Source organism: Archangium violaceum, assembly GCF_016859125.1.
GTDB classification, from domain to species: Bacteria; Myxococcota; Myxococcia; order Myxococcales; family Myxococcaceae; genus Archangium; species Archangium violaceum_A.
The window spans coordinates 10,712,939-10,767,633 of sequence record NZ_CP069338.1 but is presented as its reverse complement, the minus strand read 5'-3'; the positions used below and the strand labels follow the sequence as shown (position 1 = coordinate 10,767,633).

Below are 54,695 nucleotides of genomic sequence, written 5' to 3'. Positions count from 1 at the left end.
CGGAGCTCCAGCTGTCCACGCGGTACGTGTGCCCGTACGAGTCGCTCGGGAAGGGCGAGTCCTTCGACGACTTCCTGAAGCGCACGAGCCGGCGGGACAACTACCTGCGCCGCAAGAAGTGGCTGGAGAAGCAGGAGGGCTACCGCATCGAGAAGACGGAGGCGCCGGGCGCGCTGGCGGGGCCGCTGACGGACTTCTTCCGGCTGCACGCGATGCGGTGGGAGTCGGATGGGGGCTCTCAGGGCATCCGGGGCCGGGGCGTGGAGGCGTTCCATCGTGATGCCACGCAACTGCTGGCCGAGCGGGGCCGGCTGCGCTTCTACACGATGAAGGTGGGAGGGCAGGCGGTGGCCTCGGTGTACGGCATCCTCCACCGCGACTCCTTCATCTACTTCCAGTCCGGCTATGACCCGGCCTGGCGCAACCGCAGCGTGGGGCTGGTGCTGGTGGGCGAGACGTTCCGCGACGCCCTCGAGGCCGGGCTCACCGAGTACGACTTCCTGCGCGGCACCGAGTCCTACAAGTCCGACTGGACCACGAGGCAGCGGCGCACCGTGTCGCTGCGGGTGCTCTCTCCGGGAGGGAGCGGAGCGTGGCTCGTGCGGCGCGACGAGGCGATGCGGCAGGTGCGCGAGGTGGCCAAGCGCGTGCTGCCCCAGGACGCGGTCGAGCGGGTGCGCAGGTTCCGGCGCAAGCTCTCCGCGGTCCGCGGGTAGAGCGCTCGAGGCTCAGAACGGCGCGGGTCGCTCGAAGGAGACGTGTTGTCCCGTCTCCGGGTGCCGGAACGAGAGCGACTCCGCGTGCAGCATCAGGCGCTCGTCCGGGTGCCCATAGAGTCGGTCCCCGACGATGGGCGCGCCGAGGCCGAGCGGATGGGCCGCATGGACGCGCAGCTGGTGGGTCCTCCCGGTGAGGGGGAAGAAGGCCACCCGGGTGCGCTCCCCCCGCCGCTCCAGGACCTGCCACCGGGTGATCGCGGGCTTTCCGTGCACGGGGTCGTGGATCTGCCGGGGCCGGTCCTCGAGGTCGACACGCATGGGGAAGTCGATGGTCCCGTGCTCGCCCTGGACGGGCCCGGCGATCCAGGCCACGTAGCGCTTGTGGACCTCCCGGTGGACGAACTGCCGCTGCAGGGCCGCGTGCGTCCTCGGGTCGAGCGCCGCGACGAGCAGCCCCGAGGTATCCAGATCGAGCCGATGAACGAGGAGCGGACCCGTGGCGTGCGGATACCGGGCACGCAGTCGGGCGAGCACCGAGTCCGTCACCGAGACGTCCTTTCCGGGAACGGAGAGCAGACCGTGGGGCTTGTCGACCACGACGATCCACGCGTCCTCGAAGACGATGGCCAGGTCGTCGGCCACGGCGGCTGGTGGTGAGAAGGTTCTCGGGGAGGAGACTCGGAGACCCTCCAGCATGAAGGGGAGGAGGGGCCCGCACTTGTCCCGGCAGGCACCATAGAACGCACCGGCGGCGCGTCCCCCCGCGGACGGCGGAGCGCCCCACCAGAACTCGGCGAGCGCCAGCGGTCGCAGGCCATGCGTGAAGGCATGGGCGAGGAGCTTCGGGGCCGCGCAGTCGGCGGCGCCCGAGGGCGGCTCTCCAGGGGTGAACAGGGCCCGCAGGGGACGTCGCTCGCCCCGCGCGTTCGGGACCCCGTAGGTGTCGTGGATCCGCTTCATGAGCGCACGACAGACGATCCGCCGCAGACGTTCGAGGGCCCGGAGACGCCGCTCCAGGCGCGCTCTCCTCGGCACGAGCGCCCGTCGCTCCTCCTCCTGGGTTGCCTCCAACCGGCGCAGCTCCGCCTTGTCGCCCCGGCTCTCCTGATCCAGCGCATGGAGGGCCTCGCGCTTCCCGGCTTCCGCGAGCGCGTCCGACGCGGTGATCTCGGCCCGCCGTGCGTGACGACGCTTCCGCCGTTCCTCGTGCCGGGCGCGCAGCGTGGCGCGCTCTCTGGCATGGCGCGCCTCCTGCGCTTCGTGGGCGCTCCGGAGCGAGACGAGCTCCGGCGAGGTCCGGAGCTCCTCGGCGCGGGCGAGCAACTGCTTCACCACGGCCTCGCCAGCGGGCTCCACCCGTGTCCGAGCCTCGCGATCGAAGAGCGGAGGGACGAAGCCCGGGAGCTCCCATTGCCCGGCGAGCATGCTGGAGAAGGCTCGGAGGAACCCGATGCGCCCGTCGGGCGCCTGCACGACCAGCACACCGAACATCTTGCCGCCCTCGGGGCCATCGAGCGTCGAGGTGGGGACACCCGGGGCGACGAAGCCCCTCCGGAGCTCCGCCTGCATCATCTCCGCGGCCCGGCGCGCCAGCGCATGGGGACCGAGCGCGTCAAAGGGGCTCGGGAAGGCCTCGGGGACTTCGCCAGGGGCCGGCGGGGGCTCGATGGGGGTGATCCAGGTCTCCACGGCTCTCCGGTAACACGAAACCGCCGACGTATGCGCTACGGTCCAGCGCGTGGCGAACGGCTCCCTGGGAGGCGTCATGTCGGGACAGGACGAGTTCATGAGCAGGATCGCCGAGGCGATCGACAGGAGCCAGCGGGGCGATCGCGAAGTCGCTCGCCAGCTATTCGCCGATATATGGAAGGACCTCACCCCCCGGGGGGAGCCGTTCCACCGTTGCACGCTCGCGCATTACATGGCGGACGTGCAGGACGATCCGCACGAGGAGCTGCTCTGGGACCTGCGCGCTCTCGACGCCGCCGAGCAGCTCACGGAGGAGCGGGCGCGGGCGTTCCAACCGTCACTGCACCTCAACCTCGCTGAGGACTACCGCAAGCTGGGTGACCTGGCTCGGGCGAAGGAGCACGTAGCGAGGGCGGAGGCCGCGGCGGATGCTCTGGACGAAGACGGCTATGGACGGATGATTCGTGCCGGAATCGAGCGGCTCGCGCGGCAACTGGGCTGAGCGTCACGCGGAGGCGAGCAGCCGGGCGGTGGTCTCCCGTACCGAGCGCCGGGTGGTTTCGTTCTCGGCGACAGCGGGCCACGACTGCTCGTCCTCCTCGATGAGCCAGCGGGCCTCACCGGCGGGGGACCAACGCTCGCGCGAGAGGATGCGTGCGAGGCGTGCGGCGCAGACCTCGGGAGCTTCCCAGCCGCGCTTCACGAGCGACAGGAGCCAACCCACCGGGCCCGTGCGAGCCCCGAGGTCGGTGCGCACCACGCCAGGATGAAGGATGACGACATCGATCGCGGGATTCGCGGCGGCGATGTCTCGCATGGCGAGGGCGAAGCAGAGCTTGGTGGTGCAGTAGGTGCGGATGCCGGAGAAGTCCTCGCCGGTGGGCGTGCGGGCGGCATCGAAGTGCCCCTTGAGGATCAATCCCGCGCTCACCACCATGACGCGGCGCAGGCGCTCGGCGTCGAGGAGCGCCCGCTGCATCACCAGGGGAGCCAGGTGGTTGACGACGAAGGCTGTCTCCAATCCCTCGGGAGTGAGCACCCGCTTCGTCGGCCACAGCCCGGCGTTGTGGATGAGCGTCGCGCCCGGAGTGACGACCTCGGCGAGGCGCTGCCCCAGAGCCCGGGCCTCGGCGAGCGAGGAGAGATCACCCGGCACGGCGATGGCACTGCCGCCCTTCCGCTCGACGGCGGTGACGAGGGCGTCGAGGCGGGCACGATCACGAGCGACGAGGACGAGACGATCGCCGCGCCGTTCGGCGAGGGCGAGGGCCAGGGCGTGGCCGATACCGCGGGAGGCGCCGGTGAGGATCACATCAGCCATGGCCGGAGCCTGACAGGCATTGCTCCAAAGTGCGAGGGGTTGAGGGGGAGCGCATACTCCCTCTCCCTCCGGGAGAGGGCGGGGGTGAGGGTCGCCGCCCCTGTCCCATCCGATTGTGACTCCCCATCCCGTTCAGAGGGTTGCTAGCGTCGGTGCTTCATTCACCTACCAGGAACCGGACTCATGAACTTCATCGAGAGCATCATCTCCGAGGTCATCGAACCCAGTGCGATCGAGGTCGACCGGTATGGCAAATATCCCCGGGCGGCGATGGATGCCCTGGGCAAGGCGGGCCTGCTGGGGCTGATCAGCTCCAAGGAAGTCGGGGGAATGGGTGAGGGGCTTCGGGCAGCGTCCTCGATCGTCGAGCAGGTGGGCTCCTCCTGCGGGTCCACCGGGATGGTGTTGTGCATGCATTACTGCGGCGCGGCGGTCATCGAGCAGCACGGGCCGCGAGACATCCGGGAGGCCATCGCGGCCGGGCGGCACGTGACGACGTTGGCACTCTCGGAGGCGGGCTCGCGCAGCCACTTCTGGACGCCGGTGAGCACGGCCCTCGCCGTCCCCGAGCAGGACACGGTCCGGCTGGACGCGGACAAGAGTTGGGCCACGTCCGCGGGCCAGGCCGACAGCTACGTCTGGTCGAGCCGGCCGCTGGCCGCCAGGGGCCTGAGCACGCTGTGGCTGGTACCGGGCAACGCCGCCGGGCTGTCGTTCCCGGTGGTGTTCGATGGGCTGGGCCTGCGCGGCAATTCCTCCAGCCCCATCGTGGCCCGGGACGTGCGTGTTCCTCGCTCGGCGATGATCGGCCCGGATGGGGGCGGGTTCGACATCATGATGAACAACGTGTTGCCCCACTTCCAGGTGCTGGGCGCGAGTTGCTACCTGGGCATCATGGAGGCCGTCACGCGCAAGGCCGCCGCGCACGTGGCGAAGACGCGGCTGACCCACCTGGGGCAGTCCCTGGGCGACCTGGCCACGACGCGGGCCTACCTCGCGCGGATGCGCATCAAGACGGACATGGCGCGCGGGCTGCTCCTCGACACGCTGGATGCCATCGAGTCCGGACGCCAGGACGCGCAGCTCCGGGTGCTCGAGGTGAAGGCCGCCATCGGCGAACTGGCCCCCGAGGTGACCGAGCTGGCCATGCGCGTGTGCGGTGGGGCCGCGTTCCGCAAGGAGGTCGGCATCGAGCGGCACTTCCGCGACGCCCGCGCCGTCACGGTCATGTCACCGACCACGGATCTGCTCTACGACTTCATCGGCAAGGCGATGGTCGGAATGCCTTTGTTCGACTGAGCTGCTTCCGCTCTTACTGAAACTCAGTGACATCAGACCATGAGATTCCAGTGAGCGTGTGGCTTTCCCAAGATGTGAGAGCCCTGGAACTCGCGAGAGTGTTGACTCGGAGCACGTCTATCGTTTGAGTGCTGGCTTCTTCTGCTGGAGGCGCTCATCCCATGACGCGAAGAAGACGGTTGTCGCGAGAGCCCAGGTGGCGGGGAGGGTGGCGGCGCTCGGTGGTCCTCGGTCTCGCAGCGGGCATGCTCGCTGGCTGCGAGGGGAGGCTCCTCGATCCGTTCCAGGGCGAGGACTCGCCCGCGGCCAAGGAGCAACCGGCCCGGACGGTGCGGGTCGCCCGCCTGACCCATACGCAGTGGGCCAACAGTGTCCAGGAGCTCCTCCGGCTCGATGCGCCGCCGACGTCCCAGACGCAGGGCTTCCGGGCGGACCCGGCCCAGAGCGGCTTCCTCTTCGACAACGAGGCGCGGACCCTCTCCGTGGATGAGTCGCTCTGGGGCGCGTACCAGCGCGCGGCCTCGGAGCTGGCCGGGCAGGTGGCCACGAATCCGGCGCGGCTCTCGCGCCTGCTGCCTCCCGCGGCCTCCACGGCCGAGGAGCGTGCACGGACCTTCGTGGAGGAGTTCGGCCTTCGCGCGCACCGGCGTCCGCTGACGGCCGAGGAGGTGGAGGCCTACCTCGCGCTGTACCGCAAGGGGACCCAGGCCTACTCGGGCATGCCGGCGTTCGAGGCGGGCATCCGGCTGCTCATAGAGGCCTTCCTGCAGTCGCCGCACTTCCTCTATCGCGTGGAGCGGAGCACGCAGGTCAAGGGCGGCCGTGTGCCGCTCGAGGACCACGAGGTCGCCTCCCGGCTGAGCTACGCCCTGTGGAACTCCATGCCGGATGATGCCTTGTTCGCCGCCGCCCGGGAGGGCCGCCTGCGCGATCGCGAGGGCGTTCTCCAACAGGCGAAGCGCATGCTCCAGGACCCCCGCACGCGCGGCGTGGTGGACGCCTTCCACCGCACGGTTTTCGACGTGCCCCGTTACGCCTCCATCAAACCTTCCTCGACGCGCTACCCGGACGTGTCGGCGCGGCTGGCCGAGTACGCCGCGCGGGAGAACTCGCTGTTCGTCGGGGATGTCGTCTTCGAGAAGCAGGGGAGTTATTCCGACCTGCTCACCTCCACGTCCACCTTCGTCAACGACGAGCTGGCACGTATCTACGGGCTGAGCGGGACGTTCGGGACCGACTTCGTCCGCGTGTCGCTGGACTCGAGCCAGCGCCGTGGCGTGCTCACCCAGGTGGGCTTCCTGGCGTCACACGCGACGTCGGTGAGCCCGGATCCCATCCACCGCGGTGTCTTCCTGTCCGAGCGCATCATCTGCCAGAAGATTGGTGCGCCACCCGCCGACATCCCGCCGCTGCCGCCCGCGGGAGGACGGACGAACCGGGAGGTCGTCGAGTCGCACACCGAGGTCGCTGGCACCGCGTGCGCCTCGTGTCATGCGACCCTCATCAACCCGCTCGGCTTCCCCTTCGAGAACTTCGACGCGATCGGCGGCTACCGCACCACGGACAACGGATTCCCGGTGAACGCCAGCTCGGCCCCCCGCATCGGTCAGGAGACGCGCTCGGTGAGCAACGCCACCGACCTGGCGGAGACGCTCGCTTCCAGCCAGGCGGTGCACGAGTGCTACGCGCGCCACTGGGTGGAGTTCCTCAACGGACGTCCGGTGGCCAATGAGGACCAGGCCCTCGTGACGCGGCTCGGCCGCCTGTCGCGAGAGGGCCAGTTGTCCATCCTGGACCTCGTGGTGGAGGTCGTCACGGGCGAGGGCTTCGTCAACCGCCACCCGGAGGAGCTGCCATGAAGCTGAGCCGTCGACTGGTGTTGCAGGGGCTGGGCGGAACCGTGTTGGGGCTGCCGCTGCTCGAGGGATTGCTGCCGGGGGGAGCCGAGGCGGCGGAGACGCAGGCGCTGCCGTACGCCATCTTCTTCCGGCAGGCCAACGGCGTGGCCGCGGCGCAGACGACGAGCGAGCTCGGCAGCGAGCCGGAGCGCTTCTGGCCGAAGTCGATGGGCGCGCTCACCCCGGAGAGCATGTCCGGGCGGGCCGTGGGCGAGCTGGTGAACCACCGTTCGCGCCTGCTGGTGGTGCGCAACGTGAACATGAAGGACTTCAACTACGGGGACGGCCATGCGCGTGGCGCGTTTCAGGGGCTGACCGCCCGAGGTCCCGTGGTGGAGGGGATGGGCGGAAGCTCGGAGGCGTCCGGGGAGTCCCTGGACCACCGCATCGGCCGCGAGCTCAATCCGCAGAATCGCGACTCGCTCTTCCTCTACGCGGGCAGGAGTGGGGGATGGCTCGGTGGCGCCTGTATCTCCTACCGGAGCAGCGGGGTGCGCCGGGCCGCGTTGCATGATCCCTGGGTCTCGTACCAGACGATGATCGGCGGCACGGGAGGGCTGACTCCCGAGGCCCGCGAGCAACTCCTCGTGCGGCAGCGCAGCGTGAATGATCTGGTGCAGGCCCAGCTCAATCAGTTGAAGCAGAACCCGCAGCTCAGCTCCACCGATCGCCAGCGGCTGGATCTGCACCTGTCGAACGTGCGGGACCTGGAGGTCGCCCTGAGCTGCCGCATGCGGGCGGATGAGGAGCTGCTGCTCCAGTCCCGGGCGCCGGGCTACAACAGCTCCGACGGCGACGTGGTGATGGCCTCGCTGAAGATGCAGATCGACATCGCGGTACTCGCGGTGGCCTGTGGCACCACCCGCTCCGTCGCGATCCAGGTGGGCAACGGCAATGACAGCAGCACGCGCTACCGCAATCCGAGCGGGACCCCGATGGAGAGCTACCACTTCATCTCGCACCGCCGCATGTCGGATGGCAGCGACGGCACCGTCATCACGGGTGCGGACCTGATGCACCACTACGTGGACATGCATTTCGCGGGTGCCTTCAAGTACCTGCTGGACAAGTTGGCCGCCTACGAGATGCCGGATGGCAAGCGGCTGATCGACCATGGCGTATCCGTCTGGTACAACGACCTGGGGAACGGGCCCGCCCACTCGGCGAGGAACATCCCCTACGTCCTGGCGGGCAGCTGCAATGGCTTCTTCAAGCAGGGTCTCGCCATCGAGCTTCCGAACCCTGGCGCCCTCAATCACAAACGGATGCTGAACACCATCGGTAGCGCCGTGGGGCTGCGCAACGCGTCCGGAGAGTACCTGGACGACTTCGGAGATCCCTCCCTGCCCAAGGGCGTGCTCCCCGAGCTCATGGCGTAAGGGAAGCTGCGGTTCACCGGCTGCCTGCTGGTGAACGGCGCCATCACATGCGGCTGGTCCCGCCGGGGTCGTCGTTCTAGACCCCCGCTCGCACCGTCCCGAGGTGGGCTCGAGGACCGTCGACAAGAGGGTGACGATGCATTACCGCCGTTTTGGCCGTACCGGCTGGCAGGTGTCGCAGATCGCGCTGGGCGCATGGCAGCTTGGCGCGGATTGGGGCACGGTCACGGAGGAGGAAGCGCTGGCGACGGTCCGCGCGGCGCTCGATCGCGGCATCAACTTCATCGACACGGCGGACGTCTACGGCGACGGCCGCAGCGAGCGGTTGGTGGCGCAGGCGGTGAAGGCCCATGGCCGCGAGCGCGTCTACATCGCCACCAAGGCCGGACGTCGCCTGAACCCCCATGTCGCCGAGGGCTATGACGCCGCCCACCTGACGGGCTTCGTCGAGCGCTCGTTGAGGAACCTCGGCACGGATCGGATCGACCTGCTGCAACTCCACTGTCCACCGAGCGCGGTCTACTCTCAGGACGCGACGTTCGCCGCGCTGGATGACCTGGTGCGCCAGGGCAAGCTGCGCCACTGGGGCGTCAGCGTCGAGACGGTGGCTGAGGCCCGGCGGGCGCTGGAGCATGCCAACCTGACCAGCATCCAGATCATCTTCAACATCTTCCGGCAGAAGCCGGCGGAGACGTTGTTCACCGAGACGGCGGCGCGAGACGTGGCGGTGATCGCCCGCGTGCCGCTCGCGAGTGGCCTGCTGACGGGAAAGCTGCGCCGGGACACCCGCTTCGCCGCCGACGACCACCGCAATTACAACCGACAGGGAGAGGCCTTCGATGTCGGCGAGACCTTCTCCGGCGTGCCCTACGAGACAGGCCTGGAGGCGGTCGAGGAACTGCGTTCCCTGGTGCCCGCCGGTGCGAGCATGGCGCAGTTCTCCTTGCGGTGGATCCTGATGCAGGAGGCGGTGAGCTGCGTCATCCCGGGCGCCAAGAATCCGTCCCAGGCCGAGGCCAACGCCGCCGCGGCGGATCTGCCGCCCCTGTCCGAACAGACCCTGGCGGCGGTGCGCTCGGTGTATGACCGGCGCATCCGGCCGTTGGTGCACGAGCGCTGGTGAGGTCTCCCGCCTCACTTCGAGGGGGGCGCCTGGTGCTTTCGCTCGAAGGGGAAGCGCAGGATGGCCCAGACGGCGCGGAGCCGCTGGATGGCTGTCCCACACCTGGCTCGAGCCACGAGCGCTCGCTGTACGCCAGTCCTGGCAACTCGAGGGCGGGGCGGGCCATGTCCTCCATCGTTGGATGGAGCCATGGCCGCCCACTCCCTCTTGCGAGGACCTGACTAGAAGCGCATGCCCAGGGTGGCGACGACGTCGAAGTAGCCGCCGCTGGGCCTGTCGAACTGCTCCGAGAGATTCTCGTCCAGCAGCAGCCGGTAGGTCGCCCGGACTCCCGCGGTGAGCTTGCCCGCGTTGAAATCGACGCCCGCGGCCAGCGGCACCTCGCCCACCAGCTCCGACTTGTCGCTGCCCAGCAACGTGCCCTCCGCGAGGGTGTACGTGCCGCCAATACCGCCGCCCACGAAGGGACGCACGGCATCGAAAAGGGGAAGGGACAGCTTCAGCAGAGCGGAGGCTCCATGACGCGTCAGGGCCAGGTCGAGCACTTCCGCTTCGCTGATGACATTGCGCGCACCCTCGTAGCTCAACTCGAGGCCGAGGAAGCTCATGGCCCCCAGGTTCAACGTCAGGCCCCAGCTCGGACCCGGCTTGGCGACCTCACCCAGGTTGCCCGTGTAGTTGCCCACGCCGCCGCGCAGGAAGATCTTCTTGTTGCCGATCCACTCTCCTCGCTCCTCGGCGGCCGCCGCCGTGCCCGCCGTGCCCAGCGCCGCTACGATTCCCAGTACCGCCCTCCCATGACGCGACATCTCTCATCCTCCAGGGGTGTGAGTGTGCGCAAGCTAACCATCTCGTTCCGTCCGCGCATCCTTCGTGACTGAAATGTTGGGGCCGCACATCGAGGGGCGGGGTACTTCAGAAGCGATACCACCGCAGGAATCGGCCGAGCCTTCGGCGCGGCGGGAGGACCCGCATCATCCGGATGCTGAGGCGGGCCGGGAGCGAGAACCGGCCGCTCCAGGCCGGAGCGTGGGCCGCGACCTCCTCGATGCGTGAAGGCATCCGCGGGCTGTCCCGTCCAATTCGCGCTCGGCGCCCGGAGGGGAACCGGCGTCCCCGCCGCGCCCTCGCAAACCACGCTGTCGACCAGCTCCAGCGTGGTGCCGCCCTCCTTGGATGCCACGGCTCCACACGGCCCCGCGTCCGAGAGGACGGAGTGGACGAGCTTCACGCGCGCCGCGGGCGTGGTGTTGTTCTCGAGGACGATCTCACTGCCCTCGTTGGCGAAGAACTGGACCCGTCCTTCGCACCTGCCCCGGCGCGGCTCAAGTAGAAGGCGCGTCCCGGAAGCCGGGCCGAGGACAGTTGCCGCAGGTAGACGTCCCCACCGGCGAACGTGAACCGGAGGACGTGACGGCCCGGGGTGACCTCGAAGGACGTGGGAACCTTGTAGCCATGGAAGGTGCCGTGCCCGCCCGTGGCCGGGAGCGTCACGGGGAGGGGAGCCGCTCCATCCAGGCCGATCGTGACCTGGGCGGTCCCGCTCGCTCGGGAATAGTTGACGGATACCTCGTAGCGGCCGCCCGTGGGCACATCCACCGTGTACTCGAGCCACTCGCCCGTCACGCCCCGGACCTCGTAGGTCCCCGAACCCCGGATGCCGATGTCCACGGCCTCGCCAGGCCGGTAGTGCTGATGGGTATTGATCGAGTCCGAGTCGTGGTAGGCGACCCCCTCGCCTCCCTGGTCGAAGTCATGGGCCTTGATGACGCCGGGAAAGGTGTTGGCTCCGTAGGGCAGCTGCTCCGCGGCGCTCGCGGCCGCCGGAACGCTGACACACAACGCCAGAACGAAAGCCCCGCATCCACCAGCTTGCTGACTCGACATGGAGAACTCTTCTTTGGTGGTTTTCTTGAATTACGGGGAGTGATGTACCCAATTCGAGGCAGGAGCGAAAGAGGGGACATTCGCCCCCGGACCCATCGGGGCGGGGCTCGGCCGCACGCCTGGGGGTGAACCACTGACCGATGGTTCTGCGCCCGACACGTTCCTAGCTTGCTTGGGAGCGCGGGAGGAGGCGGACGAGATGGTCTGTGAGAACTGCCGGGCGAGGCCCGCGGTGGTGTTCCTCAAGCGGCGGATGGCCGATGGGCACGAGAACACCTTGAGTCTGTGCAACCACTGCGCGAGTGCCGTGGCCAGGGGCGACGGGTCCATGCCCTTCGGACTGGAGGGGCTGCTCGCGCAGATGATGGGCTCCCGGCCGAAGCGGGAGAACATCCTGGCCCAGCTGTCGGAGCTGGCGCAGCAGGTGCTGGAGCACTCGGCGCGGCTGACGCTGGAGTGGGGCTACGATCGCATCCGCATCGAGCACCTGCTGCTGGCGCTCACCCAGAAGGTCCCGGAGATCCGCTCGGCGCTCGAGGAGGAGGGCACGGACGTGGACGAGTACGAGGTCCGTCTGCGGCAGGTGATGGAGCGTCGGGAGCCGCTGCGTGCCGAGGGCGTGGGGTTGTCCTCGGGCATGAAGCGTGTGTTGCAGCTGGCGAGGCTCCAGGCGGTGCAGCTGGGACAGACCTTCATCGGCCCCGAGCACCTGCTGCTCGCCATCATGGCCGAGGGCGAGAGCTTCGCCGCCCAGTTCCTCTCCGACATCGACCCGGACGAGCTGCGCACGCACCTGACAGGAGGCGGTGTCTCCGGGACGTCAGGGGCCGCTCAGTCGGGCCGGGGCGCGGATCGGCTTCCGCCCCTCCTCACCCGCTTCACGAGGGACCTGACCGCGCTGGCGAAGGCGGGAGAGTTGGATCCCATCATCGGCCGCGAGAAGGAGATCGAGCGGGTCATCCGCATCCTGAGCCGCAAGAAGAAGAACAACCCGGTGCTCATCGGCGAGCCGGGCGTGGGCAAGACGGCCATCGCCGAGGGCCTCGCGCAGCGCATCATCGCGGGCGAGGTGCCGGAGGTGATCAAGGACAAGAAGGTGCTCTCGCTGGACCTGGCGGGCGTCATCGGCGGCTCGAAGTTCCGCGGTGAGTTCGAGGAGCGCTTCAAGGGGTTGATGGATGAGATTCGAGACCTCGGGGGCCAGGTCATCCTCTTCATCGACGAGGTGCACACCATCGTGGGGGCCGGCGCGGGCGAGGGCTCGATGGACGCCGCGAACATGCTCAAGCCGGCCCTGGCGCGCGGCGAGCTCCAGTGTCTGGGTGCCACCACGCTCGACGAGCACCGCAAGCACATCGAGAAGGACTCCGCCCTGGAGCGCCGCTTCCAACCGGTGATGGTGGCCGAGCCCACCCCGGAGCAGGCCATCGAGATCCTCCGGGGTCTGCGCGACTCATATGAGGCGCATCACCGGGTGAAGATCACCGACGCCGCGCTCACCGCCGCGGTGGAGCTGGCCGACAAGTACATCAGCGACCGCTTCCTGCCGGACAAGGCCATCGATCTGCTCGACGAGGCGGCGGCGATGGTGAGGCTGGGCGCGCACACCGAGCCGGGCCGCATGAAGGACATGGAGGAGCGGCTGACGAAGAAGGAGAAGGACAAGGAGGCCGCGGTGGCCGGCGAGCGCTACGAGGAGGCCTCGCGGCTCAAGGGAGAGATCGAGGCGTTGCGCGCGGAGCTGGACGGGCTGCGCACGCAGTGGCAGCACGCCATGGGGGTGACCGAGCCCACGGTGACGCCCGAGTCCATCGCCACGGTGGTGAGCGAGTGGACGGGGATTCCGGCGAAGAAGTTGCAGCAGGAGGAGTCGCAGCGGCTGCTGGAGATGGAGCAGGCGTTGCGTCAGCGCGTGGTGGGCCAGGAGGAGGCCCTGCGCGCCATCTCCGAGGCGGTACGCCGGGCACGCGCGGGGTTGAAGGATCCAGGGCGACCCATCGGCTCGTTCATCTTCCTGGGGCCCACGGGCGTGGGGAAGACGGAGACGGCGCGAGCGCTCGCCGACTACCTCTTCAACGACGAGAACGCGATGCTCCGCTTCGACATGTCCGAGTACCTGGAGCGGCACACGGTGAGCCGGCTCGTTGGCGCGCCTCCGGGCTACGTGGGCTACGAGGATGCGGGACGACTCACCGAGGCCGTGCGGCGGCGGCCCTACTCGGTGCTCCTGTTCGATGAAATCGAGAAGGCCCACCCGGACGTCTTCAACCTGCTCTTGCAGATACTGGACGACGGGCGGCTCACGGACTCACGCGGGCGCACGGTTGACTTCAAGAACACCGTCATCATCATGACGTCCAACCTGGGCGCCGAGCAGCTCGGACTCCAGAAGGGGACACTCGGGTTCCAGCGCCCCGGGGAGGGCGTGAACGTGGAGGACGAGCGGGTCGCCGCGACCATCATGGACGCGCTGCGCGGCCACTTCCGGCCCGAGTTCCTCAACCGCATCGACGAGATCATCGTCTTCCATTCGCTCAACCGCGAGCAGCTCAACCGCATCGTGGACTCGATGCTGGCGTCCACCCGGCGCAAGCTGCATGGGCAGAACATCACGCTGGAGGTTCGTGACGCGGCGAAGGACGAGCTGGCGCGGCGCGGGTTCGACCCGAAGTACGGCGCGAGGCCGCTGCGGCGGGTCATCCAGCGCGAGCTGGAGACGGAGTTCAGCCGGATGCTGCTGAGAGGGGATGTGCACGAGGGAGATCGGCTGCTCGTGGACTTCGCGGACGGGAGGTTCTCCTTCCAGGTAGAGGCCCGGGTCCGCGCTGTGGAGGCTCCGGCACCGGTGCATTGAGCCAGGCCCCCGAGAAGGGGGTCGCGCCATCCACCTGTTGACCGACCCTCCTCCGGATGACGGACATCCGCCGGATGACGGACGCGAGAAACCCGAGGGACGTGCGATTCCCGCTCGCATGAAACGATTCGCGGGCCTCTCGAAGCTCACGCTCATCACCCTGAGCGTCCTGGCTGTCCTTGGCGCCGTCTTCATCGTCCTCGGAGCCAATGTCCGCGGGCTCTTCGGTGCCAGCGCCGCCGCGCTTTCCAGCGGAGAGGGCGAGGAGGCCATGGGTTCGTCGCGGAGCTCGATGCTGAAGCGCAAGTCACTGGTGACCTTCGGATCGAATGAGGACGATTCCGGCGCCCCGGCGGGGGAGGATCGCTTCTCCACCTTCGCGGTGGACGTGGACACCGCCTCCTACGCGCTCTTCCGCCGCTATGTCTCCGAGGGCGGCATGCCGCCGCGCGAGTCCATCCGCCCGGAGGAGTGGGTGAACTACTTCCGCTACCGCTACCCCTCGCCCGAGCAGGGGGACTTCCGGGTGGACCTCGAGGGCGCGCCCTCGCCCTTCACCCCCGGCCGCCACCTCGTGAAGGTGGGTCTGCAGGGCCGCACCATCGCCAAGAGCCAGCGCAAGCCCACGCACCTCGTCTTCCTGGTGGACACCAGTGGCTCCATGGGCAGGCCGGACAAGCTGCCACTCGCCCAGAATGCGATGAAGTTGATGGTGGACGGGCTCAACGAGTCGGACACCGTGGCGCTCGTCACCTATGCCGGCAGGGTGCGCGACGTGCTGCCCCCCACCCCCGCCTCCGAGCGCGAGAGGCTCTTCACGTCCGTCGCCAGCGGAATCCCGGATTAAGGAGAGGCTGTCATGCCGCGACCCACCTCAACTCCGGTTCCCATCATCAGTGAGAGTGCGGCCTATACTGCCCGTATGGGTCCGCTGACTTCGAGTCTCGTAGACGATTCGCTCTGGCCACTGGTGCGGGTGACGTTGCCGCGTGTGATGACGAAGGAGCAACAGGAGGCGTTGCTGGGGCGCATCCTGTTCTATCTGCAGCGGGGGGAGCGGTTCGTCACTCTGGTGGACGCGCGTCAGCTCTGGTCGGTGAGCGCCGAGCTGCGCGAGCAGCAGTGGCTCTTCCTGCGACAGCACGAGGTCCTGATGCGCCAGTGGGCGATGGGGATCGCGGTCCTCATCAACTCACCCTCCGTGGCGCTGATGGTCCGGGTGCTCGTCCACCGCATCAAGCCCAAGGTGGTGCCGTACTCCGTCCTGTCCTCGTGGCCGGCGGCGGTGTCGTGGGCGGCGGAGCGGCTGGATGGGAACGGTCTGCGCGAGCACGCCCTGCGGGTACGGCAAAGCCTCGGCGCGTCTCCCGATGGAAGGATGTGGGTCGAGCCCCTTGGGGTGACGCATGGGGCCGGCGCCGTGCGACCGCCTCCGGAAAGAAGGCCGAAGTGGTAGAGGGGTGGACCCGGCCATCCGGAAGGAGCGGCTCGTCCATATAGGGAAGGGAGTGGCGGATGCAGCAGGCACGCACCTCGCCATCACGCGCCACCAGGCAGCGGGCAATGAACTGTCCCTGAACGTGGGCGTCCTGGGCCTCTTTCGGGTGCCACAGCAACTCTTCCTTGGAGAGGAGTCGAGGCGGCGTCATGTCCGGATCCAACACCAGGGATGGAGGCTCTCCGGGAACGAGGGGGCAGTGACGGAGCTCAAGGGGATGGAGACGGCGCTCCTCTTCTTCAGGTAGCCCACATTGGGAGAAATGTCCCAGGGCACCATGGAGGCCGGGCGAGTCGTCGAACGGCCCATTCCTCCCCAACGTGGGGTTTCTCGCGAGGAAGTCGAGGTCCTCCTTCCTGATGAGCTCGGAGGGAGAATCGCCCGGAGGCAATCGCGAGAGCACGGGCGCATCCAGGAGTTGGTAGCGACACAAGTGCTCCGCCCGCCGCACCAGTTCCGGCGCATCACGAGGCGGCTCGGGCGTGGAATGGGTGCTGCAGTACTTCCATTCAGGTGAAGCGGCACAACCCGCCAGGAGCAGCGCCAACAGGGCTGTCCACATGAGAGAACGGAACACGGCCGGGAGGATAGCCCAGGCAGTGCCAGTCGACGGTGCATACGGTGCAGGGTGAGCCGCCATCACCCGGCGGGCCGTCACCAGCCCCCATAGGGGACGGTGATGGCCTCCATGTAGTGGCCCGACGGATCCTGGAAGTAGACCCCGCGGCCCCCATCGTTGGTATTGATCTCTCCGCGGCGATGACCGCGCGGGTCGGCCCAGTGCTCGATCCCCCGATCGCGGATCTTGGCGATCAGCGCGTCGAACACGTCGTCCGACACGAGGAACGCATAGTGCTGGCCAGGGAATTCGACGTCGGATTCGATGTAGTCGAGCGTTACTCCGTCATCCAGCTTGACGGCCAGGAAGTGCCCGGCGGGTTGCGGCTCGGGGAGCCCGAGGAGCTCGGCGAGAAACTGAGCGGAGCGCACCTTGTCCTTCGCGGCGATGATCGTGTGGTTGAAACGGACGGTCATGTTGGGTCCTTGGTAGAGGGGCACGTGATGCCCTGCCCCGAGCCCAGCACGCTCACGGGGCCCCCAGGGCGCTCCGGTGCCGCGCTTCCGTTCACGTCTCAACACCAGGGGGCGTACCGAGCGCTCGTATCGACCGGGTCGAAATCCTGGACGGAGAGATCCTCATCGAGGACCGCCGCGAGAAGGAGTTGCCGAGAACCTCGCGTCCAACCGTCCCTTGTCGCTCGGCCAGGCGACGAGCATCGCCATGAGCGCCACGCTGCGGAGGGGGCCCTCGATGGCCCGACGAGCACCGCGCTCCAGAAGGCCCAGAAGGCACATGGCCTGCCGGCCACGGGCGTCCCCGATGCGAAGATGGTGGAGACCCTGGGACTCGCACCGGAGGACGTGTTCGAACGACGGAAGTGAGGTTCGAGCGCCGTACCGAGCGGATACCGGACGGTATGTCAACTCCGGTTGTCGGATACCGGCCGGTATGCCAAGAAGGACGGGTGACGAAGCGGATGACGCGTGAGGAGAGTCGGCAACAGACGCGGCAGCGTCTGCTCGAGGCGGCCGCCCGGGTATTCGCCGAGCGCGGCTTCCACGCGACCTCGGTGGATCAGGTCGCGGAGGCCGCCGGGTACACGAAGGGCGCGGTGTACGCGAACTTCTCGAGCAAGGACGAGCTGTTCCTCGCCCTGCTCGAGCAGCGCTCCCTGCGGGACGTGGAGAGCTGGACTTCTCCCGACGGGGGCCTGCTCTCGCTCGAGGACGTGCTGCGCGGCCACGAGGCGCTGTTGCACGCCCAGCCGGATGAAGAGGCGACCCGCTGGGGCCTGCTGACGCTCGAGTTCTATCTCTATGCCATGCGCGAACCGCAGGCGCGGAAACAGCTCGCGCGGCTCTACGCTTCCGTGCGTGAGCGCCTGAAGACGCTACTCGCCGCCCACTACGAAGAGCAGGGCCAGAGACCCGCGCTCCGGGTCGATCAGCTCGCCTGGGCCGTGTTCGGCCTCTCCAGCGGGCTCAGCATCCAGGCCTCGCTCGAGCCCGAAGCCGTCCCGAAGGAGTTGTTCCGAGACGTGATGAGGCAAATCCTGGCCACCTCCACGGATGCCGTCGGCACCACCCCTCGGGCTCCGCGGAGCGCTCCCTCCAGGAAGCGGCGCTGAGCCGGAGCCGCGAGCGGCGCGCGTGTCATCGGTGCCCTGGGAACTGCGCCAACGTCGTGTCGTACGCGCGGCGGGTCGCCTCCTCGATCGGGAGCTGCCGGAGTGCCTTCGACAAGACCTCGATGCCCCACGGGCCCCGATACCCCGCCGCCGACATGACGTCGACGAAGCCTCGCACATCGAACTCGCCTTCGCCGCAGAGGTTTCGGTACTGGGTGGTTTCCTCGACGAGGTCGGGCATGGACTTCAACCGTCCATCGTTGAGCTCGATGCTGAAGATGGAGTTGACGGGAAACTCCGCGACCGCCTGGTACGGGATGCCCAGCTTCACGATGTGCCACAGATCCAACACGATGCCGCCGTTCGGCGCGTTGGCACCGGTCACCAGCTCCAGCGCCCTGGGCAGTGAGTCGATGGTGGAGAAAGGCATCAGTTCGAAGCCGACGCGCGTGCCATGCTCGGCGGCGTCCTCGCACAGGCCGGCGAAGCTCTCGATCAACCCTGGCATCGGGCAGGGTGTGCGCAGGAAGTCACCCACCTTCAGGTGACGGGCGCCCAGTGCCTGCGCGGCCGTCAGCAGCATGCGCCGGGTCTGGTCGGAGGCCACACGCCGCTCGCCGTCCACGAACCAGTCGGTCAGGAATTCGAGCTCGACGTGCACGATGCCGTGATCGTCGAGAATCCGTTTCATCTCGGTCAGCGTGTAACGTTTCAACGAATGCGTGAGATCCGCGTGCCAGAGGCCCATGCCGCGGAAGCCCGCCCTGGCGGCGGCCGATACGCGGTCACGAAAATCGATGGGACTGTATTCGCGATCGGTATGTGGCTCGGCGCCGCCCGCGACGGTCCAATAGGAAGCCAACAGCTCGGGATGTTCGGTCATGATGCCCCGTGTCGCACGGGAGCGGTGTCGCGGCAAGCGAGGCATACCTCCTGGTGAAGCCCGTTGGGGCGCGGTAGATCGCTCCCGACGATGGCCGAATCCCTCAAGACCTTCTTCGACCCGAGTCTCGTGCGGCGCATCGCCACCATGCTGCGCACCGCTCACCCCTCGCTCCCCGAGCGCCGCTTCATCGCCGAGGCCTCCGAAGGGCTGGACGCCCTCGAGCTGATGGATCGCGCACGCCACATCATGCGCGCCATGCATCGCGCGCTCCCCGAGGACTTCGAGCACGCGGCGCGCATCCTCCAGGACTCGCTCGGGCCGCCGCTGGAGCGCACCGAGGGCCACGGGATGTCCGTGTTCCTCTACCTGCCCCACGTGCTCTACGTGGCCGAGCATGGGCTGGCGCACTTCGAGCCCGCCATGCGCCTGCAGCACGCGCTCACCCAACGCTTCACCGCCGAGTTCTGCATCCGCCCCTACCTGGAGCGCCACCCGCGAGAGACGCTCGCGCGCCTGCGTGAGTGGGCGGCCGATGAGAACGTGCACGTGCGGCGCCTCGTCTCCGAGGGCACCCGGCCCCGCCTGCCCTGGGCCTCCAGGCTCCGCGCCTTCCAGGCGGATCCCCGGCCAGTGCTCGCGCTGCTGGAGCTGCTCAAGGATGACCCCGAGCTCTACGTGCGCCGCTCGGTGGCCAACAACCTCAACGACATCGGCAAGGACCACCCCGTGCTGCTCGTGGAAACCTGCGAGCGTTGGAGCAAGGGCGCCTCGCCCGAGCGTCAGTGGATCATCCGCCACGCCCTGCGCTCCGCGGTGAAGCGTGGAGAGCCTCGCGCCCTGGCCCTGCTGGGCTTCGAGGGTCCGGCCGCGCTCGAGGTCACCGCCACCTTCGATCCGAGCCGCGTGCGCCTGGGGCAGTCCGTGCAGGTACGGCTCCACGTGACCAACACATCCCTGGAGCGCCAGAAGGCCGTGGTGGATCTGGCCGTGCACTTCGTGAAGGCCAACGGCGCCTCCCGCCCCAAGGTCTTCAAGGGGCGTACGGTGGACCTGGCGCCCGGTGCCTCCGCCACGCTGGAAAAGACCGTGTCCCTCGCCGACCTCACCACGCGCCAACACTACAAGGGGGCTCACCGCGTCGATGTGCTCGTCAACGGAGCGGCCAATCCCGTGGGCGCCTTCGACGTCTCCTGAACAGGTCAGGTCAGCGCTCCGCCGAGCTGAAGGACGCGGCTGATGGCCTCGTGCTGCGTGGCTCTGGAGCACCTGGGCCTGCCCACGGCAGGTGCGAGGCTGGCCCCGGCGCGCGGGCCCCTCCAGGCCGCGTGGTGTTGAAGCTCAAGCCGCCAGGGCCAAGAGAGCCAGGCCCCTGCCGCGCCCCAGGCGGGTTCCCAATCGGGGTTCAGGTAGTAGAGGACGGTGAGCCGCCGCGAGAGCCCACGCGAGCGATCGCGGTTGAAGTCCGCGTGAAGCGCCAGATGACCCCCACGAAGCGTGAGGTGCGGCCCGGCGCCCCGGAAATGCGGATCCGCGATGAGCCCCTGCACTCCGGTGGGTGTTTCCAGGAAGTCGAGGAACGACATGCTCGACAACTCCGAGAGCAGGTGTCGCAGCGCTCCGTGCACCCCTTCGAACGTGAAACCGGATCCTGGTGTACTCTTCGTGGCCTCGGTGCATCCGCCAGGAGGGAAAGGAGCCTCATGGACGTCATCACCCTGGTGGACTGTTCCATCGCGCTGCGCTCGGGGACGCGAATCCACTGCGTCACCGCGGCCATTATCATCCTGTTGGCCCTGGGGCCTCGCATCCTGCCCAAGCTGATGGGGGGTCCCCGCCCGGAGCCGCCACCGCCCGACGCTCCTTTCCAGAACACGGGCAGTGCGAGGCGCTCGGACGAGAACTGGGCGCTCGTCATCGCGCTCGGCGCGGTCTTCCTCATCGGCACGCTGATCGCCTGGGCTTCGAGCGCAGACTGACAGGGGGACGTCCCAGGGCATCCAGGTGCTGCATCCATGACGGGGCGGAACCTCACTCCCCGGAGATTCCTCGCATGCCCACTCCGCTCCGGCTGTAGCACCTACCGTGCTCGCCGGCGGTGACATAGTCTGATGGACGTGCGGTCGTTCCTGGCCGCCTCACCCGAGGAGCAGAATCCATGGCACTGCGCGACATCATGATCTCCGGCTTCGACGAAGGCGTGACGGTGGCCACGATCGTCAGGTGGCACGTGAAGTCCTTCGACACGGTCCAGGAGGGCCAGGTGCTCGCCGCGGTCATGGCGGGTCAGACCCCCATCACGGTGTCCAGCCCATGGGCCGGTCGCATCCTCGTGACACACGGCAGGGAGGCGGAGCAGGTCAAGGTCCACCAGCCACTCGTGACGATGGACGTCGAACAGAGCGTGCCCGCGCGGGACACCGCGTATCGGTCCCACGTCCACGGCCCACCCTCCTTCGCGACCCAGTTCGACCGTCTGCCCGGCGGATCCTGACTGACCGGGGCCGGGCTCCCTCAAGCGGGGAGGGAGGCGGGGCCACAGAAGGAGAGCATCTCCTTGGCGGCGACGGTGGAGGAGCCGAGGAAGCAGGGGACGGCGCGGGTGGATGGGGCCGGGCTGCTGTGCAGGATGGAAAGCACTGGGCCGGCCCCCTTCCGAATGCGACGTGGGTTCACTTGTTATTACGCTGGACCACCCTGACCTTGCCGCAGTCACAACACTGGAGTCTTTCCTGCGTCATGACGGACTGATCGCCTGGTTCATCCGGAGGCACCGGTGCCAGTCGCACGGGCGGTGCTCCGTTCGGATTCCGGTGGTTCGTGACAAGAGAGGACAGCACTCCTTCCCGAGGGAGGGCACCGGGCGCAGGTGCCCTCCCGGATGACTGCTCCTGGCGCGCGCCTGGGTGGCCAGGACGAGCGCCGGTTCGAGGTGCTTGGGGCGCCTGGCGGCGGCGCCATGGGGCAGGCCTTCAGCGCGGGGAAGCCCCGGGTGGGCTGCACGGCCCACGCTTGACTCTCCCCCAGGGGCAGACCGCCACCCTCCACGCATGTCACCCAGATACAGGTCGCAGAGGAACCTCATGGCGGTAGCGCTTGGAGCACTCGTCTTGCTGGTGGGCGTGGCGGTGGGCGCGTGGTGGTGGATGGGGCGCGCGCTCTTCCAGCCGGGCACCGTGGAGCAGACGCTGGCCGCGCGCGGCGAGACACTGGAGGTTCCCCCCGGACAGCGGGCCGACGCCTCGGAATGGCAGGTGGCGCCGGGCGTGCGGCTTCACCACATGGCCGTGGGCGAAGGAAGGGATGTCGTCGTCGTGCACGGCGGCCCGGGCCTGCCTCCAGCAGCGCCGTGGCGCGCGGCCGTCCTCACCGGCGACACCCTGCGCTGGCACTTCTACGACCAACGCGGCTGTGGTGCCTCCTCGCGGCCGCTCACCCACGCTCCAACGGGTGGAACGTGGCAGGCCATGCGGGAGGTGGAGGCACGACTGGGACTTGCCGCTCAACTGGCGGACCTCGAGCGCATCCGACGTCTGCTCGGACGTGAGCGCCTCACGCTGGTGGGGCACTCCTTCGGAGCCCTGGTGGCCGCGCTCTACGCGGCGGAGTGGCCAGAGCGGGTGGAGGCCCTCGTGCTAGTGGCGCCCGCGCCGCTGGTGACGATGCCCGCTGGCGACGGCGACCTCTTCACTCAGGTGCGGGCCCGACTGGACGCGGAAGGACAGCGCGCGCTGGAGGTGTGGATGGAGCACACCTTCGACCTCCCCGCGCGCCTGAAGGACGACGAGGCTCGTCTCGCCGAGCACTTCGCGGGCTTTGGACCTCTCTACGCCCAGGCCATGCGGCGGGAGCGTCCCGGAGCACGGCCGCCCGGCTCCGGCGCTCCCGGAGGCTTTCTCTCCCTGGGGCTCTACCTGAGCCTGGGACGGCACCACGACTGGAGCGACTGGCTGCGCCGGGTGCGCGCGCCCACCCTCGTCATCCACGGAGCCGAGGACCTTCAGCCGCGTTCCGCCACCGCTCGCGTGGTACAAGCCCTGCCCCACGCGCGGCTGGTGGAACTGGCGGGCAGCGGGCACTTCCCCTTCGAGGAGCAGCCCGGGGCCTTCGCGGCCACGCTGCGCGCCTTCCTCGCGGAGGTGGAGCGGTGAGTGGATTGCTGTACGCCATCGGAGAGGTGTCGCGCATCACCGGCGTGAGCGTGAAGGCGCTGCGCCTCTACCAGGAGAAGGGGCTGCTCGAGCCCTCGCGCGTGGACCCCTCCTCCGGCTACCGCTACTACACCGAGCGCGACATCGCCCAGGCCCACACCCTGCGCGCGCTGCGCGACCTGCGGCTCTCGATGGAGGAGATTCGCGGGGTGCTTGCGGAGCTGGACCAGGGCGCCTCGCTCGCCGAGCAACTGGGGCGGGTACGCGCCCGGCTCGCCGAGGAAGCGGCCAGCGCGCAGCGGGCGGTGTTGGCCCTGGACACGCTGCTGCGGCACCAGGCCCGGGCGGAGGCCTACCTGCGCGCGCCCCCGCCACTCGTGGAGCGGTGGCTGCCATCGGTCCGCGCCGCCGTGCACCGCGCCCGGGGGCGCTACTCGGACGCGGCGGTGGTCTTCCCACGGCTGCTGGCCGCGTGCGGCCCCCACGTGGCCGGTGCTCCCTTCTGCCTCTTCCACGAGGCGGAGTACCGCGAGGACGACGCGGACATCTCTTGGTGCGTGCCCCTGGCGCCCGGGGCACGCCCGGAGGGCGTCCACGTGGAGGAGCTGCCAGAGGTGCAGGCGGCCACGCTCGTTCATACCGGACCGCCCGACTCGGTGGGCCCCTCCTGGGCGCGCCTCTTCGCCCACCTCCATGCCCGGGAGCGAGCCCCGGCCGTTCCCCTGCGCGAGACGTACCTGCGCGTGGGCGCGACGGACGCGGCGCCCGCCTCCTCGTGGCTGACCGAACTCGCGCTGTCCTGGGAGGAGAACGGGAGCCGGGGCACTCCCTGAGGTGGGGCCACAGGGAAAGCTCCATCAGAACGCCTCGCCCACGTTCAGGTAGAAGCCCGGTTCCGAGCCGTAGGCCACGTCGAGCCGGATGTTCACGGGGGCGTCCTCGCGCGGAGCGAACCGCAGGCCCAGGCCCCCGGCTGGCTTGACCCGGCGGAGCTCGACGAGTCGCTGCATCGCCAGCACGTGCCGCTCCGTCCACGGGAGCGTGAAGTACCTCCGGGCGTCGAGCCGCAGCACGTCGAACGTGTCGTCGGAGCCCCAGTCCGCGCTCGCGCTGAGCAGGTTCATCCGGACGATCGCCTAGGAAAGATGGGGGAGCTTTTGAGTGAGTCTCCCCACTGCGATGTCACCTGGGACATTACATCCGGCATTTTGTGAATTACGTCTATTGCATAAGGATGCTCCGTGCGGCTTCCTGATCCATGAGCTGCGTGTGCACGGAGACTCGCTCTGGGTGGCGACGGACCTGGGGCTCGATCGCATGCAGATGCCGAGCGGAGAGTGGACTCACTACAGTCCCTTGGGTGAACAGGGAGCGCTCGTGGAGACAACCTGTCCGGCGCTCTATGAGCATCTCATCACCTGGGTGCGGAGCTCCGCGAACCATTCGGCCTTCGCGAATTCGATCTTCCAGGGGTTGTACATCACCCACCCGGACTTCCTGCGGGAGCGGCTGTTCGCCGCCCCTCCGCGCTGCGAAGCCGGCATGGATGCCGGCACGGCCCGTTGAAGGGGATGAGTGCGTTCGCCTGGGTGAATCGCAGCCAGGAGGCGCTGCTCTCGGAGGACTACTTGCGAGTGTTTCCCGAGTTGCCGAGGGGAGTGTGGGCCACGGATACCAGCAAGCTCACGCCCATGCTGGGCCCCCAGGCGCGGCTCCTCGCTCAAGGGCTGGAGGTCATCACGGCCTACTTCCACTTCCTTCAGGCGGGCGAGCAGCTCCGGGCCACCGTCAAACGACTTTATGTCTGCGCCTTCGCCATGCTCACGGTGGAGGCCGAGCAAATGCTGGAGGAGGGGCGGGGAGAGTCTCCGGCTTGGAGACATTCTGGAGACGAGCAGGAGCCTGAAAACACCAAGGCCGGAAACCGCTGAGATTCCAGCGGCTTCCGGCCCCGATTGAAGTGTCCCCGACGGGATTCGGACCCGTCGGGAGATGAGATCTACCTACCCAGCTCGCTGCGCAGCTGCTGGATGGCCGCGGGCAGCGGCGGCGGATGCATGTTGGAGGGCACCTCCACGGCGAAGCGCTCGTAGGCATCCAGCGCCTTCGCCTTGTCGCCCTGGCGCATCGCGATGGCGCCCAGGAAGAGCAGCGCCTCCTGCGCGTCCGGGTACGTGTCCACCAGATGCATCAGCTCCTGCTCCGAGCCGGCCTCGTCACCGCGCACCGCCCGCAGCACGCCCTTGTGCACCCGCAGCTCCACGTTGAACGGGTCCAGCGCCAGCGCGCGCAGCGTCACGCGCTCCGCCTCCTCGTACATCTGCCGCCGGATGAGCTCGTGGCTCAGCAGCGCCGCCGCGTCCAGGTCCCCCGGGTTGTTCCTCAGCCGCTCCATCGCCTGGGTCAGCTCCGGGTCCTCCTGCTGCTGCCCGTTGGCCGCCATGCCCGGAGGCACCCGGCCCGTCGCGGCCTCCTCCTCGCCGCGCGTGCGCTGCTCGGACACCAGCGTGTAGCCCAGGGTGGCGAAGAACAGCACGATGCCGCCGCCCCACAGCGCGCCCTTGAGCTGCGGCGACAGGAAGCCCGTCGCCACGGGCGCCGTCTGGGGCGCGGGGGCTCCCGCTCCGTCCTTCCCGCGCTTCTTCTGGTGCTCGTCCCGGGCGCGCAGCGCCGCCACGGCCTCCTGCTCCAGCCGCGACCGCTCCGCCTCGTAGCGCTCCGGCGCCAGGGCGTGCTTGTCCGCCGCCAGCTCCTTGAGCTGCTCGATGAGGGACTGGTAGCGCCGCTCCAGATCCTCGAGCACCCCGTCCTTCGCCTCGGGCGCGGGCGTGCCCTTGCGGCGTTGGGTGAGCAGGAAGAGCGCGGCGGCGACGAAGCCCACCGCGAGGACGACGATGCCTGGCAGCCAGTTGGTGGTCGGGGGGTTCATTGATCCAGCTCCCGGCGCACGGCCGCGAGGTACGGGTCCACGGAATCGTCCTGGGAGGTGCTAGCCGCCGCGGGCGCGGAGGCGGCCCGCGGGGAGGCGGGCTCGGGCTCGCGCCGCACCTGGCGGGCGATGACCCAGGCGCCACCCAGCAGCAGCGCCACCGGGCCGAGCCACACGAGCAGGTTCACTCCCTCGGCCTTGGGCTGGAGCAACACCCACTCGCCGTAGCGGGCCACGAAGAAGTCACGGATCTCCTGGTCCGACTTCCCCTGGGACACCAGCTCGCGCACCTTGTCGAGCTGGGCCCGGGCCATGGAGGAGGGGCTGTCCGCGACGGACAGGCCCTGGCACACGGCGCAGCGCAGCTCCTTGGCGAGCGTCTGCACGCGGGCCTCCAGGGGCGGCGCGAGGGGTTCACTCCCGGCCTGTTGGGGCGCGAACTGGCCCGAGGCGAGAAAGAGGGTGAGCGAAAGGAGGGCTGCGGTCATGGGGTCCCCGGAATCCGGCTTACCTATCGCCAGAGACCGGGTGTTGCCCAGGGAAACCCGAGGGTAGGGTAAGGAGAGGCTCCGCCCGCCCGCCCGGTGCCCGGGGGACGGGGGGAGCTCCCTAGGGGGCGTCATGGGGGGAACGGCCGTGCCGCAGCGGCCTCAGGCGCAGGAGTCCCGCGGCCATGATGCTGAGCAGGCGGAGCTCGGCGGGCTCCAGCTTCCTCAAGTTGCGCAGCAGCCGGCGGATCTCCGCGGGCTCCTCGACGGGCTGGGCCGGGGTCTCCTGCGTCTGCGTCCAGAAGTTCTCCTGCGCGGGGGTGAGCCCCAGCAGGATGTCCGAGGGGATGTGCAGGACCTCGCACAGCTTCTTGAGCGTGGGCACGCTGGGCAGCATCCCGCCGCGCTCCAGCCGGCCGTACACCTCGGTGGCGAGTCCCACCCGCTCGGCCACGTCCTCCTGGGTGAGATTGGCCCGGACCCGAGCCGCTCGGGCCGCGGTCCCGATGGTCGATGCCAGTCCTCGTGGGTGTGACATGCCGTGCGGTCCTGGAGAAAGAGGTGAAGGCGTACGGCCTGGAAGACCCCGGCCTACGTGACTTCTAAGATAACCGGAAAAGTGGTGACTTCAACAGTCATCTATGAGGTAGACATGACTTTCGAGGTCACCGTTCCAACGTTCGTGCCACCGCTGCTTCGTCATCGTTCTTGGTACCTGGCGTGGCGCATGTTTACCTTTCGAGTCATCTGGCGGATACCCCCAAGGAGCGCTTCACATGTCGAGTCGGCAGACCCCTGAAAATCCCTCGAGCGGGACCTCCCCGGTGGTGTTCGACGCCGGGCTGGTGAGTTACGAGTTCGTGCGCTCGTTGGGCCAGGGCCATCATGGGGAGTTGGTGCTGACGCGCCAGCGCTACCAGCAGGGATTGGGAGGCTACACCGTGGTGAAGCGGCTCAACCGCGTGGTGCGCCAGGAGGACTACCACCGTCTGGTGGAGGAGGCGCGCCTGGGCGGCCAGTTGCGCCACCCCAACATCGTCTCCGTGCAGCTGCTCGCGGGCACGCCGGACGAGCCGCTGCTCCTCATCGAGCACGTCGAGGGGCAGGCCCTGGGTGACTTGATGCGTCTGGCGGCGAGGGCGGGCCGTCCCCTGTCGGAGGCGTTCGCCTGCTATGTGACCTCCGAGGTCGCGAAGGGGCTCCACCACGCGCACTCCCTGCAGGATGAGAACGGGCGGGGCCTGGCCGTCGTCCACCGGGACGTGACTCCCCAGGGCATCCTCGTGAGCCAGCACGGCGAGGTGAAGCTGCTGGACTTCGGGGGGGCCTGGTCCCGGCTCGAGGGCCGCATCTCCACCGAGGGGGACTCCGATCTGGGCAACATCGCCTACGGCTCTCCCGAGCGGGCCATGCTGGAGCAGCTGGATGGGCGCTCGGATCTGTTCTCGCTGGGGCTCATCCTGTTGCAGCTCCTCACGGGTCGGCACCTGCTGGACGCCGTGGCGCGCCACGAGGCCGAGATGCGCGGCCGCCAGTTGCGCGCGCGGGGGGACGGGACGCCGCGCGGGCCGGGTCTCGCGGAGCTGAGCCCCGCGCGCACCACGGAGTTGATGAAGCGCATGCGCCAGCTGAGTCCCCAGCAGGTCGAGGAGGCGACCCGTTCGCTGAACGAAGGGCTGAGGGCCATCCTCCACCAGGTGCTCGCGCCGCGGCGGGAGGACCGTTACTCCACGGGAGCGGAGCTGGCCCAGGCGCTTCGCGACTACCTGTGGAACGCCGGCCAGCGGTACGGGGCCCTCGAGTTGGTGCGGGAGGTCTCCACCCTGACCCGGGAGGCTCTGGAGGCGCTGGAGGAGCCCCAGGAACCCTCCGACCCCTCCCGGAAGCGGGGGCGGGGGGCTCCGCGGGGCCGGAGGGGAGGGTCTGGAAAGGAGTCCTGAGGCTTGGCCTGGGGGCCCGGGCCGTGTTAGGCCGCCGCCTTTCCTTTCCGCTTCCGTGAGAAGGAGTCCGGAGATGGCTCGCCGTCACATCCGCGTCGTCGGCGCGATGCTGCAGAACGCCGAGGGGCGCTACCTCATCACCCAGCGTCCGCCCAAGGCGACGTTGCCGCTGCTGTGGGAGTTCCCTGGAGGTCGCGTCGAGGAAGGGGAGTCGGACGAGCAGGCGCTCGCCCGGGAGATCCGCGAGGAGATGGGCGTGGAGGTGGTGGTGATGGATCAGGCCCTCCATACCCACCACGAGTATCCCACCTACGACATCGACTTCCGCGTCTACCGCTGTCGGCTCTCCAGTCCCGAGTCGGCCATCCATCACCTGCGCGTGCACGATCATCGTTGGGTGACGCTGGAGGAGATGTCGAAGTACCAGTTCCCCGACGCGGACGCGAAGACGCTCGCCAAGCTCTTGGGTCTGGAAGCCTGACGTGCGCCGGGGTATCGCCCTGGTGCTCGCGGGGGCGGTGCTGGCGGGCTGCACGACGAAGAAGCCCTCCAGCCCCGATGCCTCCATCGCGGCCGTTGATCCGCGCTATCCGCCCACCGCGGGGTTGCCCGGCTGCATGCTCTACGGCACGCCCCGGAACGTGGGCCATGTCCCCCTGGCCCTGGCCGAGATGTCGGGCCTCGCCGCGAGCACCCGGCACGAGGGCGTGCTGTGGGCACACAATGACTCCGGCAACACCTTCCGGGTGTTCGCCATCGACACCTCGGGCAAGGTGCTCGCCACCCTGACGCTCACGGGGGTCGAGCCCAAGGAGCAGGCGGGGATGGACCTTGAGGACATCGCCCTGGGCCCGTGTTCCCCGGGAGACGAGCGCTCGTGCATCTACCTCGCTGATACCGGAGATAACTTCGAGCGCCGTACGCGGGTGCGAATCTTCCGTTTCCCCGAGCCGGACCAGGTGGCCGATGCCACCGTTGCCGTGGAGACGCTCCCCTTCACCTACCCGGACAGGCCGCACGACGCCGAGTCGCTCGTGCTCGAGCCACGCACGGCCCGGTTGGCGATCGTCACCAAGGAGCGCGACTCGTTGGGCGAGCTCTTCGCGTTGGACGGGCTCGCGCCGGGCACGGTGACGAAGGCCACCCACCTGGGGACGTTGCATGCACCGGACAACGTCGACTTCCGCACCACCGCGGCGGCGCTCCACCCGTCGGGGCAGCGCATGTTGCTGCGTACCTACATGCGCGTGTGGGAAGTGCGTCGGCCCGGGGCCTCCCGGTTGGAGGAGCTCGTCCAGGGCGAGGTGGCGGAGGTCCCCGCTCCCAGCCAGGCCCAGGCCGAGGCCATCACCTGGCTGCCCGATGGGCGCTCGTTCCTGCTCGGCTCCGAGTTCGCCGGGCAGATCCTCTACCGGGTGGATTGCCGCTGATCGGTGTCTTCCATCCTGTGTCGTCGAGCGGACGGTGTTCGCTACCGGGCAATGCTGTCGCCCGGATGGACGAGCGCTGTTCCAGCGTTACCCCAAATACCCGGAGGTGCTTCACACGCCGGGTTGACCGGCGGGCGAGTGTGAACATCTTTTGCCCGCAGCTCAGTCGTAACCACGTACCACCGGGGGTGCGTGGCATGGGGGAGGGGGAGTGCGCCGACGATGAAGCCTCAGAACACGATGCCGCCGGGGATGGGCCCGCGCGGGAAGAAGCAGGAAAAGCCTTCGCCTCCCACGAACAAGGGTTTTCGGTTCGGCTCTCCGATGGGCTACATCCTTCTGCTCGTCCTGGGCTTCATGCTCTTCCGCAACGTCTTCGATGACGCGGGTGTGAACCGGGTGAGCTACAGCGCGTTCCGCGAGGCCATCCAGGAGGACAGGTTCTCCCGGGTGCAGCTCTCGCCGGACTGGGTGAAGGGGTTCCTCAAGGAGAACGCAGCGCCCCAGGGTTCGGACACCCCCACGACGGGCGCTGGACCCCTGCGCAGCGAGCCGAGCGCGCTGCCGTGGCTGGCCTACCGCGTCCAGGGGGACGACGAGCTGGTCCCGTTGCTGGAGGAGAAGGGCCTCCAGTACGAGGCGGTGCCCCAGTCCAACTTCGCCGATGTGCTCTGGGTGTGGCTCGTGCCCCTGGGCCTCGCCTTCCTCTTCTGGAGCTTCATGATGCGGCGGATGGCCGGCGGAATCGGCCAGGGTCCGCAGAGCGTGATGAGCTTCGGGAAGACGCGCGCCAAGGTGCAGGCCGAGGCCGACACCGGCGTGGGCTTCAAGGACGTGGCGGGCGTGGACGAGGCCGTCGACGAGCTGAGGGAGATCGTCGAGTTCCTCAAGACACCGGAGAAGTTCCGCCGGCTGGGAGGCCGCATCCCCAAGGGCGTGCTGCTGGTGGGCCCTCCGGGTACGGGCAAGACGCTGCTGGCTCGCGCGGTGGCGGGAGAGGCGGGCGTGCCCTTCTTCAGCCTCTCTGGCTCCGAGTTCGTGGAGATGTTCGTCGGCGTGGGCGCCGCCCGTGTGCGGGATCTGTTCGCCCAGGCGACGGCCAAGGCGCCGTGCATCATCTTCATCGACGAGCTGGATGCCATCGGTAAGAGCCGCAACGCGGGTGTCGCCGGTGGCCATGACGAGCGCGAGCAGACGCTCAACCAGCTCCTCGCGGAGATGGACGGCTTCGACAGCCGCGCCGGCCTCATCATCCTGGCGGCCACCAACCGTCCGGAGATCCTGGACAGCGCGCTCATGCGTCCGGGCCGCTTCGACCGGCAGGTGCTGGTGGACCGGCCGGACAAGCGTGGCCGCGAGCGGGTGCTGGAGATCCACTCCCGTGGCGTGAAGCTGGGGCCGGACGTGGACCTCAAGTCCATTGCCTCGCGCACCCCGGGCTTCGTGGGCGCGGACCTGGCCAACGTGGTGAACGAGGCGGCCCTGCTCGCCGCGCGCCGCAACCGCGACGCCGTCATGCGCGCGGACTTCGAGGAGGCCATCGAGCGCGTGGTGGCCGGTCTGGAGAAGAAGAACCGCCGGATGAACGAGCGCGAGAAGGAGATCGTCGCGCACCACGAGGCCGGCCATGCGGTGGTGGGTTGGATGCTGCCGCACGCCGAGCGCGTGACGAAGGTGTCCATCATCCCCCGCGGCATCGCCGCGCTGGGTTACACCATGTCCCTGCCGCTCGAGGACCGCTACCTCATGTCCTTCGACGAGCTGCGCGACAAGATGGCCTCGATGATGGGCGGGCGCGCCGCCGAGGAGATCTTCATCGGCGAGGTCTCCACCGGTGCCTCCAACGACCTGAAGCAGGCCACGGAGATCGCCAAGCTGATGGTGCGCGACTACGGCATGAGCACGCTGGGCCCGGTGGCGCTGGGCTCCGAACAGCAGGCCTTCCTGCGCTCGGCCGGCGGTCCGGAGATGCGCACCTACTCGGAGCAGACGGCGCGGATGGTGGACGAGGAGATCCGCAAGATGGTGACCGAGGCGCTCGAACGGGCCCGCAACGTGCTCACCACCCACCGCGACAAGGTGGAGGCGCTCGCCGCGCGGCTGCTCGCCACCGAGGTGATCGAAGAGGATGAGATCCGCCGCATCCTCGGGCCCAAGGCCACCGCGGTACGGGGGCTGCTGCACCCCGAGGCCCGCCAGGTCATCTCCGCGCACCCGGCCGGCGGCGAGGAGCCTCCTCCGCCCGGTGTCCAGCACGCCGACGGGAAGCTCCCGGATGCCTGAGTAGGCTCAGGCGCTCGGCCGCCTGCTCCCTGGCCTTGCCTTCGCCCTTCCGTGCCGCATGTTCTGCGGTGTCGGAAGGGCGAAATTATGTTGCCCGGGAAGGAGGGAGAGGCCGTGGAGAACAGAATCGGAAAGAGCTATACGGCGCGCAAGGCCCTGTTCGCCAAGGGACTGCGTGAGGGCCGTCTCACGATGCAGGAGATCGAGAAGGCCCTGCCGGCCGGGACACTCACGGCGGCCGAGCGGTGGCTGCTCTACTACTCGCTCCGGGCCGCCCAGGTGGAGATCATCGACGAGGTGACCGGGCAGGTGGATCACGGCTTCATGGCCGAGCAGCCCGCCACTCCCGCGGAGCACTAGCGCGTCGTCCTGGCGTTGACACATGCCCGGGGCTGGTTACGTTCGCCGCATGAACGGCAACCCCCGGACAGACGGTCCGTCCCAGGAGAATCAGGCTACGGAGGCCGCCACGGCCGCCGCCGCACCCGAGACGTCCACCGAGCAGCAGCAGGAGACGCAGGCCCCGGAGGCCGCCCCCGCGGTGGATCCCGAGCGGGAGCGGCTGGAGTCGGAGCTGAACGCGGCCCGGCGCCGCGTGGATCAGCTGGCGCGCGCCTACCAGGACCTGGAGAGGGACCGCGAGGAGTTCAAGCAGCGTCTCACGCGCGAGCGCGAGCGGATGATGGACGTGGAGCGGGGCAACGTGGCCACCCTGTTGCTGGAGGCGGTGGACGAGCTGGACCGCTGCCTGTCCATGAGCGGAGGAGACGTGTCGTCGCCGCTGGCCCAGGGCGTCAAGATGATCCGCGACGGGCTGCTGTCGAAGCTGCAGCAGTCGGGCATCGAGCGCCTCCAGGTGGTGGGTCTGCCGTACAACCCCAACACGGCCGAGGCCACGGACATGGAGATCACCACCAGTCCCGATGAGGATCAGAAGGTGGTGGCGGAGGTCAGGGCGGGCTATCGGCTGAAGGAGCGGATCATCCGTCCGGCGCGCGTGAAGGTGGCCAAGTACGTCGCCCCCGCGCAGGCCTGAGCCCCTCGGAGTTGTTCCCTCTCCTTCTGGGAGAGGGGTAGGGTGGGGAGGTGACTCCTCGCCCATTCGCCCCGGGAAATAGGCGGAGGGCGTGGCTGTTCGAGCCCATCGCCATGGCCCGTGTCGTGACTCGCTATTTTCTTCCCCTGCTCAGCCTGCTGGTGCTGCTCCCTCTGGTGCTCGCTCCCCGAGCGGGCGCCGGGCAGGACTCGCTGGCTCCCTGGCTCGAGGCCCGTGCGCGGGAGCACGCGGCGTGGGCCGAGGATTCGACCCAGGTGCGCAGCGGCCCGATGGGGCTGTGGCGGGAGTGGGCCTCCAGCGAACCGATGCTGCCGGGCTTCGTGCCGCCCACCTCGCTCGCGCCGCTCATCCGGGCGGTGGAGTCGGGCGTGGTGAACATCAACGTCATGGGCTCCAACCCGCTGGAGGGCGCGACACGCACGGCGAGTGGCTCGGGCTTCATCCTCACCCCGGATGGGCTGGTGGTGACGAACAACCACGTGGTGGCGCGCGGGAACGTGGCGGCGAGCGAGATCGTGGTGCGCCTGTCGGACGGCCGCGAGTTCCACGCCGAGGTGGTCGGTCGTGACGCGTCCACGGACGTGGCGCTGCTGCGGCTCCTGGGCAAGGGCGTGGGTGGATTGCCGGCGGTCTACCTGGGGGATTCGGACAGGATGGAGGTGGGTGACTGGGTGGTGGCCATCGGCAACCCGTTCGGGTTGGACCACTCGGTGTCGCACGGGATGATCTCCGCCAAGGAGCGGGTGATTGGCGTGGGTCCGTTCGACGACTTCATCCAGACGGACGCGCTCATCAACCCGGGCAATTCGGGCGGGCCGCTCTTCAACATGCGCGGCGAGGTGGTGGGCGTGAACACGGCCATCATCAGCGAGGGGCAGGGCATCGGCTTCGCGGTGCCCATCAACATGGTGAAGGATCTGCTGCCCAACCTGCGCAAGAACGGTCAGCTGCAGAAGGGCTGGCTGGGCGTGGTCATCGACGAGCAGCCGCTGGCGGGCGCCCGCGCCGCGGTGGTGAAGGAGGTGTACCGCAACAGCCCGGCGGCTCAGGCGGGCATCCGCACCGGAGATCAGGTGGTGGGGGTGAACGGGAAGCAGGTGGACTCGTACCAGCAGCTGCTGCGCAAGGTGGCGATGCTGGCCCCGGGCTCCGAGGCGAAGCTGACGCTGCTGCGCGAGGGCGCCTCGCAGGAGGTGGTGGTGAAGCTGTCGGCCCGTCCGGCGCAGGAGGTGCTGGCGGCGCTGGCCAGCCCCGGCAACCTGGAGGAGCTCGGCCTGGTGCTTCGTGACATCACCCCCGAGGTGGCGGGGCCCATGGGCCTGACGCCCTACGCGGGGGTGCTGGTGTCGGGCGTGCTTCCACGCAGCCCGGCGGCGCGCGCGGGGCTGCGCACGGGAGACGTGGTGACCGAGGTCAACCGCCGCAAGGTCAAGGACATCGCGGCGGCGAAGGGCGCCCTGGAGCGCGGCGGCTCGGGTTCGTTGGTGCTGCTGCGGGTCCAGCGCGGAACCGTGCAGCAGTACGTCGCGCTGGAGCCCTGAGCGCCCTCCGGCTACTTCTTCCGCCCCTTCTTGCCGCTCCCGGCGGGGTCATCGGCGAACCACAGGCCGAGCTGCTCGCCCGTGCGCGCGTGCGACAGGAGAATCGCCTCCAGGCGGGCTCCGACGCCGTACTGCATGCCCCCTCCCCGGCGCGGCAGGCTCCACACTCCCTGGGGCGTGAAGATGATCTGCGCCCGGATCTGCCGGGTGGAGAAGAGGCGCAGGAAGTCGGTGGCGGCCCAGCCCTCGCGGGTGGTGCCAGACAGGCGCATCCAGGGCAGCAGCGGGTTGCCCGCCGAGTCCACCTGCGTGGGGACTCCCTGCGTCAGGGCATAGGAGCCCCCGGGGAAGTACGGGGTGAGTTGGATGGCGTAGTTGCCGCTGCCGGGCTGGTACGGGCCCGGACTGAGCATGGTCGCCGCCTCCTCTCCGACGATCATGTAGAGCCGCTTGTTTTCGTACTTCTTGCGAAACTCCTCGGCGTCGCTCCGGCAGGACGGGCGGACGAACAGGCCGGAACACTCGCCAATGTACTTGTCCAGGAAGGTCGCCAGGCTACCCAGGGGCTCGGCCTGATCCCGCATCCGGGCGAAGCGCGGATCCACGTCCGCCAGGGCGAACGCGGGCAGCAGGAGCAGGGCGGCCAGGAAGAGTCGTCTCACGAGGGGCTACTCCAGAGAGGGAGAAGATGGAGGGCGATGGTGCCACCCCCGGAGCTTCCGAGCACCCGGGATGTGGGTACGTAGCGGTACGTGGTGGTGCGTGATGGTATGGGGCGGTGGATATTTTGACTACATGGCCGCACCATGTAGTTTCCCCGTCACCTTCCACCCACCCCGGAGGCATTCGTTGGCACCACAGGCCCAGGTCCGAGAGCGTCGCTCCCATCTGCGTTTCGACAAGGTCTTCACCATCTATCTCTCCACGGAGGGGGGATTGAGCCGGGGCATCGGACGCAACATCAGCGCCCAGGGCATGTTCGTGGAGACGCGGGAGCACCTGTCGCTGGGCGAGCGGGTGAAGGTGACATTCGCCGGAGAGGACGGCACGGAGATGACGTGCCTGTGTGAGGTGCGCTACCAGGTGGCGCTCTCGTACGGACGCAAGGACGGGCGCGAGGGCAACAGCCGCGGCGTGGGCCTGCGCATCGTCGCCTACGAGGTGCAGGAGGATCAGCCGCTGCTGCTGGTGGCGCGCGAGCGCGTCATGCACTGAATCACACCACCCGGGGGAGGTCGGTGGACGAAAGAAAGGGCACGGCCGCGCGGAAGCGACCGTGCCCTTCGTGTTTCCGGGCCTGACGGGCAGGCCGCGGGGGCCTACTGGGAGAAGCCCTCGAGGAGGTAGTGGGCCTCGATGCGCTTGAGCGCGAGGATCATCGCGGCGCAGCGGGGATCCACTTCCTTGCCGATGCAGTACGGACGGCTGTCGTGCGTGTCCGAGCGGCGGGCCTGGTTGCGCGCGATGTCACGGATGATGCGGTAGTTGCGCTTCATCGCGTGCTCGAGGCGCTGGTTGACCTCGGCCTCGCTCCAGCGCTCCATGCGCTTGTTCTGGATCCACTCGTAGTAGCTCACCGTCACACCGCCAGCGTTGGCGATGATGTCGGGGATCATGTCGATGCCGCGCTTCTGCAGGACGCGATCGGCCTCGGGCGTGGTGGGGCCGTTGGCGCCCTCGGCGATCAGCTTCACCTTGAGGCGCTCGGCGATGTCGGCGGTGATCTCTCCGCCGAGGGCCGCCGGGATGCAGATGTCTGCCTGGACTTCCCAGAAGTCCTTCTTCTCGATGCGCTGGGCGCCGGGGTACCCGAGCACGCTGCGGCGCAGGTTCTTCGGATCCTGGACGTAGGCCAGCAACGAGGGCACGTCGATGCCGTCGCCGTTGTAGATGGTGCCGTCGGCGTCGTTGACCGCGAGCAGGCGGGCGCCCATCCGCTGGAGGATGGCGGCACCGTGGCTGCCCACGTTGCCGAAGCCCTGGAGGATGAAGGACTTGCCCTTCAGGGTCTCACCCTTCTCGGCGTAGTAGTCCTCGATGCAGAAGGCCACGCCCTGGCCGGTGGCGGCCGCACGGCCCTCGGAGCCGCCGATGCGCACGTCCTTGCCGGTGACGATGCCGCGCATGTTGTGCTTCTCGCGCTCGCCGTCCGAGTACTGGCGGTACATGAGCGCCATGATGTCCCCATTGGTCCCCACGTCGGGGGCGGGGATGTCGATGTTGGGGCCGATCAGGCTCTTGAGCTTGTACATGAAGCGCAGGGTGATGTTCTCCATCTCCTCCTTGCCGTACGAGCGGGGATCGATCTGGAGGCCACCCTTGCCGCCGCCAAATGGGACCTCGGAGATGGCGGTCTTCCAGGTCATCTCCGCGGCGAGCGCCTTGAAGAGATCCAGGGAGACCTCGCGGTGATAGCGGATGCCGCCCTTGTAGGGGCCGCGGGCCTGGTTGTGCTGGACGCGGTAGGCCTTGAAGCGCTGCGACTCACCGGGGACGAGCTGGTACACGTTGCCGTCGGGCAGGCGCAGGTGGCCGCGGCGGATGGAGACGTCCGAGCCCAGGAGGGCGCGGCCATTGAGGATGATCTTCCCGTCGGCCAGACGCTCCATGCCCTCGGGGTTGCGGACCTGGGTGACCTGGAGGTCCGAGAAGTCGCGCGCTTGTTCGGGAGCAAGCGGGACGAGGCGGTCCTTCAGCTTCGCGGTGACGTAGAAGATGTGCTCGTAGTCGGGCTCCTCGAGCTCGAGCCGAACGCGCTTGTCCAGACCGATGAGGTCGGCGGCGCGATGGAAGATCTCCATCGCCTCCGTGTAAACGGTGCGCTTGGGCGTCGGGGCCGGGGCGCGCATGAAATTCTCTTCGCTTGCCATGTGAAAATCGCTCCTTGGGGTTGAGGCGATCGGGTTTAGGCGGGGCCCTTATGCTCATAGGCTCCCCTACGTGGTCAACCGTCGGGCAGGCATGTTGGCATCCAAACTTTTAGTTTTTTCAGGTAGTTAGCCAACGCAGCGTGTCATTCACAGGGGGTCTTCGCCCGACTGCTCGCCTGGACCGAGTGGAAGGCTGTGAATCTGTGAAAGGCGTGTGACGGCAGGGCGCGAGGGGGGGATGAAAGAAGTGCTTGCCCTGGTTGGAACAGCGTGTTACTTCGCCGCTCACTTCGGTGACGCAAAAAAGCGCTGTCGTTGTGCCGACATAGCTCAGTCGGTAGAGCAACTGATTCGTAATCAGTAGGTCCCCAGTTCAAATCTGGGTGTCGGCTCCAAGAGAAGGGCCGGTCACGTAAGTGGCCGGCCCTTTTTATTTGCCCTGTTGGGGGAATCTGTTGGGTAACGCCGCCCGACAGCCCCCCTCGGGAGCATGTCGTGAAGGCGAAGCGTCGAGGCGGGTTCAGGGGTAGCTGGGCCGGGGGCGAGATCTACTGGAAGGACCTGGGCGAGGCCGAGGTCCCTGCGGATGCGGCCGAGCCGGGGGTGGGCAGCGGTTCCTCCGGAACCACGGGCAAGCGGGGGAGGAAGCCCAAGGGGCCGAGCGGGCCCATCTACTACATCTCCCGGATGGTGAACGGCCGCCGGTACAAGGTCTCCACCGGGGCCAACAACCTGAAGGACGCGCTCCACGAACTGGACCGCTTCACGGCGGACCCCGAGGGCTACCGCTCGCCGGCCGAGCGGCGCCCGGAACGCGCGCTTCCCATCCTGTTGAACGCGGAGACGGCCGCGCAGTTCCTCACGTGGAGCCGGGATGAGAAGAAGAACAGCGCGAAGTGGGTCCACGAGCAGAAGGTGTACCTGGCTTGGTGGCAGGAGGTGCTCGGCTCGGTCAACCTGCGCGAGCTGCGCATCGAGCAGCTCCTGGAGGCGCTGAACGGGACGAAGTGCCGGACGCCGAAGATCGCGGTCATCAAGAGCCTCTACGGCTACCTGCGCAAGGACGGTTTCCGGGACGCGGAGGGCGGAGTGCACCGGCTGGCCGCCGATGAGGACCCGACCTTGCACAGCCTCACCGTGCCGCAGGCGAAGGCAGCTCAGACGCGGCGGAGCAAGGTCGTCCCCAAGGAGGACTTCCTGAAGGTGCTGGCTCACACGGCGCCGCCGTATCAGGACGCCCTGAAGGTGCTCGGGACGTGTGGGTGGCACACGACGGAACTCGAGCGCTTCATCGCCGACGGCAACGTCGAGGGCGATGTCCTCACGATTTCGCGCCACAAGTCCGGGCACGTCCACCGGACGCGCGTGAGTGCGGAGGTCGCGGAGGCGGCCCAGAGGCTGCGGCAGCACGGGCCACTGGGCTTCTGGCGCCTGGGCGGGGCCGTGGAGCGGGCGTGCAAGGCCGCGGGCGTCAAGGTCTTCACGCCCTCGAACAGACCCTTCCCGCCTGAACCGCAAGGTTCCGCGGGACGCGTTCGATGATCTGCTGAACCGGGTCGGCGCGCTACTTCTCGAACAGGCGGCGGTGCTGACAACGACTCCGGGCCCTGTTCGCGAGTTCCTCGAGCAGAACCCGTTGCCCCCGTCGCTTGAGGGAAAGCTCCCCGACGAGTTCCGGGCCTTCACGCTGGCGCTGAATGCACTGAAGCAATGGGTGGCGGCCGAACAGGCGGCGACGGATCGCTATCTGCTGGGCAGGAACGCTGACACCGAGTGCTTGGCCGCCGCCGATGTGTGCATCGTTTCAGGCGCATCGCTCGCTGATGGCGTAGTCGAGCTTCATCATCCAGTGCGCGACGGTCGTCCGCCGATCCCGGTCAGCAAGGGTGGTCACGCCCAGCTCGAGGGGCAAGTCTCCACTCCCCGCGACGACAGTGCGCGGTCCGTGTTGCTCGAGTTGAAGCGGCAGGCAAATCGCTCCTGGGTCAACCTGCGCTGGGGCTGCCTCGACCTTCTCGGTGAGCCGGTGGAGCACTCGACGCCGCGTGTGGCCGCTTCCTCCCGAACGTTCGCGCGGAAGGCGGCCGCGGCGACGGGGATGTCGTACCGGGAGCTGGTCTCGTGGCTTGATGACTCGGGCCTCGGAGCATAGGCAGTACAGGGGCCCTGTTGGGGGCGAGCGATGCGGTAGGCGGTCGGCGGCGGTGGTCTCTGATCGTGAGCGGAAGGTACGAGCACCCCACCGTGAGGGCGTCCTGAGGGCTGCTGGGCGCACGTCTCCCGGCCCGCGCACCGTGCCGCGCGGTGGAGGATGACCTCAAGGCCGGGGTGGATGCGCTCACTGCCAGAAGGAGGGCTGAGGCGGACCGCGCGCCGGGGCGAACGGGAAGCAGGTGAACGCTTACGTCTAAAAGTCCAAGTCCCGGATATCGGGGCTCGCTGCGGGGCGTGGGCGCCGCCGCTGGCGTGTCTTCCTGGCTCGGGGCGGCGTCGGCGCAACAGGAGCGGGCGGAGGCGTTGCGCTCGTGCCGCCCGCTTTCGCGAACCGCTCGACCTCGGCGGCAGAGATGCGGATTCTGCCGCTGGTCTCCACTGTCCGGAGCTGTCCGGTGCGGATCAGCTTCGCGAGGGTTGTGTTCCGGTCCACGCCCAGGCGTCGAGCGGCCTCTCTCAAGCTGAGGAGCTGCGCGTTGAAGGTGGTGCGCTGGCTCGCAGGGCGGGTTTCGCGCTCCCGCGTGAGTTCGCTGGCGATGGTGGTGAGGGTTGCGTTGATTGCCCGGAGATCCTCATGGATGCCCTCGATGGCCGAGAGCAGGGCACTGCGACTTGACGACACGGCGCCACGTTCACGCCCGGGCACGCAGGCGCGTCCAACGGCGAAGTGCCGGTTCGTCTATCGCGGCGTTGCGTCGCGGGACCGGCGTGTCGCTGAACATGAAGAAGCACGGGAAATTGAACCAGCCGGATTGGGCACTCGGTGCGGCTGGTGGTGCGCATGTCGGACCGGCCGGGGATGCTTGCTTGGCTCACGGCGGAGATCGGCCAGCAGGGCGCCAACGTGGTGGAGATCTCCCACAACCGCGCATTCTCCAAGGCGGGCCTGGGCGAGGTAGCGATGGAGGTGACGCTGGAGACTCACGGGCGGGGCCACATCGACGAGCTGATCGGCAGCCCGTCGCAATTGCAAATGCGTCTACATCCATTGATTCCTGGTCGCACGAATTCGAGGCAGCAGGAACTGTTCACACTCCTCGTCCGACCAGGTTCCACCAGGGAAGATGTTCCATGCACCAGCAGCCGACGCATCTCCAGCCGATAGGTGGAAAGCCTGCGAAAGATACGCGATGGTCATGATTCGTCCGTTGGATGCGTCGAGCGACAGATTCTCAAGCAACCAGCGCACCATCTCACATACTCCATGACCTGTTGCGGCCATTTCGCGCAACCGGACAATCAAACTCATGTTCAAGCTCGTGTTGGTTCCCATGGTCTCATGCCTCATTTGGTGAATAGAACCTGAATGAAACTATACGCGCCGGGAGCACCCTTGACTTCGACCACGATGGCTCTTGTGAACCCATACTCGGCTGCGCGACGAGCCGTCCATGTCTTCGTGACTGCAATCTCAAGAGGTACGTTTTCGCCGACAAGCTTGTTTACCTCCGCAAGGTTGTCTCCGTAGCGCCAATTCCCCCGAATCGCACGAACGTTCTTGCCAAAGTGCTCCATCATTCCACGAAACAACTCCGTACCACGGATCGCGCTACCCTTCGGCGCCGCGACTGCCATCTCGACAACTCCTGATTTGTCGATGGTAGCAACGATTCCGTTGCCAACTGACCCCATGTGAACGTAGTCAGCGGTGGAGCCTCCATCTCCCGACCCCCCCATTTGGTGAAGAATAATGGCCGCACCGGGTCCGCCGCTCAACACAGTGGCCGCCTTGCCCACCGGCACCGCCACCGACCTTACCGCCAGCAGGCCATCGGCCGAGAGGGACAGCACCGGCACGGTGGCCTCCAGCCCGCCCAATGCCCGCGTTAACGTGCTGGTGGTGCCCCCAGCCGTACCAAACGTGACAATGAGGTTGGTCAGCAGCTTGGATGTCGCCTTCACCTGCTCGCCCCGAGTCATGTACCGGAAGCGCTCGAGGTACTCGGGCGAGGAGGCGATGAGGGCCGCGATTCCCGCAGGGAGGTGTTGCAGTGCCGCGATGCTGTCCAGCGGGCGCGTGAGCAGGTGGCCCATGGCATGGTACAGCTCGACGAAAGCTTCCTCCGCGCCATCCAGCGAGCGGCCAATGTAGTCGGCGTCGTCGTACACCTCGGCCAGTGGGGGCCCTTCCATGAGGGGGCGCAGTTGCGCATCCTCCTGCCGGAAGACCCACCCGCTGACGGTGTAGAAGCGGCCCAGTTCGAAGGAGCCAGCGCGAAAGGCTTCCTCCTTCCACTCCACCGGGCCCACCTTCTGCTGGGTGCGTCCGTTGAGCGTCCAGGCCAGGTAGCCATCCGGCCGGAGCACGGCCACCGTCTTGAAGCGCTCCACCCGGCGCAGCAGCTCCTCGCGGGAGACATCCCCTCCCTCCAGCACCTCGCGCAGTAGGTAGCAGGCGGCCATGCGGGGCGGGAACGAACCCAGCGTCACGGGCTTGTTCATCAGCACCGTCAGCACCCGGGCCGCCTCCTGCGGCGAGAGGGGCGCGCCTCGCGGGGGCAGGTCGTTGAAGTTGTCCAGACCCGCGAGTGCCAGTAGGTGCTCGAAGGCGTCCACCTGCACGGCGCCGCTGGCCACCGCGCGCACGGCCATCTCGGCCGGGCTCACCATGGCGACCTCCGTGCCCTGCACGCGCTCACCCCGTCGGCGGAGCAGCCGAGTGGGTGCATTCGAGCCCGTGGCCGCGTACTGGGCGTCACCACGCACCTCGCCCGCCAACCCGGGGGAGGCACGCGGGTTGCGATCCAGAAGCATGCCGCGTCCCGCGGGTGGCGTCACCGTGATGCAGCCGGTGGACAGCACGACGGCCCCAAGCACCAGGGCCACCCACTTCCGCGCCAGCTCAGCGAGCATGCTCCACCCCCAGGCCCAGGGACGCGAAGGCGCCGGGGCGCAGCGTCCCGTCCGGTGTCGGGAACAGCAACGTGCCGCCTTGGCCCACGGCGTACATCCACCCGCCAAAGCGCCAGCGCACCTCGCCCGAATACAGGTAGCGCGCCCCCGGCCTGCCCACTCCGGTGGCGAGCGCGCTGACGGCCACCTCCACGCGCCGCTCGGCCAGCTGCGCCGCGAGCCGCCCGTCCACGTCCACGCGTCCCCAGGTAAACGCCTCCACCTCCACGGAGAGGTGCAGGTGTCGTTGCCGCAACCCGCCAAGTCGCACCGCATCCCACCCCACCACCGCCTCGCCGTACACCGAGAAGCCGTCGGGAAAGGGCGCCTCCACGACTGGCAATCCGGAAGGGCCCGCCGCGCGGAAGCGCGCCAGCTCGTAGTCCGGGCCGAAGAGGCCCTGGCGAAAGCCTCCGCGCTGCCCTCGCACCTCGAGCCGCAGCCGTGCATCCAACGTGGGCGTCACAGCATCCGCGCCCACGCCGGCCACCGCGCCCCAGGCCCCGCCCACACCCGGACGACTACCCCAGCCAGCCAGCACGTGCAGCTCGTAGCCCGGGCGCACCACCACCACCGCCGTTCCATCCAGGTGCGCCAGCGTCACCTGGGGCGAGTGGCCTCCGGCCCGCCCCCAGTCGTGCACCGCGGACAGTGCCAGCGTGTAGCGCCCCGGCTGCTCCTGTGGGCCCGTGAAGAGGTGTGCCAGGTCGAGCGCCACCTCCGCGCCCATGAGGCGCGCGCCCAGTACGTCTGAGGAAAACGCCTCCGCGTACAGGGGCCCCAGCGTGCCGGTGAGAAAGGCTCCAGCCGGGTGGTAGTCCGGATTGCTGCGGTTGGAGTACCGCCGTACCAGGTGCCCGGAAAGGAGGCTGTAGCTGTCGAGGGCGCCCGCCCACAGCCCCACCGGGGAGGCGTCCGAGCCTAGCTTGAGGGCACGTACCACCTGACCCCAGTCCGAGAGGCTGTCCCAGTCCTCGCGGCGCACCCACCCGGCGCCCGGAGTTCCGCCACCCAGCCGCAGCCGCACCGGAGCGCCCAGGTTGACGCCGAGCTCCTCGCCGCCGTCCAGCACCAGCATGGGGGTCAGTTGGACATAGGGCTCCACGCCGCCCGTCCCGCCACCCGACAGCAGCGCAAACCCGGTGGCCTCCAGGCGTGCCAGGTGGTGCAGGCGTCTGGCCGAGGATGATGGGAGCGGTGGCTCCATTGCCCCATCGGGCGGGTTATCGGGCCCTTCCGCCTGCGAGAGGAGCAGTAGCACCAGCAGCGTGGACGTCATCAGCGCCTCCGATGGATGACGCCCATTCTATCGGGCGGCCCTGACAAATCCGGACAGACTGGACAGCGCGGGCAAAAGGCGCCTCGTGTCGTAGGGTCCGTAACCCAACCGCAAGGGTCACCTGGAGCAGCTCGATGAACCCCCGGTGCAGAAGGGGCGCGCATGTCCCTCGCGCCTTCTGGCCCCTCCTCAGCCCCGGCTCGGAGGCGAGCTGACACTCCGTACAGCCACTGACCTTGCGCGAGAGCGCCTCGGGACTAAAAATGCCGGGGGCTCGTGGGCCACGACCGGCATGCTGCTGCGAGAGGGCGGGGGAGTGCGTCAGGGCGCGCGCGTCTCGGGCGCGGTGCTCCCGTTGCCCTTGCGCCTGCCGCTGGGGGAGGGCTTCTTGCCCGTCTCCTCCTGCCTGCGCGGAGTCTCGGTCGTGCGCTGGCGCCCAGGCACGGCGAAGACCTCTCCCCGGTCCTTCCCGTGGAGAAATTGCTCCACCGCGTTCTGGCGGCGCGCCAGGTCCGCCACGGCCTCGCGCAGCTCCTCGCCGAGCGCCCGCGTCTCGCTGCGCTGGGCGTCGAGCTGGCCCTCGAGCTCGGCCATGGAGGTGATGACCTCCGACTGCGCCTCGTTGATGAGCACCCTGAAGTCGCTCATCGTCTTGGTGTTCATCGCGGTGAGCTTCTCCAAGAGCTCCGTGTGCTTTCTGTCCAGCTCGTCTGGGGCCAGCTGGCCGTGGAGATTTTTGATCGACTCGGCCGTCTCGAGCACGCCCGTTGCGTCCTGGAGGTGCCCCAGCTTCCGCTCCTTGGGGTCGGGCTCTTCGTCCGAGAGCCAGCGGCTGATCCGCCCGCGGTTGACGTAACCCACGAGGCCCAAGGTGGTTGCAGCCGCAGCGGCGATTTTGCCCAGGTTGTTGGCAATGATGGGGAGGAAGACCATGAGGGACTCCTGATGTGGCCGGGGATGAATTCCCGGGCTCAGGAGCTGATACCCACCAGGAGCCCGGGATTTCGGAACAGACGTCCAGCGCGAAGGTCCTCCGCAGCAGCCCAGCCTTGTCCTGCCGGGCGTGCGCTTCTTCGCCACGCCCCCATCAGCCAGCTCGGCTCTTCGTCTTCTCCGCCTCCGCGTGAGGCAGTAGACGATGTATGTAGGAGTGCTGGTGAGCCCCTGGGGGGCTGGGACACGGCGGGACCTCCCGGTATATTGGGCGCCTCGCAGTCACCGCCATGCTCCAGCTCCAGAACGACACGCCGTTCATCGTCAATCTCGCGATTCTTCCCGATGAGCGGGGCGTCGACACGGCGTACGTGATGGTCAAGGCCACGTTCGACATCCAAGCTGGGGCGCTTCGGGTCGCCGCGAAGCAGCGCCCCCTTGTGGTGGCGGACGAGTACTGGGGCGAGCCCGGGCAGTCGAGCCTGAAGTACGCAAGCGAAGTTCACCTCCTCAAGCCACACACGGACGTTGTCCTCATCGGTGAGGCACACGCGCCCCGGGGACGTCCAGTGGAGTCATGCCCCATCTCCGTGAAGGTGGGATCGCTTCGCAAGGTGATTCTGGTGTTCGGAGACCGCCACTGGGCCCGGGGCGTGCTGGGGCCGCGAATCTCCGCGCCTGCCCCCTTCGTCACCCTGCCGCTCGTCTACGAGCGGGCCTTTGGTGGCACCCACGTGGTGGACCGAGACAATGCGCAGGTCCTCTCTGAGCCCCGGAACCCCGTGGGCACCGGATTCCGGGGCAAGCGGAGCCACTCGGAGATGCTCGGCACGAAGTTGCCGAACCTGGAGGACCCGTTCCACCTCATCCAGTCCCCGTCGGACCAGCCCAGGCCCTTCGGCGTGGGGCACGTGCCTCCCTCGTGGGCGCCCCGGGTGGCTCTGGCAGGGACCTACGACGACACCTGGCGGACGATCCGGGCTCCGTATCTGCCCCTGGACTTCAAGCGTGAGTTCTTCCAGTCCTCGTCCGAGGGGCTGCGCGCTTCGGGGCACCTGAAGGGCGGGGAGCCGGTGGAGTTGGTGAATGTCTCGCCCGCGGGGACTCTGCGGTTCGCGCTGCCCCGCTGTGACCTATCCGTCACGGTGTTCATCGCGCGCAAGCGCCATGCGCCGCCGATGCAGCTGGAAACGGTGCAACTCGAGCCGGGACACCAGCGCCTGTGCATGCTCTGGCGGGGCGCCGTGTCCTGCGACAAGCAGGCACTGAAGGTGAGCCTGGCCCACATCCAGTTGAAATCCCTTGAGGGAGCCGTGTAATCCCCATGCGAACGCAATCTGCGGAGATTCTCGGGCTCGGGATGGTGGCGCCGGTGGGGTTGACCGCGCCGGCTGTGGCCGCTGCCCTTCGGGCCGGAATCGTACGAGTGCGGGAGTCCGCCTTCGTCGACCGGCACTCCGAGCCCATCCTGGCGGGCTTCCTCGACGAGGAGTTCCTGCCCGAGCTGAGCCTTCCCCAAGCCATGCTGAAGGTCCCCTCGGCCCGCTACGCGCGCATGTTGCGGCTGGCCTCCTCCGCGCTCCAGCAGGCGGCCCATGGTCTCTCGAAGCCAGCGCTCCTGCTGGCTCTTCCCGAGGACGGCGGCGGCGTCGGCCCGGAGTTCCTTGAGCAGCTCGCGCATCAGTCCGGCGTGGAGTTGGATGTCCGCGGCAGCAAGCTGTTCCCCCAGGGTCGGGCGGGGGGGCTGCTGGCACTCGCGGAGGCCCTGCGGAGACTGGGGACCGCCTCCTTGGAGCAGGTCCTGGTGGGAGGGGTGGACACCTATTGTGACCTGCCGTTGCTGGATGCCTTGTGGGACGAGAAGCGCCTCCGGGTCCAGGGGCTCTCAGATGGGTTCGTGCCCGGTGAAGGTGCCAGCTTCATGTTGCTGGGTCGTCCGGGACGCGGGCGGCGGCTGGGGTTGACTCCCATGGCCCGTGTCCTAGGGGTTGGCACAGGTGTCGAGAAGGGGCACCTGTATGGAACGGAGCCCCATCTCGGAGAAGGCTTGTCGGATGCATTTCGCGAACTCTTCTCCCTCGTGGCCGGACAGGCGGTGCCCCGGGTACGGTGTGTCTACGCCGGTCTGAACGGTGAGAGCTTCTGGTCCAAGGAATGGGGCGTGTCCTACCTGCGGCACTCGCGCTACTTCGAGGACGGCTTCCGTTTCGAGCACCCCGTCGATTGCACGGGAGACCCGGGCGCCGCGCTTGGACCGATGCTGGTGTCGCTCGCGGCCATTGGCATCCAACGGGGATACAGGGATGCTCCTGGTCTGATATGGTGTTCGTCTGACCGCGAGGCTCGGGGGGCTGCGTTGGTGGGGGCGGTTCCACGTCAGGAGGCGCGATGAGCACGAAGGTTTTCGCCAACGGCCGGGGCATCGCCAGCGAGGACAGCGGGGGACAGAGCATCGTGTTCCCCGACGTCTGCAAGACACCCTCGCCTGGAGGGCCCGTCCCGATTCCCTACCCGAACACGGGCATGTCCTCGGACGCCTCGAAGGGCCCGACGTCGGTGACCGTCAACGGCAAGATGCCTATGGTGAAGAGCGCTCAGTACAAGCAGACGGCGGGTGACGAGGCGGGCACGGCCGGCGGAGGCGTCGTGAGCGGCTCCACCAAAGGGCCGGCGGAGTTCATGATGTACTCCTTTGACGTGAAGTTCGAAGGTAAGAACGTGTGCCGCCTGGGCGACCCGCTCTTCCACAACAAGAAGAACATCATGGGCTGAGCTCTGTCCGTCGCGATGACGGCGAGGGTTCCGGCGGCGTCCGGGAAACGCAAGGGGAGTGGCTATGGAAATCGGCGAAGCCGTCAATGTCCCGGTGGCAGCCTCCGCCGAACTGAAGGAGTGGAAGCTCCGGGCTGAAATCCTGGAGGTGACCTTCAAGGGGACCATCAAGGTCAGCCGCGGCAAGACGCTGATCTCCCCGCCCCACTGGAAGAAGGGCGAGGACGTCAATGACGTCTGGGCCGACGCCAAGAAGATGGGCCTTCCGCAGGAGGCGGCGTACTCCAAGAAGGCTGCCGCCATGCTCATCCATGAGGCCGATGGCGCCACCAAGGACGTCGAGGTCAAGATCAAGGTCATCGAGGCGGAGAACGTCAGCGGCGAAGGAGAACTGCTCGGCTGCCTGGGCGACATGGAGATCACTGCGAAGCTCCCGCTGGGAGTGGGGGAGCACGTCGTCAAGGCCCAGATCAAGACGCTGCCCTACAGGATTGCTTGGTACCGCGGCAGCATCGAATGGAGGGTTTCCTTCGCGGATCCTGGAGGCTCCATCGTCCTGGGCGGGTCCGACGTGGAGGTCTTCTTCCTCCCCGCGGTGCCCATCATCCCTTTCAAGACGGAGGTCTGGGTCGAGGTCCTCCGCTTCCTGTGCAACAGAATGGGCGTGGTGGGCCTGAAGACTCCCGGCGAGGTCTTGGAAAAGATCACCCGCTACTGCCACACGGGTCATGGGCTCGAGTACGACACGTTGGAAGGCAAATACCACTATGGAGATCCGGACGCGCGGGAGTTTCGGCTCAATGGGTACATGAAGGGAGAGGATCCTGAGTGCTGTTGCTACGACCAAGCGTCCGCTGTGCAGGTATTCGCTGCGGCCCTGGGAGTGAGCACGGAGTGGTTGTTCATGGAGCCCTTTGGGTACATCCATACGACGAACCTGATCGGCGTGGGTGCCTGTAACAACCCGTTCTACCGGAGTAACGGCACCGACAAGATCGTCATGCCCTTACACCCCAAGCGGACGTCCTTTGGGAACCATGCGTTCGTCCGCATGGCCGGAAAGATCCTGGATGCGTGCGCGGGGCCTCACGTCGGGATGGAAAAGACCCGGGAGTACCTCGACAACACCATCGACTACGACCCGAAACGCTATCCCTATCCCAACTGGGAGCGGGCCGGGACGGTCGACGACATCAGCATCTTTCCGCCTGTGATGAGTCTCAAGTGATTCATGAGCGTTCATCCGATCCTGCATATGATTCTGCTGTGCTGGGCTTTCGGCGCGACCGCTCGGGGAGAACCCATGTCGTTGGTCAATCCGCAAAAGTTGAAGGAGTTCAAGGACCGGATCGGTTTCGATCAGGTCGTCTTCAGCCCGAACCCGGACGTCGGAGTGGTGGCGGACTGGGACGGTGTGAAGGAGTTCCTGCCCACGTCGGAAGCAGGTTGGGAGCCCTTCTCTGAGGATGTCTACACTCACTCCGGCGGCCTGGTCAGCCGAAACTGGGTCTTCCGGCGTGGCAAGGCCACTTTCATCCTCAGGATCCATGTCTCCAGTAACGGCACCGCCGCCGCGCGGGAGCGCTTCCTCTCGGGGGTGACCATTACCTCCATGCGCAGGGTTCCCTACGTCCGGGGACCGGCCTGGCTGGGGCAGCTCTCCGTCCAGATGCCTGGCACGCCGCTCCGGACGGTGTTCTGGATCTTCCACAACGTGTATGTCGAGCTGCGCGACACCAGCGGTATCTCGGTGGAGCCCATTGCGCGCTCCCTCCAGGGCTACATGGAGCGGCACGTGAGCCAGCACGTGTCTCAGAGCCTGCCGCGCATCGACAAGGTGACGGTGTCGAAGTCTCAGCTCCAGGTTGGCGAGGAAGTGGAGATCCAGGTCCATCCCAAGCAGTCCCAGTCGTTGCAGCAGTTGCGCATCGAAATCCAATCCAACCCGGAGGAGCTTGACTTGACGAAGCAGTCCAGCACTTCCTCCACGTATCAGGCACTGCGCCCGGGAAAGAGCACCGTCGAGGCTTGGTTGAGCGACACGAAGTTCCTCCTGATGTCACGGGTCCAGGTCCAGGTGGACGTCCAGCCGAAGAAGTAGGGGACTTTCAGCCTTGGGTCATCAGCCCGTCGAAGCGGCGGGGCGAGATGGATGCTGGGGCGGCGAGCGCTCTGGCCAGCTCGGACGCCTGACGGCGGGTAAAGGCCCGGGCTTCGAGCCGGAACTGCCCCCGGCTCCGGATGGCCAGCTCCAGTGCCAGCACCCCCCGTCGGCGCATCGGCTCCTGGTGGAGCGCCCCGAGGAGCGACTGTGCGCTGAAGGGGATGCCCCGCAGATAGCGGGTGCCCGGGTCGAAGCGTGCTCGTGCCTCCTTCCACCAGGCGGCGACCGCATCAGGCGCCGGAGTGGCCAGCGCATCCTCCGGGCCGGGGACGAGGTCGGCGTCGAGGTCCTCCTCCTCCAGGGGAATGGGTTCCTCGGCTTCATCCTCCCGAGAAGGACCCACATAGGCGCCCTCGAGCGGCAACCCGGTGATGGCGGAGAACGCCTCCGCGGCGAGCGCGGCTGTCCCCCGGTCCTCCTCCATCCAAGCGAGACACGCTTCCGCGGCCGCCAATTGGCCGCTGAAGCTTAGCGCCCACAGGGTAGAGGAACGCAGTTCCGGGACGTCCAGCAACTTCACGAGCCGGGTGACATCCTGCTCACTTCCCCCGAGGGCTAGGAGCACCCTCGCCTGCGCGCCGACCGCCGAGGGCTCCGCAGCCCACTTCTCGCACTTGTCCCAGGCCCTTCGGAGGCCGGCAATCAGCCCCGAAACGAGCGCCGCATTCCGTACGTGCACCTGGGGAGCGTCGAGCGCGGCGTGCAGCGCCTTCCGGACGCTCTCCTCGGGGTGTCCCTCCAGGCCCAGCAGTGCGGTAGCCTGGAGCCTCGGGTCGGCGTGTGAGAGGAACCTCGCCAGGGTGGAGGGAGGCACGGCCCTCCGGAACACCAGCGCTTCGAGCACCACCGCCTGGGCATCCACGCTGGAAGAGCTCAACAGCGGGAGGAGCGCTGCGGCCGCCAGCGAATCGTCGAGCTCCAGGGCCCGTTGGATTCCAGCGAGGGCCGGACCCTCGCCCACCTCGAGCCGCTCCAGGACATGCTTCGCTCCGTCCTGACCGCTCGCGAGCAGCGCGAATGCAGCCGAGGCCACCTCTGCCGGTGCTTCCAACTCGAGGGTGAGAATGAGCAGCCGTTCGGCGACCTCGGGGCCACCGAAGGCGAGTCCGTCCATGTGGGCCAGGAGCCGCTCCTCCTGGGCTTCGGCGGCCGTGAGGTCCACGGTTGGTGAGGCCAGGCAGCGTTCCCACCGGGTCCAGAGGAAGCCCGCCTCGCTGAGGTGCTCCTCGTAGACGTCCATCATCAATCGCGGAGGTGGCATTCAGTTCACCTGGACCGAGCCCCCCTTGATGCGGTTGGTCCCGGTTGCATGGCTCTCCACGTACACGCCCTTCAGGGTGATCTTGCCGTTGCGTCGCAGGGTGATGCTGGCCTGACCACACTTTAGGACAATCTCATCCTTGCCCTCGATGGTGACGCTCTTTCCGTCCACCGAGACATCCATTTGCTCGTGGGCCTTCTGCTCGGACTGCGCGAGGACGGCATTCACGAGGGGTGTGGAGACAGTTGGCTGGATGAAGCCCATGATGACGGGCAGGCCCGGGTCGCCGTTGGCGAAGATGAGCACCACGCGCTGACGGGTGCTCACGGCTTCCTGCATGATGGCGGGCATCAGGGTGACGACCGTTTGCGCTACGAGTGGGCTGGCGGGGTTCCCCTCGAAGTCAACGAGGAGCTGTCCCGTGGTATCCACGCCGGTCACCCAGCCGATGCGGTTCCCGAGAATAGGCTCCGAGGCGAGCCCTGCGGACCGCTGGCGACCCCCTGCGCCTTGTGGATCATTCATCCGGGTATCCAAGCAGCTGCATGTAGAAGCGGTCAAGGGGCCGGGCAGGAATACGTTCGCATGGGTGAAGAGGACTGCTCGCCATGTCGAATCCTCTCCGCCCGATCACCGCGCGAGTGGGGCTGCCGTAGCGAGCAACTGCTGCGTGCTTGGCCCCCGAAGGTAGCGGCGCCGGACGTGCATGAAGAGCCCCGTGCAACGGGGGAGGCGCGGGTGAGTTCTCGCCCGTGGAGTCTTCCATGAGGAGAGACTACCGGCAGGCTTGTGTTGGGTAATTTGTTGGGTAATTCGGGCCGCCACCGGCGGCCAAGTCGGGCCAAAAGAGGCCGCTTTCCCCAGTGATTATGGTAATTTGCGATGCGGACCCGAGAAGACCCCACTCTTCGTAATCAGTAGGTCCCCAGTTCAAATCTGGGTGTCGGCTCCATGAGCGGGCCGCCAGGTGAAAGCCTGGCGGCCCGTTCTCTTTTCAGGCGCCGATGTCTCCCGCCTCCTTCCGTGCTCGTCGAGCCCCTCTGTCATCCTGGGGCCAGTCCCCGGCTTCAGAGGTGCGGCGTGTCCACCCGTCTTGTTGGTCCGTGCCTGGCAGGAACCCGGCCGCGCCCCGGATTGGGCGCTTGGGCCCTCATTGTCCTCTTCCTCCACGCTGCGTGCGCCACTGGCGTGTCTCATGTGAAGTCATCCGTGGCTGAAGCGGAGGCCGAGGTGGTGGGCGGGATCTCGGACGAGGTGGTTCGCCTCTCGCTGCCCAACCGGTTCGGGGCAGTGCAGGTGAGCGACTTCGAGCTCAACGAAGCGCTCACCACCCTGGTGCTGAACATGCCACTGCGGGCGGCCGGCTCGCGTTTCCCGCTCTACCTCCACCGCAAGCTGGCGCTGGCCTCGGCCCCGCTGCCGGGCGAGGCGTGGCGCACGCCCCTGGCGCGGACCTACGGGAGCTTCTGAGAGCGGCAAGGCACGCCGGGCGACTGCCTCGAGTTGTTCAAGGACGGGCCGGGCCTGGACGGCGAGGACAAGCGCGACCTCGCCCTGGCGCTCTCGGTGAATGCGGCGCTGGAGGCCCGGGACGCGGAACTGCGCTCCATGTTCTCCACGACGCAGCTCTGGACGACGCTGAGCCTCACCATCATTGGATACCTCGCCTTGGTTTCGGCACCCGAGCCCGTTTCTAAAGGCGTGGCCGCTGCACTGGCCGTGCTCATGTGGGGCTACCTGGGCTGGGAGCTCTTCGACCTGGTACGGGCCTACTTCAAGCTCTGGGAGGAGGCGGCGGAGGCCAGCACGTTCGCGGAACTGCGCGAGGCGGGAGAGCGCTTCGGCAAGGTCATCGGGCCCAACAGCGTGCGGATTCTCCTCATGCTGGGAACGGCTGCGGTAGGGGAGACGGCGGCGCTCGTGTCCAAGGCCCCGAAGCTGCCGGGCTTCGCGAAAGCCGCCGGTGCGCTCAAGTCCCATGCCGGCATCCGAGACGTGCTCACGGCTGTGCAGGAAGCGGACAAGGTAAAGGTCGCCGTGGCCGAGGGCACGTTCAGTGTCGTTCTGCCCGCCAATGCCGTGAGCATGGCCGCGAGGGGCTCTCCGGCACGCGCGGACCCGCCGAAGAAGAAGCCGGACGTGCACCACATCGCCACTGTCGAGAACAGCAAGTCCACTGCGCGAGGCGGGCCTTGGACGCCGCTATTCAAGAAAATCTTTGACAAGGCGGGCATGTCGATGGAGGACCCGGCCAATACGGTCCCACTCCTTGGGCACAAGGGGCCTCATCCCGAGGAGTACCATCAACTCGTTCATAAGCACCTGAAAGCTGCGACGGACAACTGCTCCAACCAGCAGGAGTGCGCGCTTGCATTGAGGCAAGCACTCCGGCAACTGGCCGAGGAGATCATCAGGGAGGGAAGCAGGCTCAACAAGCTGCTAACCAGAGGGGCATCGCCCTAGGAGTCCTCATGACGGGACTGTACTTCGATCTGTTCGACGACGTTTACATCCCGGGTCGCTGGCACCTGGATGATCCCGTGGATCAGCAGGGGCAGGAGATTCGTACCTGGCAGTTCGTACGGGGTGAGCCCGCTCACGTCGATGCGCGGATCCGGATTCCCATCTATGTCCCGGGCAGGCCGCTCGACTTCTCCTTGTTGGCGGGTGCGACCATCCCCGTGGTTCATGCCAGGGTGGCGGCTGTCTTCGCCGAGCTGGCGCCCGGTGATGTGCAGCTGATTCCGGTGGATGTGGACGGACAGAGCGAACCGTACGTCCTGCTCAACATCACGCGTGTCGTGAAGTGCATCGACGACGAGGCATCCGACGAGGTGCGCCACTGGGAGCCGGGGGATGACAGGCCCGACAAGACAGGCCAGTACAGGTCCGTGATTGGCATGCGCATCGACCCCTCGAAAGTGGGCGATGCCCGAGTGTTCCGTACCTGGGGATGGAGCCCGGCCATCATCATCTCCGAGGAGGTAAAGCAGGCCCTGGAGCGCATGGGCGCAACGGGGGCGAAGTTCAAGGAGGTCACCGGCCCCAGCACCGTCAGCGCGGAGGAGCGCGAGCAGGACCGGAAAAGCCGCGAGTTGTTCGAGCAGGCGGACACCGCTCGTGAAACGGTTTGGTGCACCTTGGGGTCGCTGGACAGGGAGGTCTTCATGCCCATCGCCATGAGCGGCTCGTGGCCAGGTCACCGGCAGCTCTGGCGCGTCATCCGTCGCGAGGCGGGGCGTACGCTGCTCGTCACCCACGGGCTCTCGGACCCCTTCATCGAGCGCCTGGAGCCCTCAGTGGGCTTCGGTCTGGAGCTCGCCCTGGAAGTGGACGCGGCCGTGAAGGACATCTTGAAAGGGTGGCCCCTGATGCTGTTGGACCGAGTGGCGGATGAAGTCGCCGAGCACGAGCACGTGCGCGAGAGCGTGAAGGCGGGCCTCTTCTCCATGGAGGTGTCCGGAAAGGGCATACCCAAGTCCCTCGTCACCGAGGAGGGCAGGGTGGCCGTGCTGCTGGGCGTGGAGTCACGCTCGTTGCCGAGTCACTTCTCCATCCCGTATGGGGAGGTGAAGCTCGTCACCGTCAAGGCGTTGCTGCCCTCGGAGCTGGCGTACCTGCTGGAGCACGGCGCGGAGGGGCAGGCCGAGCTGGCGCAGCGGTTCGCGGAGAACGGCGAGGAGCACCTGTCGCGTTTCAGAAGGAAGCCCGTGGCGTAGCACGGAGCGTCGGTAGCCCAGGCTGGTGATGCT

General features: G+C 67.9%; 55 protein-coding genes, 1 tRNA gene and 2 pseudogenes (1 of these 58 cut by a window edge). 38 read left to right on the top strand and 20 right to left on the bottom strand.

The window, feature by feature from the left end:
* On the top strand, positions 1–716 hold the 3' portion of the coding sequence (locus tag JQX13_RS45470) for a GNAT family N-acetyltransferase (protein ID WP_203405647.1). The gene continues 496 nt to the left of window position 1, outside the view; the window shows 716 of its 1,212 coding nt (coding positions 497–1,212); the start codon falls outside the window, past its left edge; it ends in the stop codon at positions 714–716.
* Between the two features lie 12 nt (positions 717–728).
* Here the strand turns inward: JQX13_RS45470 and JQX13_RS45465 are convergent, their stop codons facing one another.
* Entirely contained in the window at positions 729–2,408 is a 1,680-nt protein-coding gene (locus JQX13_RS45465; protein ID WP_239014248.1) for an RluA family pseudouridine synthase, read from the bottom strand.
* 76 nt (positions 2,409–2,484) lie between these two features.
* Between JQX13_RS45465 and JQX13_RS45460 the strand changes: the two genes are divergently transcribed.
* The gene (locus JQX13_RS45460) at positions 2,485–2,910 is read left to right on the top strand and encodes a hypothetical protein (protein ID WP_203405645.1); all 426 of its coding nucleotides are present in this window, start codon (positions 2,485–2,487) and stop codon (positions 2,908–2,910) included.
* Between the two features lie 3 nt (positions 2,911–2,913).
* Here the strand turns inward: JQX13_RS45460 and JQX13_RS45455 are convergent, their stop codons facing one another.
* Positions 2,914–3,729 (bottom strand): SDR family NAD(P)-dependent oxidoreductase, encoded by an 816-nt coding sequence (locus JQX13_RS45455; RefSeq protein WP_203405644.1) that lies wholly within the window; start codon positions 3,727–3,729, stop codon positions 2,914–2,916.
* A gap of 183 nt (positions 3,730–3,912) precedes the next feature.
* Here JQX13_RS45455 and JQX13_RS45450 point away from each other — a divergent pair, with 183 nt between their 5' ends.
* The 4 genes from JQX13_RS45450 (at position 3,913) to JQX13_RS45435 (ending at position 9,428) form a co-directional block, all read left to right on the top strand.
* Positions 3,913–5,028: an acyl-CoA dehydrogenase family protein gene (locus JQX13_RS45450; RefSeq protein WP_239014247.1), complete on the top strand. Its 1,116-nt coding sequence runs from the start codon at positions 3,913–3,915 to the stop codon at positions 5,026–5,028.
* Between the two features lie 161 nt (positions 5,029–5,189).
* The gene (locus JQX13_RS45445) at positions 5,190–6,887 is read left to right on the top strand and encodes a DUF1592 domain-containing protein (RefSeq protein WP_239014246.1); all 1,698 of its coding nucleotides are present in this window, start codon (positions 5,190–5,192) and stop codon (positions 6,885–6,887) included.
* Positions 6,884–8,305: a DUF1552 domain-containing protein gene (locus JQX13_RS45440; RefSeq protein ID WP_203405643.1), complete on the top strand. Its 1,422-nt coding sequence runs from the start codon at positions 6,884–6,886 to the stop codon at positions 8,303–8,305. Before JQX13_RS45445 ends, JQX13_RS45440 begins: the two co-directional genes overlap by 4 nt.
* A 136-nt stretch (positions 8,306–8,441) precedes the next feature.
* A complete protein-coding gene (locus JQX13_RS45435; protein ID WP_203405642.1) occupies positions 8,442–9,428 on the top strand; it encodes an aldo/keto reductase in 987 nt (328 codons plus the stop codon).
* A gap of 221 nt (positions 9,429–9,649) precedes the next feature.
* On the opposite strand, the gene JQX13_RS45430 is transcribed toward JQX13_RS45435, so the two are convergent.
* Positions 9,650–10,237 carry a hypothetical protein gene (locus JQX13_RS45430; protein ID WP_203405641.1) on the bottom strand — a complete coding sequence of 196 codons (588 nt, stop codon included), beginning with the start codon at positions 10,235–10,237 and terminating at the stop codon, positions 9,650–9,652.
* A gap of 418 nt (positions 10,238–10,655) precedes the next feature.
* A complete protein-coding gene (locus tag JQX13_RS45425; RefSeq protein ID WP_203405640.1) occupies positions 10,656–11,315 on the bottom strand; it encodes a carbohydrate-binding protein in 660 nt (219 codons plus the stop codon).
* A gap of 199 nt (positions 11,316–11,514) precedes the next feature.
* Between JQX13_RS45425 and JQX13_RS45420 the strand changes: the two genes are divergently transcribed.
* The 4 genes from JQX13_RS45420 to JQX13_RS45405 all read left to right on the top strand — a co-directional run bounded on the left by JQX13_RS45420 (position 11,515) and on the right by JQX13_RS45405 (position 15,914).
* The gene (locus JQX13_RS45420; RefSeq protein ID WP_203405639.1) at positions 11,515–14,169 is read left to right on the top strand and encodes an ATP-dependent Clp protease ATP-binding subunit; all 2,655 of its coding nucleotides are present in this window, start codon (positions 11,515–11,517) and stop codon (positions 14,167–14,169) included.
* Between the two features lie 118 nt (positions 14,170–14,287).
* Positions 14,288–15,016: a vWA domain-containing protein gene (locus JQX13_RS45415; RefSeq protein WP_203405638.1), complete on the top strand. Its 729-nt coding sequence runs from the start codon at positions 14,288–14,290 to the stop codon at positions 15,014–15,016.
* Positions 15,017–15,163: 147 nt separating this feature from the next.
* A complete protein-coding gene (locus JQX13_RS45410; protein ID WP_203405637.1) occupies positions 15,164–15,625 on the top strand; it encodes a hypothetical protein in 462 nt (153 codons plus the stop codon).
* 4 nt (positions 15,626–15,629) lie between these two features.
* On the top strand, positions 15,630–15,914 hold the full coding sequence (locus tag JQX13_RS45405) for a hypothetical protein (RefSeq protein ID WP_203405636.1): 285 nt from the start codon (positions 15,630–15,632) through the stop codon (positions 15,912–15,914).
* 407 nt (positions 15,915–16,321) lie between these two features.
* On the opposite strand, the gene JQX13_RS45400 is transcribed toward JQX13_RS45405, so the two are convergent.
* Positions 16,322–16,702 (bottom strand): VOC family protein, encoded by a 381-nt coding sequence (locus JQX13_RS45400; protein ID WP_203405635.1) that lies wholly within the window; start codon positions 16,700–16,702, stop codon positions 16,322–16,324.
* Positions 16,703–16,729: 27 nt separating this feature from the next.
* Here JQX13_RS45400 and JQX13_RS56635 point away from each other — a divergent pair, with 27 nt between their 5' ends.
* Positions 16,730–17,110 (top strand): peptidoglycan-binding domain-containing protein, encoded by a 381-nt coding sequence (locus tag JQX13_RS56635; RefSeq protein ID WP_203405634.1) that lies wholly within the window; start codon positions 16,730–16,732, stop codon positions 17,108–17,110.
* Between the two features lie 83 nt (positions 17,111–17,193).
* Positions 17,194–17,856, top strand: a complete 663-nt coding sequence (locus JQX13_RS45390; protein ID WP_203405633.1) for a TetR/AcrR family transcriptional regulator — start codon at positions 17,194–17,196, stop codon at positions 17,854–17,856.
* Positions 17,857–17,881: 25 nt separating this feature from the next.
* Here JQX13_RS45390 and JQX13_RS45385 read toward each other — a convergent pair whose 3' ends face one another.
* On the bottom strand, positions 17,882–18,739 hold the full coding sequence (locus JQX13_RS45385; protein ID WP_203405632.1) for a sugar phosphate isomerase/epimerase family protein: 858 nt from the start codon (positions 18,737–18,739) through the stop codon (positions 17,882–17,884).
* A 90-nt stretch (positions 18,740–18,829) separates the two neighbouring features.
* Here JQX13_RS45385 and JQX13_RS45380 point away from each other — a divergent pair, with 90 nt between their 5' ends.
* Positions 18,830–19,936 carry a DNA alkylation repair protein gene (locus JQX13_RS45380; protein ID WP_203405631.1) on the top strand — a complete coding sequence of 369 codons (1,107 nt, stop codon included), beginning with the start codon at positions 18,830–18,832 and terminating at the stop codon, positions 19,934–19,936.
* A 182-nt stretch (positions 19,937–20,118) separates the two neighbouring features.
* On the opposite strand, the pseudogene JQX13_RS45375 reads toward JQX13_RS45380, so the two are convergent.
* Positions 20,119–20,376 (bottom strand): annotated as a pseudogene (locus JQX13_RS45375) (2OG-Fe(II) oxygenase); the annotation flags it as partial.
* Positions 20,377–20,442: 66 nt separating this feature from the next.
* Here JQX13_RS45375 and JQX13_RS45370 point away from each other — a divergent pair.
* The 5 genes from JQX13_RS45370 (at position 20,443) to JQX13_RS45355 (ending at position 23,723) form a co-directional block, all read left to right on the top strand.
* Positions 20,443–20,718: a hypothetical protein gene (locus tag JQX13_RS45370; protein ID WP_203405630.1), complete on the top strand. Its 276-nt coding sequence runs from the start codon at positions 20,443–20,445 to the stop codon at positions 20,716–20,718.
* A gap of 179 nt (positions 20,719–20,897) precedes the next feature.
* Positions 20,898–21,233, top strand: a complete 336-nt coding sequence (locus tag JQX13_RS45365; RefSeq protein ID WP_203405629.1) for a biotin/lipoyl-containing protein — start codon at positions 20,898–20,900, stop codon at positions 21,231–21,233.
* Positions 21,234–21,620: 387 nt separating this feature from the next.
* Positions 21,621–21,755 (top strand): hypothetical protein, encoded by a 135-nt coding sequence (locus JQX13_RS55730; RefSeq protein ID WP_275424927.1) that lies wholly within the window; start codon positions 21,621–21,623, stop codon positions 21,753–21,755.
* A 67-nt stretch (positions 21,756–21,822) separates the two neighbouring features.
* Positions 21,823–22,890 (top strand): alpha/beta fold hydrolase, encoded by a 1,068-nt coding sequence (locus JQX13_RS45360; RefSeq protein WP_203405628.1) that lies wholly within the window; start codon positions 21,823–21,825, stop codon positions 22,888–22,890.
* Complete coding sequence (locus JQX13_RS45355) at positions 22,887–23,723, top strand: MerR family transcriptional regulator (protein WP_203405627.1); 837 nt, start codon at positions 22,887–22,889, stop codon at positions 23,721–23,723. Before JQX13_RS45360 ends, JQX13_RS45355 begins: the two co-directional genes overlap by 4 nt.
* A gap of 24 nt (positions 23,724–23,747) precedes the next feature.
* Here the strand turns inward: JQX13_RS45355 and JQX13_RS45350 are convergent, their stop codons facing one another.
* Entirely contained in the window at positions 23,748–24,014 is a 267-nt protein-coding gene (locus JQX13_RS45350) for a hypothetical protein (RefSeq protein ID WP_239014245.1), read from the bottom strand.
* A gap of 145 nt (positions 24,015–24,159) precedes the next feature.
* Between JQX13_RS45350 and JQX13_RS45345 the strand changes: the two genes are divergently transcribed.
* Together JQX13_RS45345 and JQX13_RS45340 are read left to right on the top strand one after the other, a co-directional pair.
* A complete protein-coding gene (locus JQX13_RS45345; protein WP_203405626.1) occupies positions 24,160–24,456 on the top strand; it encodes a hypothetical protein in 297 nt (98 codons plus the stop codon).
* Positions 24,457–24,461: 5 nt separating this feature from the next.
* Positions 24,462–24,821 carry a hypothetical protein gene (locus JQX13_RS45340; RefSeq protein WP_203405625.1) on the top strand — a complete coding sequence of 120 codons (360 nt, stop codon included), beginning with the start codon at positions 24,462–24,464 and terminating at the stop codon, positions 24,819–24,821.
* A 68-nt stretch (positions 24,822–24,889) separates the two neighbouring features.
* Here the strand turns inward: JQX13_RS45340 and JQX13_RS45335 are convergent, their stop codons facing one another.
* From JQX13_RS45335 to JQX13_RS45325, 3 genes are all read right to left on the bottom strand, one after another.
* A complete protein-coding gene (locus tag JQX13_RS45335; protein ID WP_203405624.1) occupies positions 24,890–25,819 on the bottom strand; it encodes a tetratricopeptide repeat protein in 930 nt (309 codons plus the stop codon).
* Positions 25,816–26,307, bottom strand: coding sequence for a cytochrome c-type biogenesis protein (locus tag JQX13_RS45330; RefSeq protein ID WP_203405623.1), 492 nt, complete (start codon positions 26,305–26,307; stop codon positions 25,816–25,818). The genes JQX13_RS45335 and JQX13_RS45330 overlap by 4 nt, the downstream gene beginning before the upstream one ends.
* 121 nt (positions 26,308–26,428) lie before the next feature.
* On the bottom strand, positions 26,429–26,845 hold the full coding sequence (locus JQX13_RS45325) for a helix-turn-helix transcriptional regulator (RefSeq protein ID WP_203405622.1): 417 nt from the start codon (positions 26,843–26,845) through the stop codon (positions 26,429–26,431).
* A gap of 238 nt (positions 26,846–27,083) precedes the next feature.
* On the opposite strand from JQX13_RS45325, the gene JQX13_RS45320 reads away from it, so the two are divergent.
* The 7 genes from JQX13_RS45320 to JQX13_RS45290 all read left to right on the top strand — a co-directional run bounded on the left by JQX13_RS45320 (position 27,084) and on the right by JQX13_RS45290 (position 34,558).
* Positions 27,084–28,247 (top strand): protein kinase domain-containing protein, encoded by a 1,164-nt coding sequence (locus JQX13_RS45320; protein ID WP_203405621.1) that lies wholly within the window; start codon positions 27,084–27,086, stop codon positions 28,245–28,247.
* Between the two features lie 73 nt (positions 28,248–28,320).
* Positions 28,321–28,728, top strand: coding sequence for a (deoxy)nucleoside triphosphate pyrophosphohydrolase (locus JQX13_RS45315; protein WP_203405620.1), 408 nt, complete (start codon positions 28,321–28,323; stop codon positions 28,726–28,728).
* 1 nt (position 28,729) lies between these two features.
* Positions 28,730–29,677, top strand: coding sequence for a hypothetical protein (locus JQX13_RS45310; RefSeq protein ID WP_203405619.1), 948 nt, complete (start codon positions 28,730–28,732; stop codon positions 29,675–29,677).
* Positions 29,678–29,929: 252 nt separating this feature from the next.
* On the top strand, positions 29,930–31,960 hold the full coding sequence (gene ftsH, locus JQX13_RS45305) for an ATP-dependent zinc metalloprotease FtsH (protein ID WP_203412506.1): 2,031 nt from the start codon (positions 29,930–29,932) through the stop codon (positions 31,958–31,960).
* Positions 31,961–32,074: 114 nt separating this feature from the next.
* A complete protein-coding gene (locus tag JQX13_RS45300; RefSeq protein ID WP_203405618.1) occupies positions 32,075–32,320 on the top strand; it encodes an RNA polymerase sigma factor region1.1 domain-containing protein in 246 nt (81 codons plus the stop codon).
* A gap of 49 nt (positions 32,321–32,369) precedes the next feature.
* Positions 32,370–32,996 carry a nucleotide exchange factor GrpE gene (locus tag JQX13_RS45295; protein WP_203405617.1) on the top strand — a complete coding sequence of 209 codons (627 nt, stop codon included), beginning with the start codon at positions 32,370–32,372 and terminating at the stop codon, positions 32,994–32,996.
* 113 nt (positions 32,997–33,109) lie between these two features.
* On the top strand, positions 33,110–34,558 hold the full coding sequence (locus JQX13_RS45290) for a trypsin-like peptidase domain-containing protein (RefSeq protein ID WP_203405616.1): 1,449 nt from the start codon (positions 33,110–33,112) through the stop codon (positions 34,556–34,558).
* Between the two features lie 11 nt (positions 34,559–34,569).
* Here the strand turns inward: JQX13_RS45290 and JQX13_RS45285 are convergent, their stop codons facing one another.
* The gene (locus JQX13_RS45285; RefSeq protein ID WP_203405615.1) at positions 34,570–35,220 is read right to left on the bottom strand and encodes a DUF6066 family protein; all 651 of its coding nucleotides are present in this window, start codon (positions 35,218–35,220) and stop codon (positions 34,570–34,572) included.
* Positions 35,221–35,353: 133 nt separating this feature from the next.
* Between JQX13_RS45285 and JQX13_RS45280 the strand changes: the two genes are divergently transcribed.
* Positions 35,354–35,773: a PilZ domain-containing protein gene (locus JQX13_RS45280; protein ID WP_430384123.1), complete on the top strand. Its 420-nt coding sequence runs from the start codon at positions 35,354–35,356 to the stop codon at positions 35,771–35,773.
* A gap of 104 nt (positions 35,774–35,877) precedes the next feature.
* On the opposite strand, the gene JQX13_RS45275 is transcribed toward JQX13_RS45280, so the two are convergent.
* Positions 35,878–37,428 (bottom strand): Glu/Leu/Phe/Val family dehydrogenase, encoded by a 1,551-nt coding sequence (locus tag JQX13_RS45275; protein ID WP_203405613.1) that lies wholly within the window; start codon positions 37,426–37,428, stop codon positions 35,878–35,880.
* Between the two features lie 319 nt (positions 37,429–37,747).
* Between JQX13_RS45275 and JQX13_RS45270 the strand changes: the two genes are divergently transcribed.
* The 3 genes from JQX13_RS45270 to JQX13_RS45260 all read left to right on the top strand — a co-directional run bounded on the left by JQX13_RS45270 (position 37,748) and on the right by JQX13_RS45260 (position 39,580).
* Positions 37,748–37,823, top strand: a tRNA-Thr gene (locus JQX13_RS45270).
* 100 nt (positions 37,824–37,923) lie between these two features.
* Positions 37,924–38,970: a hypothetical protein gene (locus JQX13_RS45265; protein WP_203405612.1), complete on the top strand. Its 1,047-nt coding sequence runs from the start codon at positions 37,924–37,926 to the stop codon at positions 38,968–38,970.
* A gap of 43 nt (positions 38,971–39,013) precedes the next feature.
* Positions 39,014–39,580: a hypothetical protein gene (locus JQX13_RS45260; RefSeq protein WP_203405611.1), complete on the top strand. Its 567-nt coding sequence runs from the start codon at positions 39,014–39,016 to the stop codon at positions 39,578–39,580.
* A 255-nt stretch (positions 39,581–39,835) separates the two neighbouring features.
* Here the strand turns inward: JQX13_RS45260 and JQX13_RS45255 are convergent, their stop codons facing one another.
* From JQX13_RS45255 to JQX13_RS45235, 5 genes are all read right to left on the bottom strand, one after another.
* Positions 39,836–40,288 carry a helix-turn-helix domain-containing protein gene (locus JQX13_RS45255; RefSeq protein ID WP_203405610.1) on the bottom strand — a complete coding sequence of 151 codons (453 nt, stop codon included), beginning with the start codon at positions 40,286–40,288 and terminating at the stop codon, positions 39,836–39,838.
* 333 nt (positions 40,289–40,621) lie between these two features.
* Positions 40,622–40,915 carry a hypothetical protein gene (locus JQX13_RS45250; protein WP_203405609.1) on the bottom strand — a complete coding sequence of 98 codons (294 nt, stop codon included), beginning with the start codon at positions 40,913–40,915 and terminating at the stop codon, positions 40,622–40,624.
* Positions 40,916–40,926: 11 nt separating this feature from the next.
* On the bottom strand, positions 40,927–42,495 hold the full coding sequence (locus JQX13_RS45245; protein ID WP_203405608.1) for a hypothetical protein: 1,569 nt from the start codon (positions 42,493–42,495) through the stop codon (positions 40,927–40,929).
* Positions 42,485–43,813 carry a hypothetical protein gene (locus JQX13_RS45240; protein ID WP_430384122.1) on the bottom strand — a complete coding sequence of 443 codons (1,329 nt, stop codon included), beginning with the start codon at positions 43,811–43,813 and terminating at the stop codon, positions 42,485–42,487. Before JQX13_RS45240 ends, JQX13_RS45245 begins: the two co-directional genes overlap by 11 nt.
* Before the next feature lie 321 nt (positions 43,814–44,134).
* The gene (locus tag JQX13_RS45235; protein WP_203405607.1) at positions 44,135–44,746 is read right to left on the bottom strand and encodes a hypothetical protein; all 612 of its coding nucleotides are present in this window, start codon (positions 44,744–44,746) and stop codon (positions 44,135–44,137) included.
* Positions 44,747–45,036: 290 nt separating this feature from the next.
* Between JQX13_RS45235 and JQX13_RS45230 the strand changes: the two genes are divergently transcribed.
* The 5 genes from JQX13_RS45230 to JQX13_RS45210 all read left to right on the top strand — a co-directional run bounded on the left by JQX13_RS45230 (position 45,037) and on the right by JQX13_RS45210 (position 49,619).
* Positions 45,037–46,065, top strand: coding sequence for a DUF2169 family type VI secretion system accessory protein (locus JQX13_RS45230; RefSeq protein ID WP_203405606.1), 1,029 nt, complete (start codon positions 45,037–45,039; stop codon positions 46,063–46,065).
* A gap of 5 nt (positions 46,066–46,070) precedes the next feature.
* Positions 46,071–47,138: a hypothetical protein gene (locus JQX13_RS45225; protein WP_239014243.1), complete on the top strand. Its 1,068-nt coding sequence runs from the start codon at positions 46,071–46,073 to the stop codon at positions 47,136–47,138.
* Positions 47,135–47,518: a DUF4150 domain-containing protein gene (locus JQX13_RS45220; protein ID WP_203405605.1), complete on the top strand. Its 384-nt coding sequence runs from the start codon at positions 47,135–47,137 to the stop codon at positions 47,516–47,518. Before JQX13_RS45225 ends, JQX13_RS45220 begins: the two co-directional genes overlap by 4 nt.
* A gap of 64 nt (positions 47,519–47,582) precedes the next feature.
* Positions 47,583–48,746, top strand: coding sequence for a hypothetical protein (locus tag JQX13_RS45215; RefSeq protein ID WP_203405604.1), 1,164 nt, complete (start codon positions 47,583–47,585; stop codon positions 48,744–48,746).
* 75 nt (positions 48,747–48,821) lie between these two features.
* Positions 48,822–49,619 carry a hypothetical protein gene (locus tag JQX13_RS45210; protein WP_203405603.1) on the top strand — a complete coding sequence of 266 codons (798 nt, stop codon included), beginning with the start codon at positions 48,822–48,824 and terminating at the stop codon, positions 49,617–49,619.
* A 7-nt stretch (positions 49,620–49,626) separates the two neighbouring features.
* On the opposite strand, the gene JQX13_RS45205 is transcribed toward JQX13_RS45210, so the two are convergent.
* Together JQX13_RS45205 and JQX13_RS45200 are read right to left on the bottom strand one after the other, a co-directional pair.
* A complete protein-coding gene (locus JQX13_RS45205; RefSeq protein WP_203405602.1) occupies positions 49,627–50,925 on the bottom strand; it encodes a TIGR02270 family protein in 1,299 nt (432 codons plus the stop codon).
* Between the two features lie 18 nt (positions 50,926–50,943).
* The gene (locus JQX13_RS45200; protein ID WP_239014242.1) at positions 50,944–51,375 is read right to left on the bottom strand and encodes a DUF6484 domain-containing protein; all 432 of its coding nucleotides are present in this window, start codon (positions 51,373–51,375) and stop codon (positions 50,944–50,946) included.
* A gap of 648 nt (positions 51,376–52,023) precedes the next feature.
* Between JQX13_RS45200 and JQX13_RS45190 the strand changes: the two are divergent.
* Both JQX13_RS45190 and JQX13_RS45185 read left to right on the top strand, forming a co-directional pair.
* Positions 52,024–53,406, top strand: a pseudogene (locus JQX13_RS45190) (AHH domain-containing protein).
* Between the two features lie 8 nt (positions 53,407–53,414).
* Positions 53,415–54,662, top strand: coding sequence for an imm11 family protein (locus tag JQX13_RS45185; protein ID WP_203405598.1), 1,248 nt, complete (start codon positions 53,415–53,417; stop codon positions 54,660–54,662).
* Positions 54,663–54,695: the final 33 nt, after the last annotated feature.

What these genes read in the sequence shown, in the direction of transcription:
- JQX13_RS45450 (WP_239014247.1), top strand. Translation starts at nt 3,913, where the DNA reads ATGAACTTCATCGAGAGCATCATCTCCGAGGTCATCGAACCCAGTGCG.
- JQX13_RS45215 (WP_203405604.1), top strand. Translation starts at nt 47,583, where the DNA reads ATGGAAATCGGCGAAGCCGTCAATGTCCCGGTGGCAGCCTCCGCCGAA.
- JQX13_RS45420 (WP_203405639.1), top strand. Translation starts at nt 11,515, where the DNA reads ATGGTCTGTGAGAACTGCCGGGCGAGGCCCGCGGTGGTGTTCCTCAAG.
- JQX13_RS45385 (WP_203405632.1), bottom strand. Translation starts at nt 18,739, where the DNA reads ATGACCGAACATCCCGAGCTGTTGGCTTCCTATTGGACCGTCGCGGGC.
- JQX13_RS45435 (WP_203405642.1), top strand. Translation starts at nt 8,442, where the DNA reads ATGCATTACCGCCGTTTTGGCCGTACCGGCTGGCAGGTGTCGCAGATC.
- JQX13_RS45400 (WP_203405635.1), bottom strand. Translation starts at nt 16,702, where the DNA reads ATGACCGTCCGTTTCAACCACACGATCATCGCCGCGAAGGACAAGGTG.
- JQX13_RS45410 (WP_203405637.1), top strand. Translation starts at nt 15,164, where the DNA reads ATGACGAAGGAGCAACAGGAGGCGTTGCTGGGGCGCATCCTGTTCTAT.
- JQX13_RS45245 (WP_203405608.1), bottom strand. Translation starts at nt 42,495, where the DNA reads ATGCTCGCTGAGCTGGCGCGGAAGTGGGTGGCCCTGGTGCTTGGGGCC.
- JQX13_RS55730 (WP_275424927.1), top strand. Translation starts at nt 21,621, where the DNA reads ATGACTGCTCCTGGCGCGCGCCTGGGTGGCCAGGACGAGCGCCGGTTC.
- JQX13_RS45235 (WP_203405607.1), bottom strand. Translation starts at nt 44,746, where the DNA reads ATGGTCTTCCTCCCCATCATTGCCAACAACCTGGGCAAAATCGCCGCT.
- JQX13_RS45360 (WP_203405628.1), top strand. Translation starts at nt 21,823, where the DNA reads ATGGCGGTAGCGCTTGGAGCACTCGTCTTGCTGGTGGGCGTGGCGGTG.
- JQX13_RS56635 (WP_203405634.1), top strand. Translation starts at nt 16,730, where the DNA reads ATGCCCTGCCCCGAGCCCAGCACGCTCACGGGGCCCCCAGGGCGCTCC.
- JQX13_RS45370 (WP_203405630.1), top strand. Translation starts at nt 20,443, where the DNA reads ATGGACGTCATCACCCTGGTGGACTGTTCCATCGCGCTGCGCTCGGGG.
- JQX13_RS45445 (WP_239014246.1), top strand. Translation starts at nt 5,190, where the DNA reads ATGACGCGAAGAAGACGGTTGTCGCGAGAGCCCAGGTGGCGGGGAGGG.
- JQX13_RS45290 (WP_203405616.1), top strand. Translation starts at nt 33,110, where the DNA reads ATGGCCCGTGTCGTGACTCGCTATTTTCTTCCCCTGCTCAGCCTGCTG.
- JQX13_RS45315 (WP_203405620.1), top strand. Translation starts at nt 28,321, where the DNA reads ATGGCTCGCCGTCACATCCGCGTCGTCGGCGCGATGCTGCAGAACGCC.
- JQX13_RS45455 (WP_203405644.1), bottom strand. Translation starts at nt 3,729, where the DNA reads ATGGCTGATGTGATCCTCACCGGCGCCTCCCGCGGTATCGGCCACGCC.
- JQX13_RS45205 (WP_203405602.1), bottom strand. Translation starts at nt 50,925, where the DNA reads ATGATGGACGTCTACGAGGAGCACCTCAGCGAGGCGGGCTTCCTCTGG.
- JQX13_RS45440 (WP_203405643.1), top strand. Translation starts at nt 6,884, where the DNA reads ATGAAGCTGAGCCGTCGACTGGTGTTGCAGGGGCTGGGCGGAACCGTG.
- JQX13_RS45335 (WP_203405624.1), bottom strand. Translation starts at nt 25,819, where the DNA reads ATGAACCCCCCGACCACCAACTGGCTGCCAGGCATCGTCGTCCTCGCG.
- JQX13_RS45295 (WP_203405617.1), top strand. Translation starts at nt 32,370, where the DNA reads ATGAACGGCAACCCCCGGACAGACGGTCCGTCCCAGGAGAATCAGGCT.
- JQX13_RS45220 (WP_203405605.1), top strand. Translation starts at nt 47,135, where the DNA reads ATGAGCACGAAGGTTTTCGCCAACGGCCGGGGCATCGCCAGCGAGGAC.
- JQX13_RS45350 (WP_239014245.1), bottom strand. Translation starts at nt 24,014, where the DNA reads ATGAACCTGCTCAGCGCGAGCGCGGACTGGGGCTCCGACGACACGTTC.
- JQX13_RS45225 (WP_239014243.1), top strand. Translation starts at nt 46,071, where the DNA reads ATGCGAACGCAATCTGCGGAGATTCTCGGGCTCGGGATGGTGGCGCCG.
- JQX13_RS45380 (WP_203405631.1), top strand. Translation starts at nt 18,830, where the DNA reads ATGGCCGAATCCCTCAAGACCTTCTTCGACCCGAGTCTCGTGCGGCGC.
- JQX13_RS45325 (WP_203405622.1), bottom strand. Translation starts at nt 26,845, where the DNA reads ATGTCACACCCACGAGGACTGGCATCGACCATCGGGACCGCGGCCCGA.
- JQX13_RS45430 (WP_203405641.1), bottom strand. Translation starts at nt 10,237, where the DNA reads ATGTCGCGTCATGGGAGGGCGGTACTGGGAATCGTAGCGGCGCTGGGC.
- JQX13_RS45340 (WP_203405625.1), top strand. Translation starts at nt 24,462, where the DNA reads ATGAGTGCGTTCGCCTGGGTGAATCGCAGCCAGGAGGCGCTGCTCTCG.
- JQX13_RS45210 (WP_203405603.1), top strand. Translation starts at nt 48,822, where the DNA reads ATGTCGTTGGTCAATCCGCAAAAGTTGAAGGAGTTCAAGGACCGGATC.
- JQX13_RS45280 (WP_430384123.1), top strand. Translation starts at nt 35,354, where the DNA reads ATGGCCGCACCATGTAGTTTCCCCGTCACCTTCCACCCACCCCGGAGG.
- ftsH (WP_203412506.1), top strand. Translation starts at nt 29,930, where the DNA reads ATGGGCCCGCGCGGGAAGAAGCAGGAAAAGCCTTCGCCTCCCACGAAC.
- JQX13_RS45320 (WP_203405621.1), top strand. Translation starts at nt 27,084, where the DNA reads ATGTCGAGTCGGCAGACCCCTGAAAATCCCTCGAGCGGGACCTCCCCG.
- JQX13_RS45330 (WP_203405623.1), bottom strand. Translation starts at nt 26,307, where the DNA reads ATGACCGCAGCCCTCCTTTCGCTCACCCTCTTTCTCGCCTCGGGCCAG.
- JQX13_RS45275 (WP_203405613.1), bottom strand. Translation starts at nt 37,428, where the DNA reads ATGGCAAGCGAAGAGAATTTCATGCGCGCCCCGGCCCCGACGCCCAAG.
- JQX13_RS45460 (WP_203405645.1), top strand. Translation starts at nt 2,485, where the DNA reads ATGTCGGGACAGGACGAGTTCATGAGCAGGATCGCCGAGGCGATCGAC.
- JQX13_RS45425 (WP_203405640.1), bottom strand. Translation starts at nt 11,315, where the DNA reads ATGTCGAGTCAGCAAGCTGGTGGATGCGGGGCTTTCGTTCTGGCGTTG.
- JQX13_RS45365 (WP_203405629.1), top strand. Translation starts at nt 20,898, where the DNA reads ATGGCACTGCGCGACATCATGATCTCCGGCTTCGACGAAGGCGTGACG.
- JQX13_RS45415 (WP_203405638.1), top strand. Translation starts at nt 14,288, where the DNA reads ATGAAACGATTCGCGGGCCTCTCGAAGCTCACGCTCATCACCCTGAGC.
- JQX13_RS45185 (WP_203405598.1), top strand. Translation starts at nt 53,415, where the DNA reads ATGACGGGACTGTACTTCGATCTGTTCGACGACGTTTACATCCCGGGT.
- JQX13_RS45230 (WP_203405606.1), top strand. Translation starts at nt 45,037, where the DNA reads ATGCTCCAGCTCCAGAACGACACGCCGTTCATCGTCAATCTCGCGATT.
- JQX13_RS45240 (WP_430384122.1), bottom strand. Translation starts at nt 43,813, where the DNA reads ATGACGTCCACGCTGCTGGTGCTACTGCTCCTCTCGCAGGCGGAAGGG.
- JQX13_RS45250 (WP_203405609.1), bottom strand. Translation starts at nt 40,915, where the DNA reads ATGGGAACCAACACGAGCTTGAACATGAGTTTGATTGTCCGGTTGCGC.